Origin of the sequence: Novipirellula galeiformis (assembly GCF_007860095.1) — a bacterium.
GTDB lineage: Bacteria > Planctomycetota > Planctomycetia > Pirellulales > Pirellulaceae > Novipirellula > Novipirellula galeiformis.
Window position 1 is genome coordinate 173,015 of the sequence record NZ_SJPT01000007.1, and the last position, 57,671, is coordinate 230,685.

The following is a 57,671-nucleotide window of genomic DNA, read 5'->3' on the forward strand; positions in this document are numbered from 1 at the left end:
CACCTTCGAACGCCTTGATGCAACGGCAACCCCTAACACGGTCAGAGCAATCGTGAGGGTCGGGTAGATGCCGGTCATTTCGGCTATCGAAACACCGATGCAAAACAGCAATAGACAGGCGTCTAACGAGGTTGATTCTCGAATGTTCATTAGGAAGCTTGAGCCTCCTCGGTCCAATTGAGATCGCTTCGATCCGAACGACGAATGGCCAAGATGCGCACCTCCAAAACAAAGTGCCAAGTCCCCTCCGACTCCCCCCCCCAGCGCAAATCGATACTCGCCCCCAACCGAATCGCCCCCCGATTGCCAGCATTATCGTGATTCGGCATTCATTGCCCTTCTAATCAACATGGTAGCCGATTGCGGAGGTGAAAACCGAAACCGATTGCTAAGAAGTGTCTTTGATTTTCACGGTCACCGTGAAATTCGCGTTTGCGAAGTTTTATCCCACGGTTTGATCTAATCACTCTCACTCAACCTTGCTAAAAGCATGTACGACGCACACCGCGTTCCGGCACATTGCCCTCAACTCTTTTCGGAGAATCCTAGGATGGGACTACCTTTTTCGGCAAAAACCCAGCTCCAATCGATCAAAGAGATTCTTCACGAAGTGGCTGAACCGCTCGACATGAACGTCTCCGTGCGGTTGTGGAATGGCGAGATCGTGCCGCTCGGCAAGAAGGTGGACAGCGATTTTATCATCGCCATCTCGGGCCCCGGCGTCGTGGGTTCCCTTTTGCGCTGGCCGACCCTTGAAACGTTGGTCCGCTTGTATGCAACGGGCCACGTGGAATTCGAAGGGGGAGATTTGATCGAGTTCTCCGAAGCGTTGAAAACCACTCGCTCGAATCGTCAGCAGTTGAAACAGATCAGCAAGCGAATGCTCGTCAAACGAACATTGCCCTTCCTCTTCGCCAAGACCAACGTCAGCGATTTGCGAGAGGGATTCCGTGACGACATGGTCGGCCGCAACGAAGCCAAACGTAAAAACAGCGACTACATTCAATTTCATTACGATGTCGGAAACGAGTTTTACAAGCTGTTTCTCGGCAAGGAAATGCAGTACACCTGTGGCTATTTTCGCGACTGGAACAACTCACTCGATCAAGCTCAGCACGACAAGCTTGATATGATCTGCCGCAAACTGCGTTTGCAGCCCGGCGACACCATGTTGGACATCGGTTGCGGATGGGGCGGCTTGATATGCCATGCGGCAAAGCACTATGGGGCTAAGTCGCATGGAATCACGCTGTCAAACGAACAATATGCTTTTACCAAAGCCAAAATCGAACAACTTGGACTCACCGACCAAGTCAGCGTCGAGATCTGTGACTATGCCGACCACAACGGCATGTACGACAAAATCAGCAGCATCGGCATGTCCGAGCACATCGGGATTGCAAACTACCCTCGCTACTTTGCCAAAATCAATTCGATGCTCCATGATCGCGGAGTGATGCTGAACCATGCGATCGCGAGGCGTGCGAAGCCGACGGCAAAATCGGCTCGCAAGATTCGTCCCGAGCGGAAATTTTTGCTCAAATACATTTTCCCCGGATCTGAGCTAACCCCCGTCGGCATGACGACGGACTTTATGGAAAACAGTGGCTTCGAGGTTCACGATGTTGAATCTTGGCGTGAACACTACGCGTTGACCACCAAATTCTGGTGCCAAAACTTATCCGCGAACAAGGAAAAGGCGATCGAGTTGGTCGGTGCCGAACGCTACCGATTGTGGGTCGCTTATCTAGCGGGCGCTTCGGGCGGTTTCACCAACGGCTCGATTAAATTGTTCCAGGTGGTGGCGACAAAACGGGCGTCCAAGGGACTCTCGGGCATGCCACCGACTCGCGATCACCTGTATCGCGCCGCGTAAAGGCTCGGCACCGACGTCGTTTCCCACTCCCACGATGGCGAAGGAGTTCCACGGCGAGCAGGGCACGCCCCATCGCCGGTAATTAAGAACCCACTTTGAACCTGACCGCTGGGCGGTTTGACGATGGCAAAGTAAACTTCCCTGCATGGCCATCACCAGTCATGTAATCGTTCTGTTAGCGAAGATGTTCAGTGGGTTCACGGTGCGTTGGGTTGACTGCCAACCCGACACCTGCCAACGCATCTATTTCGCTAATCACACCAGCCATCTCGACGCCGTCGTGTTATGGTCCGCTCTGCCGCGCGAAGTGCGAGCGGTCACGCGACCTGTCGCAGCCAAGGACTATTGGTCCGGCGGTTGGGTCAAACCCCACATGGCCAAAGCCTTCAACGCGATGCTGATCGACCGCAAAGAGATCAAGGTCCACCAGAGCCCAATCGATTCGATGCTTCGCCAAATGGGCGACGTCTACTCGTTAATCGTCTTTCCCGAAGGGGGTCGCTCTTCGGGTGATGACGAAATGGGAGCGTTCAAAAGTGGCCTCTACTACATGGGCAAGAAGCGGCCTGATCTGGAACTCGTGCCGGTGTACATTGATAACGTCAACCGAATCTTGCCTCGCGGCGAGTTTCTGCCGGTGCCGCTGTTGAGCTGCATCACGATCGGACCGCCGATCTTTCTCGAAGCGGGTGAACCTAAAACCGAGTTTCTCAAACGAGCCCGCGAAGCGGTACGCCGCCTAAAGGACGTTTAACCGCCCCGACGCTCGCAATGGCATCCTTGTTTCGGTCGGTGAAACGGCGCGGCTGTAGCCCCCGTGGCCGACCATTTGTTCTGCGTCCTGCTCTTAAACAGACGCACTGGCGAGTGCAACTACGGATGACCGAAGGCCGCGAACGACTACCCGGCCAACCACAGCTACCCGGCCAACCACAGCCGAAGCATCTCGACGCTCATCGTAAAACTGTTCAACACGATGTGAACGACAAGCGATGGGGTGATGCGTCCGGTTTGGCGATAAAGAAATCCCAAACCGACAGAGAAAAAGAACAACGGGATCGCCGCAGCGCCTTGGTTTCCATGCATCAATGCGAAAATCAGGCTCGTCAAAAACAGTGGCCAAAGACTTCTCGGCCGCCAAATGTCCGCCGCATTCTCGTCATCGGGATCCAGTGCCAACTCGTCTTCATCGGGGCGATCGGCGAACGATTGCAAACTGCCTTGCAACAGCACGCGAAACAGAAACTCCTCTACCCAGGGAGCAACCAAAGCTGTTCCCATGAACAGCACGATAAAGAAGACGGGCGTCGGTGATTGTTTCATCACATCCAACACGGGATGTTGATACTCGACCATCTGCGAGGCCAATTGGGCGATCAGCAGCGTCGGTGGAATCAACATCAGCGAGGCGCGCAATCCGATCACGACGTCGCTGCGTTTCCACACCAAGCCAAGCCGCTGGGCAGCATCGGGTCGGATAATACGCAAGAAGCCGAGGGTCCCGGCGAAGGCAATCAAACCGCCAACCGATTGCGCCGAAAGCCCCGCGAGCAATGCGTCCGAACTTGCCGCCTCTCCCTGGACCGCCGGGGGAATTTGCCCCAAGGCAATGAACAACTTCATGGCCAACAGACTGATGACCAAGCTCAACCCAAACATCAGCATCGCGTCCGAAACGGCCCAGAACGGACGATCACGCGACTCCGCAGGCAACACCGCGTCGCTCCACGATCGATTCGACCGGAGCACGCGATGAATCGTTTTGCCCCACAACCCTAGACAGCCCGCAATCACCAATACGATCGCACTCACCGCCGCTACGTCACCGATTTCCATTTCGCGATTCCGTTACTCTGCGTCCTGCTCGCCACGCATGATCCGAGCGGCCGCGATCGTGTAGTCGTAGCCAGAGTAGACCGTCAAGGCGATCGATGACCAAAGCAAGACCGTCGCGGTGGTTTGCAACCACGGAGCGACAGGCGTGCTTATCAAACAGAGCAACGCGGCGACAATCGCGGCGCATTGTAGAACCATCTTCCACTTGCCTAACCAGCTCGCTGAAAAATCGCCCCCCCCACCTTCGATGATCCCACGCAGACTCGTCACCAACAATTCACGGCCGACCACGATGGTGGCCATCCACGAGGCCACGCCGGAACCGGTGGCTTCCACCAGAGCGATGAAGGATCCGCAAATGATGATTTTGTCCACAAACGGATCGAAGATGCGGCCCAGCTTCGTCACTTGCCCATACTTGCGGGCCCAGTATCCGTCCATCCAATCGGTCGAAGCCGCGATCAGGAAGATCACCAGGGCGGTTCCGCGATATCCCATCGGAATCAGTGCCATGACCGCGATCGCGAGCAAGAAACGCACCGAGGTGAGTGCATTGGGGACGTTATAAATCGACTTGGATGCCGCTGAGTTCATTGCTGGATTCATGCTCATTGATCGTGCCGTTACAAGTTCCAAGACTAACAGATCACGCCCAAATGCGAAGTGGTGCAAAATCGCAAACCATCCGCACGCAACCATGCTGGAACTGCTTGAGCAACCACAAGACGTTCTCCCCAGCCCAGAGCCTGAATCGCAACGTTTGCTTCGCGCGATCAAGAAAAGAGTCGCCCCGCCCCGGATGCCGACAAGAATCACATCCTGTAGCGACGAACTCGGATTTTTCATCACCCGACGCGTGAGTTTTGAAGTTTCGCTATTCGATCCGTTCGAGGCCGAATGCTCCGCAATTTGCCTAGGTCTCGTCCATGGATTCGAACCATCGATGGGGGCCCCATTCCATGGTTTTCTTGGCCCCCGACGCGCGGGACTAGGCAAACTTCCGAGGCTTTGCCCCGGACGACAAACACGCAACTTCAAAACGCGTGAGCGTGGGATTCATCGTAGAGTCCCCTGTGATTTTTTCATTGCCGCCCGAGTTCGCTGCGGTTATTCGCCGAGCGACGCTGCGATCAAATCGTAGCCGTCCGCCGCGACGATTTCGCACTTTTTGATGTCACCCACTTGGATGGACTCGTTTTCGTCCGAAGGCGAAACGTAGACGATTCCGTCGATGTCGGGGGCTTCGCACCGCGTACGACCGATCCAAACGCCCTCTTGCTCGGGCAACGGTGCATCGATGATGACATCGTCAATCGTGCCGATTCGGCTTTGCACCCATTCAAAGGCAATTTTTTGCTGGACGGCCATCAACTCGCCTTGCCGACGCTCCGCCACTTCTTTGGGCACGCGGTTGGGCAACTTGGCTGCCGGCGTGTCCTCTTCGACCGAGTACGTGAACACGCCGAGGTGCTCAAAGCGTTGCTGCTCGGCGAAATCAATCAATTCGGCAAAGTCCTCGTCCGTTTCGCCGGGGAATCCCGCGATCATCGTCGTTCGCATCACGAGGTTGTCGATTCGCGAACGCAATTTACCGAGGATTTCTTCTTGCAGCGAACGCGTCGTCTTGCGTGCCATCCGTTTCAGCATCGTGTCACTAGCGTGTTGCAGCGGCATGTCGATATACGGCAACACGCGTTTGGCACCGGCGAGTGTGTCGATCAGCGCGTCGTCAATGTACATCGGATAAAAGTACATCAAGCGAATCCACTCGACCGAATCGATTTTGTCGAGTTCGGTCAACAGTTCGGTTAGCCGAGGCGTGCCATACAGATCTTTGCCGTAATACGTCGTATCTTGGGCAACGACGACGATCTCTTTAACACCGCTATCGCCGAGCCGTTTCGCTTCGTCGATGACTTGGTCCATCGGCTTGCTGTAATGCTTGCCACGCATTTTCGGGATCGCACAAAACGTGCACAATCGATCGCAGCCTTCGCTGATCTTCAGGTAGGCAAAGTGCCGAGGGGTAACCGCACTTCGCACCGCATCGCTGAGTGGCTTGATCGGCGCGGGACGGAAAACCTTTTGCTGTTCCTCGACGCCCGATTGCAATCGATCGATGACCGACACGATTTCGTTTCGCCCAAAGACGCCGATCATGGCATCGATCTCAGGTCGCGCCTCCAGCAGTTTCCCCTGTTGACGCTCTGCCAAACAGCCGGTGACCACCACATTGCGAATCTTGCCTTGCCGTTTCAGAGCCAACATTTCGTCGATCGCCCCGAGCGACTCATCGCGAGCCGAATCGATAAACCCGCAAGTATTGACGACGACAAAATCCGCATTGTCGACGGAATCGACCATCGCGTAGCCGTCTTCATCGAGCCGCCCCAGCATTTGTTCGGTGTCGACAAGGTTCTTGGGACAGCCGAGGCTGATGACCGCATAGCGGCCGCGCTTGCTCGAATCGTCGCCTGCAGGACGGTTTTGCAGAGGGGAGGGCGTATCGGAAACGACAGGAAGTTGCATGGAGTGCACAGAACTAATGGGCGTTGATGGCTCAGCGAACGAGAATTTTCGCAGGGAATGGTGAATTAAACCCAAGAAACGTCCCATTGGCTACCGACTTTCTCAGGATTCCCCCCGTTATTTTGGCTTCCCGCCTGTTTCTCACCTCCCGCTTTCCCCACTAGATCCAACCCTCAAGGTCCCCTAAAACGCAACATGATTCGCCGCATGGGAGGCTTTCGCCCCCCTCGCTTACTTTTTGGGCTGCGACGACCGCTCCGACACTGGAATCGGCTTGCCTGTGTCCCGGTGGAATGAATCCGGAGTTAAATTCGCCTCGCCTGGGAACTGATCCGCCGTCTCGACCTGCCATTGGTCCAATTTCCTTCGCAACATCCCCCGCACGCTCGCATACTCTGATTTGCCAGCGAGGTTGACAATGCAATTGGGATCCGCGACCACGTCAAACAAATACTCTTCGGTACCCTGCCGAAACATGCACTCTCGCTGGGCCTCGGTCAATTTCCCAGCCTTTTCGAGGGACCGCATCTCCGCGTACGTCGGGCTGTTCACGGCATCCGCAGGCGGGGTCCCTACGGTGTTGGGCAACCAATTTCGAACATAGCAAAATTGTGGGGTGTGAACGGCGCGCTCGAACGCGCGATAGTCGTGCCAATTGTGCTCGGCATAGGCAAACTCACGCACGCCCTGCGATCCATCGGCCAGCGTCCGAGCGAAACTAACGCCTTGAAAACGCTCCAACGGCGGTAGCCCTGCTAACTCAAAAATGGTCGGCGCGATGTCAATGGAACTGACCAAACTTTCACTGCTCGATCCCGCTTGTACCCGCTTTGGAAAGCGGACCACCCAAGGCGTCTTCACCCCTGGTACATGAACACGTGTCTTGCAATAGGGAAACGGTCTGCCGTTATCACTCATGACCAAAATGAAGGTATTCTCGGCAACCTGTTGAGCGTCGAGTTCCTTGAGCACCATGCCAACGTGTTCGTCAAAACGACCGATCTCGTCGTAGTAAAGGGCAAGGTCATCACGCACCGAGTCGGTATCCGGCAAATACGGCGGCACCACGATTTCGTCTCGCCGGTGCGGACGTTCAATCGCTCCGGGGTGATAGTCGCGATGCGGATCGGTGTGCGCCGCCCACAGAAAGAACGGCTTGTCGCGAGGCCGACGCTTGACCGCTTCGACCCAAGCGTCTCCCATTTTTTCCGCTTTCGAACCCCGTCGATATTCCACTTGATCGGAAACCGCATTGCCGAGATGCCACTTTCCCACCGCAGCGGTCCAGTAACCCGACTCACGCAACGGCTTCGTCATGATCGTTTGCGTTTTGGGAAGCGGCATATGCAACTCGCCGGCCCCAGTATTGTGAGGGTAACGCCCGGTCAGAATCGACGATCGACTTGGGCTGCATGACGAGCAGGTCAGGTACGCTGAATCAAACCGCATTCCCTGCTGGGCTAGCCGGTCGATGTTCGGCGTTTGGATCGACGGATGACCATAGGCACCACAATCGTCCCAGCTCATGTCGTCAGCGATGAAGATGATAAAGTTGGGACGCGCATCTTCTGCGATTAAAGGACATGCCCCAACCGCAACGAGACACAACACCAGCGTTTGGATACAACGAGCCCCAGAGAACCTAGCCAACATTTCAAACAGATCCTTATTCGCTATCAAGACTTCAACGGCGTACTTCGCCAAACAACATTCCCCGAACAACGCTTCCGTCGTCGCGAGCTCCACGCTCGTTCAACCCAAACAATTCCCGCTTGGCTGGTGCCCGGCGTTTCCCATTCCCGGCGTTTCCCATTCCCGGCGTTTCCCATACACTGAGCAGACCATCAAACTCCACCTGTCGAACCCCACCTCCAGCTTGACTCCGCTGGACTCGCACCTCAGCTCGATTGAGGGCTTAGCTTGCATAATGTCCTTGACATAATGTCATTGGGTAGGCACGGCATCGATACAAATCGAAGTCGCTTCCACTGCTTAGTCGTTCGCCTTGGGCGCCCTCGTTTGCGTCGCTTTCTCAAACGCTCGCACGCCACCGACGACCGGCAATGACAATCGAGTCGCATCGACATCGACCGTCAACTCGGTGCCCGGTGTGGGCCGCAGCGTCACGTCTCGGTCGCTCGATAAAATCATCAACCCAATCTGTTGCCCCTTGGCAATGATTTGATCATCGGGTTGGAGATCAAACGTGACGTCATAGAATCGCCCCGGCTGGAGCGGTTCGCTTGCGGTCATCGAGCGATGGTTCTGAGGATCGGCCCAGCCGCGGGTGATAATGTTGTCGGTGATCTTGGCCTTCTCGTCATCATTCCACGGCAGCGAGACGAGCCACACCGAGAGATTCACGGCCGGCTTGCTGCTGGCCAATTTGATCTCAATCGTCGCAGTCCCCGATACATGCAGCGGTTCTTGCAGCGTTTCGGAAACGTAGAGCAAGCGGTGCTGGGTCCATTCGGCTTGAGCAAGCGATTCGCCACTGAACGAGAAATTGTCGACAAGCGTTTCGTTGCCTTGACCGGGAACCGCGGTGGTCACGAGCGTCCCCTGTTGCGGGGCACCGGAGGTCAGATGCAACACGACCGGAGACGCCATCGGGTTGGGATAATCATCGTACGCCGTCGGTTCATCGTGCTTCGCATCTTCTCGCACGATCCAAGCGCGCGGGTCGTTCTCGACCCCATTTTGAACGCCATGCAAGTACCGTGTGAACCAGCGATTCATCATCTTCATCGGCGGTGGCCCTCCATGTCCATCTTGGTGATAGTACGTTTGCGAAGGAATTCCCTTAGCCTTGACCGCTTGGTAAATGCGATTGCTATGCTCGGGGGTAACGTTCCAATCGTTGAAGCCGTGAGCCATCAACACAGCGGCTTTCAGCGGAGCAAGGTCATTCAAGTAATCACGTCGGGCCCAAAAGTCGTTGTAATCGCCTTTGACACGGTCCATGCCTTCGGCCATTTCTTTATCGCGAACTTCACAGTCACAAAAATCGCGGCGAGCCGCATTTCCGCTGTGAATGAAATCGTACAAATAGTCGACGTCTTCCCCTAAATAACCACCTGGGTGGCGCACCAAACCGTTGGAACGGTAGTAGTGATAATAAGAGGTGTTCGGCGCGATAGGGATAATCGCCTCGAGGCCCTCGACCCCGGTGGTAGCGGCGGCCAACGGGATCGTGCCGTTGTACGAAGTGCCTGTCATTCCCACTTTGCCAGTCGACCAATACGCCGTGACCGGTTTGTCGCCATCCGGCGTCGTAAACCCTGGCGCACGACCACACAACCAATCGACCACCGCTTTTGGCGCCAACGATTCATTGTCCCCCCCCAGCGTTGGACAGCCTTCGGATAGCCCTGTTCCCGGAGCCGATGAGTGGACGACAACGTAACCGCGTGGCACCCACTCGTTGAGGTGCGACTTGGAGATGATCGGTCGTTCGATTTTGAGCTCGATCTCGGGCATCGCTTTTCGGGGCGGCGGCTCCGCGCCTAGCTCGTGACGCACGTTCCAGAAATACGCTTCATCGCTCGAGCCCACGCCACAAAAGTAGGGGCTCGAAATGTAGACGACCGGCAATTTGAGTCCCTCGGAATCGGTTTGCCGCGGACGCGTGACATCCACATGCATCCGGTCGAGCTTTCCATCGCCATCGGAATCAAACTCGGTTTCAACCCAAAGGTCGTGCCGAAGCCAACGATCGGGATCGTTGAAACTCTCGACCACCTGTGCTTCCCCGTCCTTGAAAACCGGAACCGCTAACCTTGGTTCTTCTCCGTTGGCCGGAAACGAAAGCAAAACCAGGCCGCAAAGCAGCGCCACGACAGGTCGATAGGAATCCGATGTCATCATGCGGGGTGATACGCCAAAGCAAAGGGGCAGAGCAGGTGGGGCAGGAAAACGCGCGAAGCGGTCTGGCGCCGCGCCGCAAGCATGGGCGGCCACCGGGCTCAGCGCACTTGGCACCGATTCATTGGAGGCGAACTGATTGGGCCCGCTAGCGAACCACTTTATCATAGAGCGGCAACGGAAAGTCGGGCTCAATCGTGCGTGTATTCAGATACGCGGTCTCAAGTCGCTTGACGATTTCAGGGTTCGCCGCCGCCAAATCATGCTGTTCCGCGCGGTCGGCATCCAAGTCGTAGAGCTCCCAATCGCCAACTTTCTTTTGCAGCAAATTACGCCGAATCGCTTTCCATTTCCCCTCGCGAATCGCCACGATGCCACCATATTGCGGGAATTCCCAGATCATTGGACTCGGCCGCTCGGGAGTTCCCTGGGATGTCAATTCCGGTACCAAGTTCAGCCCATCGAGCGAAATGCCCGACAGCGATGACTCGTTTTGCAAATCGATATTGGCCACTGCGCTGAGCGTGGTGAACCAATCGGGAAAGTACGAAGGCATGTCCGAGACCGAATTCGCTTGAACCCGCCCCGGCCATTTCACGATACACGGGATTCGGATTCCACCTTCGAAACAACTGCCCTTGAAACCGCGCAAACCACCGGTGGAATTAAAAAACGTGCAAGCCGCTCCGCCCACATGAAATTTGGGATTGGTCCTGCCGTGGGTGGGGCCGTTATCGGAGGTGAAAACGATCAACGTCTTTTCGCTGAGCTGGTGATCCTCTAGACGCTTGAGGATGGTGCCGACGTGTTCGTCTAGATCCGAGATCATGGCCGCATAGGCGGCCCGTGGACGCGGGTGCGGAAGATAGCCGTTGTCGCCACGATAGGGACCGTTCTCTTCGTCCCAAGCGGCCGGATATTGGTCCACCCACGCTTTGGGCGGCTGCATCGCGACGTGAGGTTCGACAAACGGCAGGTACAGAAAGAACGGTTCGTCTTTATGCTTGTCAATGAATTTGACCGCTTCCTCAAGGATCAAGTCGGGCGCATAGTTTTCCGCTTCGTAATCTTCCGCATTGATATCGCCAGTCGGTTTGCGATCGTGCCCAGGAATCGGGTATTTATTAATTCGCACCTCGCGTTCATTGTTATCCAGAAAAGCGGGGTAATAGCTGTGTGCATTGCTTTGGCAATTGTAACCGTAGAAGCGATCGAACCCTTGCTTGATTGGCGAGCCAGAGGTGTTTGAGGGTCCGAGTCCCCATTTGCCGAATGCGCCGGTGACGTAACCGGACTTTTTCAAGACCGACGCGATCGTGACGGTGCCCTCGTTCAGTGGCCATTGTCCTGGGAAAATGCGTCCGTTGCCCGAGACACGGTTTCCACGCACCTGGGCGTGAGCCAAATGTTGGCCGGTCATCAAAACGCACCGCGCCGGTGCACACACGGGAGCTCCAGTGTAATGCTGAGTAAACCGCATTCCTTCGCTTGCTAAGCGATCAAGATTGGGGGTGCGAATTTTCTCCTGGCCGTAACAACCGAGTTCACCATAGCCGAGGTCATCCGCCATGATGAAAACGATGTTCGGTCGGTCCGGTGTGGCGGCTGCGGTCGGCGCGATTGCCATCAAGAGAACGAGCGGCGTGAACCCCAAGCAGCGGACAAAGCCAACGAATGCATTCATGTTTAAACCACGTTTGTAACGAGTGACATGTCACCATCCGTGTGAGCGTTGCCGAGCTCGCGGTGAAATTTCCCCAACGCTAGCAGCGTGGAATCGAAATCGCCTCAGTGAAATCACAAGCCTCGATGGCTGTTCCGTTGATTTTCAACCACTGATTTTCGCGACGAACTTCGCCATGGGATGCGTCGTCAACGTCGCCTACTGCTAAACCATCTTAGTTCGCCGCAACGCCGCAACGTCAACCTAAAATTGGTGACCGCGGCGCGGACCGTGCTCGGTCAACGTTAGAATTTCAGGGCCGTTATCGGTCATTAGCAAGGTGTGCTCGAATTGCGCCGAGGGCAGACCATCTTTGGTTCGCACCGTCCATCCGTCTTGTTTATCACACCGAGTGTAGCGGGATCCGGCATTGATCATCGGTTCGACGGTGAAGCACATACCGGGAAACAGACGATCGCTACGACTTTCACGATTTGGGTAATGGGGGATCGACGGATCGAGATGGAATTGTCGCCCCAATCCATGACCGACGTACTCTCGCACGACGGTAAAGCCTCGTTGATGGGCTTCGGGGACAATCGTTTCGCCAATGTCACTGACACGACAACCCGGCGTCAACGCATCGATCGCAAGGTACAAACAATCAAACGCACACTGCGTTACCGCGCGTCGATCATCGCTCACTTCATCGATCAAGAAGGTTTCACTTTGGTCCCCATGCCACCCGTCGACAATCGTCGTGATATCCACGTTAACGATGTCTCCAGGCTGCAGCTCATACGGTCCCGGGATGCCATGACAGATCACTTCGTTGACGCTCACGCAGCAGCTTTTGGGATAGTTTTGGTATCCTAAGGTGGCCGCGATGTGCCCGTGATCTCGCGTCCACTGGGCGACCAAGTCATCAATGCTCTGCGTGGTCACGCCGGCGACAACGTGAGGCCGAATGAAGTCCATCAACTGTGCGTTGACCCGACCGGCACGCCGCATCGACTCTTGTTGAGCCTCGTCCAGGATCAATTTCTTTTGCTTTTTAAGCATCAAACCATTCTCGCAAATTTGACTTAGCGCTGCATCAGATAGAAAAGAAACGCGGAGCTTTTTCTCCCCGTCCAACCGGAGATCATACCAAACTGCGGAGGTGATCCCAAGCATTAATTAGTCGTTGTTATCGCCGCGTCCAATGGCAAAAAGGCTACTCGATTCCATCGGAACCGAGAAGCCTTGGGGAACGCGGAAGGACTCGTCCAAGCAAACGGGCTTTGGAACGGGCTTTAGAACGGGCTTTAGAACGGGCTTTAGAACGGGCTTTGGCTTGTCGCAAGCGGCCGAATTGGCATCCGCTCGCTACTGCCCCAAAAGCCGATTGCAAGCCCGGCAATTCAATTAGAAGCCTTTAAACGGATGCGCTGCGGAATCCTTCTTGGCCAGCATGTCGTCCACGGTTGGCGTACCCGCCATCGCCGCAGCCAACGCTTGCTTGGTCGCTTCGTAGTTGTAGTTGTAGATTTTTTCGTCGTCTTCGGCGTGCGGGTGAATGAACACGCCGCAAACACAAACGAGCTCTTCCGCTTGGTCTTTCGGAATAACCCCTTCGCCAACAGCATCGGCAACCGCTTTGGCCACCGCGGCTTGGGCCGGGCCAAACATTTGCACCGCTTGCTTCATCCCCTTGATCGTCACCTTAGTGATCATCACAGTCGATGGTTTGACAGCAACATTGGGCTCGAGCACGGCGAGCAGGTTCGAGTGACCTTCGCTTTGGTTTGACAATGCATTGGCAAACGCAGCGCCAACCGGTCCGTTCTTGCTGCCGATCATTAAGTCAATGTGCGCGATTTCGTTGCCATCGCCAACTAAGGCTTCACCAATGTTAAACTGCATGGACGAGGACTCCACTGAATCGAATGGGGTTGAGAAAATGAACGTTGCCGCTGGGCCGATGGATTGACTGCGCGCGTTCGCTCAGCAATCCGCTGCAAAGCAGCCGGAAACCTACCAGATGCGGCCCCGGCAAGCCACTCCCCACCACTCTTCTCCCCCACCGCGAGATTCAGAACGTTGAAAAATGCGAGGTCTCGTTCGACCGTTACACTGATTGGGGCAAGTGCCGTCACCCTGATTGGGGCAAGTGTACGTGCGGCAGCTCAATCAGCTGCCTTGGCCGGATTGCAGGTCATCGGTGCCGATCAATTCGGAGATCGCGATTGTCGCGCAGTGTGTAAAGATTTTGTGCTGCTTCGAGAGCCCAGTGATGGACACATAACATTCACGGCGCGCGATTTTGTCGCCGAAACGCTGTCCCAATCGTCGCCATGGCCACCGCATCTCTTGGTGGTCGGAGGATTCGCTCAGGATTGCCAAACCCTAGATCATGCTGGTTTTGCCGCATCCCCCGAGCTGATCCAACCCGCTTTCTTGGCCCAGCTCGCCAGCGAAGTGGGCATGCAATTCCCAACCACGTTCTCAGCGGACCGGCAATCACGTCCGCACGCCCCCGCCCGAACGCCGGATCCACCGCAACCAGCCTCGACTCGCTGGCTCTGGAAAGATCTCTCCAGCAGTGGTGGGCTAGATGTCCGCTGGGCCAACCCTCCGGACGCCGAGATCCCCTTCAACAATCCAGCACCGAGGAGGTCTGGGCATCCGGTTTACCAACGCTGGATCGCGGGAAAACGATTCGGTGTTTCCTACCTCAGTGACGGGAACACCGTCGTGCGACTCGGCACGTGCCGATCGCTACACACCAAAAAGGCGGCGGGCCCCTTCGTCTACTCCGGATCCTACGGCCCGGTCTCCCTCACCGCACCGCAAAACCGCCAACTCGATCAGCTCGGTGAAACGCTCGTCGCGAACACTCAACTTTCAGGGCTGTTCGGTATCGATGTGATCATTGATGCCCAATCCAAACTCTGGCTGCTTGAAATCAATCCTCGTTGGACAGCGTCAAGCGAATTGATCGAACGAGATTTGATTCGTCGTGGGGTGCTTCGAGAGCGAGAATCATTGATCGGAGCCGCATGCAAAATCCATTTTCCAACGCTGGATCCCCGCTTGAGTTTACCGTCGGTCGCGGACTTAAACGCTCGAATCGGCCAATCCGTTTGCCATCACCCTCCGTTATTAAAACAGGTTATTTTCGCAACCCGCTCCGGCAAACTCGACTGCGATGCGCTGCTGCGACTTTGCACCGATTCGATCACTTTTCATGACATCCCATCCTCGGAAACGCCAATCGTAGCGGGACACCCGCTGTGCAGCCTCATCGGCTCTGGGGATTGGCGTTCATCCTGCCCCCCTTGGCCCGATTTACGAACCGTGGTTCGCGCGGCGCAAGCCGCCGTTTGCTGATGTTTCCCTGCTCTCGACGCGTTTTCCCGACTCAGAGCATGGCTGGCTCGAGCAGCTCCCTGATCATGGCACACCGGTTCATGGCACACCTGAGCCCCCCTGATGCAGGACAGCGAGCTTCGCCACGGCACTTTTAAACCGAGAGACTTGTTTTCAAACCAAGAGACTAACCAAGAGACGCTTTTGGCCAATCTTTACCGCGGACCGCAGTCCCTGCCGCAAAGGGGGTTCTGAGCAGTCAAACACAGGGGCCGTGGACTGACATTTAGCCTTGTTGATGGGGTCCCCCACCGCTCCCGCAATCATCCCAGACTCGCTAATCCCAATATTTCGCCAACTTTTGGCGATCGAGCGTGCAGGTTCAGCTTTCGCATGCCGACCTTGTACGACTAGAATGTTATGGAATTGCCGATGCCAATCGAGTATTGTTGAGGCAACATTCTCCACCCTACCCACCCAATCATAGCCTACCATCCTCAGGATTTCTGAAATGAAAAGCTCCAAGCCCCAAACTCCTTTGCGCGACGCGTCTCGCAACACTGCGGCGAACCGACGTCGCTTCTTGCAAACCACCAGTGCTGGCCTTCTTGCGGCTGGTGTTTGGAGCGAGTTGCCGGCTGCGGAATCGACCTCGGCCAACAACAAGTTGAAGGTTCTTTGCGTTGGCACGGCGAATCGCGCTGCAGCGGATGTCGACGGCGTGAAAGGCGAAGACATCATTGGCTTGTGCGATGTGGACAAGAACTATCTTGATCGCGCTGCAGCATCGTTTAAGAGCGCCAAGCTTTACGCCGATTATCGCGAAATGATCGCCAACGAAGCGGACAAAGCCGATGCGATCGTGATCGGAACCACCGACCATCATCATGCCACCGCAGCGATTCGTGCCATCAATGCAGGTTTGCATTGCTATTGTGAAAAACCATTGACCCACACGATCCACGAAGCTCGCGTGATCGCAGAAGCGGCCAAGGCTAAGGGCGTCGCGACACAAATGGGAACGCAAATCCATGCGCAACCCAATTACCGTCGCGTTGTCGAAATCGTTCAAGCGGGTGTGTTGGGCGACATCAAAGAAGTGCATGTTTGGGTTGGCAAAGGCTGGGGCGGCGGCGAGCTTCCTGAACCGGGCCAACAACCCCCGGCGAATTTGAACTGGGACCTGTGGCTAGGTGGTGCCCCCGAGCGTCCGTACGCGGCGGGACGTTACCACCCCGCACAATGGCGTCGTTGGTGGGCCTTCGGCGGAGGCACGCTCGGCGACATGGGATGTCACTTTATGGATCTGCCCTTCTGGGCGCTGAACCTGCGACACCCAACCTCCTGCGAAGCGGAAGGCCCCGAGGTGCATCCTGAGACCTGTCCGCTGGGGATGAAGGTCAACTACAAGTTCCCGGCGCGTGGTGAAATGCCAGCCGTGAACCTGACTTGGTACGACGGCAACATGACTCCCAAGGAAGTTGCTGGCGAACGCGTGCCCGGAAGTGGCGTTATGTTCGTGGGTAGCAACGGCAAAATGTTCGCAAACTACTCGAACTACAAGCTGTTCCCACAGGACAAGTACTCCGACTTCACTCCGCCTCCGAAAACCATTCCTGATTCGATCGGACACCACGCCGAATGGATCAAGGCATGTAAAGAAGGTTCGCCTACGCTTTGCAACTTTGATTACTCCGGTGCACTCACCGAAACCGTGTTGCTAGGCAACGTCGCCTTCCGCGCTGGCAAACAACTCGATTGGGATGCCGCCGCATTGAAGGCCACCAACTGCCCCGAAGCGGACCAGTACATCACGAAAGAGTATCGCAAAGGTTGGGAATTGGCGTAGGTCCGCCTACGTTGGATATCTGACGGGTGTCGAGGCAGAGGCCAATGGCGTCGTCAACCGGGGAAATGGACTCCGGTTGACGCGATTTCCGCAGCCGCGACACCTGTGCCGGAATCAATGTTAGCCCCGCCGACGAGGGCTGACGCGTTTGAATCCGCAGCCGGCGGCCAGTCCGCCGATCTGCTGGGTTCGAAAAGAAGGAATGTGAAAAGCCCCCGCCTTAGCAGCAGCTGACATGGAAGCAGCGGCCGAGTGAGGCGTGGCGAGCAGTGGCCTGAGTTTGTGAAGGCCCAAAAGCGACGAGGAGACGGCGGCGCGCGGGTTCGACGAACACCTCTCACCAAGGCAGCTCCATGTTAAACCTGACTTCGCGTGGTATCGCTCATACCTGTGACGGCATGACGCGTCGCGACTTTCTGCAGGTTGGCACGCTGGGGACGATCGGGCTCGGGTTGCCCGAATTCTTAGCCGCAGCGCAGCGAGGGGCGGTGGAACCTAGCAAGGACCAACGCAACTGCATCATGATCTTCAATCTCGGTGCCCCAAGTCAACTCGATACCTTTGACATGAAGCCTGCGGCCCCCGCCGAGGTACGCGGTCCCTTCAAGCCGATTGCAACAAAAGGAGACTTCCAGATCTCCGAGATCTTGCCCAAGCATGCGGAGGTCGCCGACAAATTCTCGATCGTCCGCTCCTGTTACCACACCGCCGCGGCGGTCCATGATGCGGGTTGGCAAATGATGCAAACCGGACGTCAATTTAATGGCGGGGTGAACTACCCGCACGCCGGCGCGGTCGTTCAGTACATGCGAAAGCGACGCAGCGACTTGCCATCACATGTCGTGCTGCCCGAAACGATGGGACGCGGCGGAGGAAATTTGCCTAACGGCCAAGCCGGCGGTTTCTTGGGCAAAGCGTTTGATCCATTTGCGTTGATGGCGGATCCTAGCGAAGCGAATTTCAAGGTTCCCGATCTGTTGCCTCCTGCATCGCTGGGCGAGGTCCGAATCGATCGGCGGCGACGCATGCGCGCGGCAATCGAATCACGAATGCAGCAACTCGAGGCGTCCGAGTCCGCGAAGACGATGGACGAAAATTTCGACTCGGCCTACCGTTTAATGAGCAGCCCCCAAGCGCGCGAAGCCTTCGATTTGAGCAAAGAACCACGTGCGGTTCGCGAGCGTTATGGCATGCATCGCTTTGGACAATGTTGTCTCCTTTCGCGGCGATTGATCGAAGCGGGAGTGCGATTCGTCACCGTCAACACCTTCTTGACCGTGTTTGACGAGATCACCTGGGACATCCACGGCAGCAAGCCCTTTACGACCATCGATGGGATGAAAAACATCGTCGCGCCGATGTACGACCAAGCCTACTCAGCACTGATCGCCGACCTTGACCAGCGAGGCATGCTCGCCGACACGTTGGTGTGCGGGTTGGCCGAGTTCGGACGAACTCCCAAGGTGAATCCAGCCGGAGGCCGCGATCATTGGCCACAATGCTTTTCCTGTACGTTTGCGGGCGGAGGCACCAAGGGCGGCCGCGCCATCGGGGCGAGTGATCCGATCGGTGCAGTCCCCGCCGACCGTCCGGCAAACCCCGGTGAGATCATCGCAACCATTTTCAAAAGCCTAGGCTTGGAGCTGCATGCGGAGTTGCCGGGTCCCGCCGGGCGTCCCTTCCCGCTCGTCGATTATGGCGTTCGCGAGATCAAAGAACTTTTTGCCTAGAGGGCCTTTTCCATCCCAGGCCGGTGCGCCAATAGACCAGGCTCGAGCGTGCACGATTAACGCGGCGAAGTCGAGATCGGTCGCGAGCCCAAAGGGACGATGCGACCCAAAGCCAATGAATGGATTAACCCAAGTTGGAATCATGATGCACCTTCGCTTCCCGCTCCGTGTCGTCGCTGCGGCGATTCTATTGGTTACGATCACCGCCGATCCGATCACCGCCGGTGAGATCGCGGTCCTTCCCGCATCGTTCCAACTCAACGGCCCCGAGGGGCGTCAACAATTGATGGTAGTGCGCCAGGCCACCAACGAGAACAGCGCAGCGGGAACGGTCACAGGCAAGGTGGAATTCAGCAGCAGCGACCCTAGCGTCGTAAGAATCGATGGCGAGATTGCAATCGCCATCGGCGACGGCAGCGCAACGATCACCGCGCGTGTGGACGGCGACGAGGCGATAACGCAGGTCGCGGTCAACGGTTTTGACACTCCGCATACGTGGAGCTTTCGCAATGACGTGCAATCGGTACTTTCGCGTCATGGCTGTAACACCGGAGCGTGTCATGGCGCGTTGGCGGGCAAGGGCGGTTTCCGGCTCTCCCTTCGCGGCTACGACCCTCACGCCGACTTTATCTCGGTAACACGCGAGGCTAAAGGACGCCGGGTTGAATTATCCGACCCCGGCCGCAGCCTGCTGATCGCCAAACCCACCGGGGCATTGCCGCACCAGGGTGGCTTGCGACTTGATCCGAAATCACGCGACTATCGCGTGCTGGCCTCGTGGATCGCGGCGGGAGCCGCAGGCCCAAGCAAGCACGACGCACGGCTGCAGCGGATCACCGTCACACCGCAGAGGAGCCTGCTTCGCCCCGGTGATCGCACGCGAATTCTCGTACACGCTCATTACGACGATGGCCGTAACGTGGACGTCACTCATTGGTCCGTTTTTTCGGCCACCGACGAGGCTATCGTCACTGTCGATAGCGAGGGTACAGTCGAAGTCGTCGGCAGCGGCGAAGGTGCGGTGCTGGCTTGGTTCGGTAGCAATGTCGCACTGGCGCGGATGACGGTCCCCTATCCACATCACGTTCCAGCGGAGATTTACACCGAGTCGCCTCGTCGCAACTTTATCGATGAGTTGACGCTGGCGCAATTACAAACCTTAAACCTGCCCCCTTCGCCTCGCTGTGACGACGACACGTTTCTTCGCCGGGCAACGCTCGACACGATCGGACGCCTGCCCAGCTTAGCAGAGCGGCAAGTCTATCTCGGTGAACCGCTCGACCAACGCCGCGACAAATTGATCGAGCGGTTGTTGGCCAGCGACGACTTCGTCGACTATTGGACCTATCGTTGGTGCGACATGTTGCTGATCAACGGCACCCGGCTTCGCCCGATCGCGGTGAAGTCTTATTACCAGTGGATTCGCCAATGCGTCCAAGAAAACAAACCATGGGATGGGATCGTTCGCGAAGTCTTGACCGCTTCAGGATTGAGCAACGAAAACGGAGCGACTAACTTCTACGCGTTGCACCAGAGCCCCGAAGAGATGACCGAAAATGCCTGTCAAGCGTTTCTCGGTTTATCGATTGGATGTGCCAAGTGCCACAATCACCCACTCGAAAAATGGAGCAATGATCAATACTACTCCATGGCCAACATGTTTGCTCGAGTGCGAGCAAAAGGTTGGGGAGGCGATGGCCGAAACGGCGACGGCATTCGCACGTTGTACGTTGCCACCTCGGGTGATCTGATTCAACCCAACCGTGGCAAACCGCAACCGCCCGCACCGCTCGATGCCCCCGCGCTCGACATCAACGATCCATCGGACCGCCGCACAGTGCTAGCCCAATGGATGACCGATCCCGCGAACCCCTACTTCGCTCGCTCGATTAGCAATCGCATTTGGGCAAACTATTTCGGCCGCGGGTTAGTCGAACCGGTCGATGATTTGCGATTGAGTAACCCCGCCAGCAACGAACCGCTGCTGGCCGCGGCGGCGCAGCATGTCATCGACGCCGAATTTGATTTAAAACCATTGATGCGTTCCATCTTGCAAAGTGAAACGTATCAACGCAGCAGTGTGCCGCTCAAAGAGAACGTCGACGAACAAAAATACTGGAGCCGCTACTACCCGCGTCGCTTGATGGCCGAAGTATTACTCGATGCGATCGACCAAACGCTGGAAACCGCAACGCGATTTGACCAGGTCGCATTTCCAGGTGCCGACAAGCAAAAGACCGACTTTTATCCGCTTGGAACCAAAGCGATTGAGTTGTACGACGCATCGGTCGAGTCCTATTTCCTGAATGTGTTCGGTCGAAACCCACGCGTCATCACCTGTGAATGCGAACGAAACGCGGACCAGAGCATGATCCAAGCCTTGCATCTCTCTAACGGCGACACCTTGAACCCGAAGCTTCAAGAGCCGGGAAATCGCGTGCAGAGACAGCTTGCAATAGGCGAGTCCCCCGACGAAATCATTGCGTCGTTGTTTCAGATCGCCCTGTCCCGCGAACCGACCCCTGAAGAGCGTGAGCGACTGATGAAGATCGTCGAAGAATATGGCGACGACGTGGAAACGGCGCTGCAAGACGTCGCCTGGAGCGTGCTAACGAGCACCGAGTTCACCTTCAATCATTGATCGATACCAATCCCCCAATTCCCGCCCCCCAATTCCCGATCCGCCTCTCGTACTCCCCAAGAGCCAAAGTCATGCGATTCCTGCTCGCCAGCGCGTTTCTGATTGCGTTTGCCACTGCGGGCACTGCGGCCGACGTTGTCAACTTTGCGAGTGACGTTGCACCGATTTTGAACAAGTACTGCGTCGGGTGCCACAACGCCGACGAAAGCGAAGGGGGTTTGCGTCTGGATGATCACGCGGGATTGATCGCGGGGGGCGATACCGGTTTAGCGGTCACCGCCGGCGCATCGCGCAGCAGTCGCATGCTGTTGATGGCGACGGGAAAGTTGGAACCGAGGATGCCGCCCGCCGGTGAGCCCGGTCCAACGGAACAAGAGATCGAGTTGATCACCAATTGGATCGATCAAGGCGCCATCGGAACCGAGGGTGCGGTGCCGATAAAAATGACGATACGCACGCCTCCGATTGCCCCCGCCAAGCTCAGCAAACGTCCGGTCACGGCGATTGCGATCACCGCCGACGCAAGCCGGCGAGCGGTGGCTCGGTTCGGCAGCGTGGAAATCCAAACTGGCGATGGAACACCGATCGCAGAGATCCGCGACTTACCGGGAAAGGTCCACTCGCTCCAATTTGATCGCGATGGCAAGCGAATCCTGGTCGCATCGGGATTAAGCGGAGCGTACGGACGTGCGGCGATCTATCATGTGGAGGATGCGAAGCTAGAAACCGAGTTGCTCGGACATCGCGACATTTTGTATTCCGCCATTTTTTCGCCTGATGAAAAATGGGTCGCCACGGCGGGCTATGACCGAGTGATCAAGCTTTGGGACCCGCACACGGGAATCGAGGTGCGTGAATTAACGGGGCACAACGGGGCGATCTACGACCTGGCCTTTTCCCCCGACTCCAAAGTCCTCGTCAGCGCATGTGCGGATGCGACTCTAAAGGTTTGGAACGTCCAATCCGGCGAACGCCTCGACACGCTCAGCCAAGGTGAAGGCGAAGTGATGGCCGTCGAAGTCACCGCCGATGGCAAGACGATCATCGCCTGTGGTGCCGATCATCGGTTACGGGCTTGGCATTTGAAAAGCAGCGATTCTCCGGAGGTCAATCCGCTCGTTGCGACTCGATTTGTCGATGAATCGCCGCTGCTGGGTCTGGCTTTGTCCTCGGACTCGACGCGGGTCGCCGTGCTGTGTCAGTCGGGGAGCGTCAAGTTGTTCGATACGTCAACGTGGAATCAAGTCGCCATGCTGAAGCCGGTTCGCGATACAGGAACCGACATCCTTTTCAATGATGCCACCCACTCCCTGCTCATCTCGCTGATGAACGGCCGTATCGAGAACCGTGAACTCCCTCGCCCCAATCAACTCGAAGGCAAACTCAAAGCACCGCTCACCCCCATCTACATGGATTTAGGGGATTTGACCGTGAGGGAAGAGTCCGCGGGGACCTCGCTTCCGCGTGGTGCTAGCGTCCGTGGCGTTATCTCATCCCCCGGCGAGGTGGACGAATACACCTGGTACGCGGCCGAGGGTGAAGTCTGGGCCATCGATGCGGATCCAACGCCAACGAGCCCCATCGATCCAATCATTACGATCTTGAACGTTCGTGGCGACCCCGTGTTGCGAACGCGATTGCATGCGATTCGCGAATCTTATTACACGTTCCGCGGCAAAGACAGTTCGCAAACAAACGACTTTCGGCTATTCCACGGGCAAGACATGAACCTGGACGACTATCTCTATTCCGCCGGAGAGGTCACCCGTTTATGGAAACATCCGCGTGGCCCCGATTCTGGGTTTGATACCTATCCGGGCGAAGGGAAACGATGGACCTATTTTGGGACCTCCGGGACAACCCACGCCCTCGGTGAACCCGCCTACGTCGTACGTCCGCTGGCCGACGATGAAACCCCGGTGTCCAACGGGTTGCCGGTGTTTGACATCTACTACCAAAACGATGACGATCCGATGCGGATCGCCGGTCATTCCAGTCGTTTGCGGTTCACGGCACCCAGCGCCGGCCTGTTTAAGGTTCGCGTCACCGACACACGCGGCGAGGGGGGAGCAAACTATGATTACAATTTGAAGGTTCGCGCGGCCGCCCCAGGTTTCCGAGCCTCACTGACCGCGTTAAAAGGCCCCATTTTTAAAGGCACGGGGCGTGAGTTCACCGTCAGCGTTGATCGCATGGACGGTTTTGAGGGGCCCGTCAAGTTTACGCTCAACGGATTGCCACAATCCGTCACCTCCAATTCACCCATCATCATTGAAGCCGGTCAGAGGTCGGCGGTGGGAACGCTATGGGTGCCCGCTCGAATCGATGCCGAGGAAGCAAAACTTTGGAACGGAGAAATCAACGCAACCGTCGTGGCTAGCGCCAACGTGCTCGGCCGTCACGTCGAGCGAGTGGCGGGACAGTTAAAGCAACTCAAGCTTGCCGAAGATCCCGCGGTGATTCCCAGCCTCCATCCGCTGAAGCACGACGTTCCCGAGAACGAAGCTTGGCTGTTACAAGTTCGCCGTGGGGAGACCGTTTCCGCTCGCGTTCGTGTGCGACGCCAAGCGGGCTTCACCAATGAAGTTTCCTTTGGCAAAGAGGACTCGGGGAGAAACGCATCTCACGGTGTCTACATCGACAACATTGGACTCAATGGCTTGTTGGTTCTCGCGGACGATGAAGAGCGAGAATTCTTTTTGACGGCCGATGCGATCGCAGAACCCGGCCGCCGCTCGTTCTTTCTCACGACCAATACCAACGGTGGCGTAACGACTCACCCCATCGTGGTCGAGGTTTTACCGTAGAATAGCCCTTTCGGAGCAACGCGCGGCCGTGCGATTGGCCCCTGCGATTGGACCGTTACCGACGAATGCGTGCCAGCATCCGAACCAAATTTTAAAATGATTAGATTGCGTGTGTCTCGACGTTTCACTGGCGAGATCGCCCTTACCCCCCTGGACTTACTTTCTCTCCCTCGAACTCGGCTAGGTTCCTGCATGCTTGCCTTGATGTCTCGCTTCACTTTCTTGCTCGCACTGTCGATCGTTTGCACCGCATCGTACGCGGAACCGAGGCGGCCCAACATTGTGATGATTTTGTCCGATGACCAAGCATGGGGCGATTACTCGTTCATGTCCCATGAAGCGATTCAAACGCCGGCGTTGGACCAACTCGCTCGCGAAAGCTTGACCTTCACCCGAGGCTATGTGCCCAATAGCCTTTGTCGTCCCTCGTTATCCACGATCATTTCCGGACTGTACCCGCACCAACACGGCATTGTTGGAAACGATCCGCCGTGGGCTGGGATGCAGGAAGGTCGTAAACGCCCCAACCACACTCAACCCCAGTACGTCAAAAACCGCGAAGCTTACCTTTCCCACATCGACAACATGAAGACGCTGCCGGACTTCTTGGCACCACTCGGCTATCGGTCATTGCAGACCGGTAAATGGTGGGAAGGCAATTACAAACGTGGTGGATTCAGTGAAGGGATGACGCAGGGCGATTTTCACAAAGATGGGCGTCACGGTGACGCGGGGCTCAAGATCGGACGCACCGACATGCAACCGATCGAGTCGTTTCTCGACAGCTGTAGCGAAAACAAGGATCCCTTTTTTGTTTGGTATGCGCCGTTTCTACCTCACACTCCCCACAACCCGCCAAAGCGAATTTTGGACCAGTACCGATCCAAGACGGACTCGTTACCCATGGCGAAATATTGGGCGATGTGCCAATGGTTTGATGAAACCTGCGGACAACTACTTACGTCGCTGGACGAACGTGGCTTAGCCGAGAACACGATTGTGATCTATGTCACCGATAACGGCTGGATCAATGAGATCGACTCCAGTCGTTATGCACCACGCAGCAAACGAAGTCCCAACGAAGGGGGAACCCGTACGCCAATCATGATCAAGTGGCCCGGACATGTCGCCCCTCGACTCGATAACGAAACGTTGGCCTCGTCGATTGATCTCGTTCCCACCGTGCTCGCAGCGGTGGGCATCCAGACCGACAATGCATTGCCGGGGATCAATTTGCTAGACCCAGCCGCACGTGAGTCTCGCGATGCGATCTTTGGCGAGATCTTTGAGCACGACATTCAATCGATGGACGATCCGGTGGCGAGTTTGCGATATCGATGGATGATCCAAGGCGAGTTGAAGTTGATTCTGCCATCGGTTCGCATGACAGGCGAAAAAGCACAGCTTTACAACTTGAAACAAGATCCTCACGAGAACAACGATCTCGCCGCGACCCATCCCAAGATCGTCGCGTCGATGAGCGAGGCGATCAACGCCTGGTGGCCCGCGAAATCGCACGATGGCTCGCCAAGCCCAACGGCCGAGTGACCATCCCGATCCTTCGCTACAGCGGGGGTACGGGCGTGAACGACGTCGCAGCGACGCGCAGCCCTCGGGCTGAATCGATAACGTGTCGCGTCCCAGCCTCTAGCAACCCGGCCTCTAGCAATCTGGTGTCTAGCAATCTGGTGTCTAGCAATCTGGTGTCTAGCAATCTGGTGTCTAGCAACCGCGAGTTCCCGAGCGACGGCCTCGTGGTTTCATGCATTTGGCTCCACGTCACGGCCAGTGAACTTGTTAATGGATGACGATAAAATCACCCTGTTGGCAATCCTGGATGAATGAGTGACAATCCCCCTCCTCTTCAGTCAAACGCTCCCTTGACGCGTCCTTTGGGAATCGCAACGAAACCGGATTCATTTTTGTCCAGAGGTGTGTTTCGGCCTCCCCGCCACTCGGTGGCTGGCGCGGCCGCAGCGACCGCCAAGTGCATTTCGCAGGAAGCGTTGGGAGACGCTGACAGGAACGCGATCGAATTGTCCAACTCGGCTTGCCTCGCCCGACTGGCCCGACTGGCCCGACTGGCCCGACTGGCCTTGACCCGACGCGTCCAAAATTCTTCATTCCCTCCCCGACTTACTCTGCGACGAGCGGATGAGCCCCTATAAAAAGTGGTCAACGTGCTGCTGAGATTATCCGACAGACTCGCAAGCAAGGTCGCCATCGCAGAACTTGCCGATTCGCCGATCGAGACGAATCCGTGCTCCGATTGGTCATGCCGTATATTCATTGCCAATCGAGCTCAGTACGTCCTGATCAGCAATACATTGTCCCTGTATTCGTGTGTGATCAGCTGCCAAGGGATCAGGGATCGCGATTCGTTTGTCGGCAACATCGTTGATGCCATCGACGAAACCATGAAGGCTGCTGAGATGCAGCGGGCCTACGACCGGTTGGTTGCTCCGCCCAACGGGGGAGTGACCTTCGCAAAGCCGCTCCATCGCTCGGTGGCGGTGGCGATGAGCGATCATGTGTACGCCGCGAAACTCTACTTGTCCGATGGCTTGGCGGCTCCGCAAATCGGATTTCGGCTGAACCATTCACGGCATCCTGGCCTCATCGACCGTCAGGGACGTTCCTCAGCAAAGCCATGGGAGGTGTTCGCGGGTCTGGTAGACGAATCTGATCCATCGGCTCCTTGCTCAGCGAGGTCACAGTGACGCCTTCTGGAATGATCTGTGTGGTTCGCTCGAGCGATCGTCCGCACGTCAAATTGATCTGATTTCTTCGCCCGTTCCCTCGGGTTAGCCCGCTGCCTACCCTTCATCGAACTAGGCAAACGATCTATGCTTTCCGCTTCGCTTGGGGCCCAGCCCCTGAGAACCGTTCAACCGCCAGATGACTGACCGGAGTGCCGACCATGGGCAATATTTTCCTACTTCGCTTTACCGGCGAGGACCGAGTCGGCTTGACCTCCGAACTGACCAGGACGCTTGCGGAGATCGGCGCGATCGTTTTAGACATCAACCAGGCCGTGATCCATCAATCGCTGCTGTTGGGAATGATGGTGCGTATCGCGGACGACGTGAGAGTCGAGCAGCCGATCAAAGCGATGGCGGAAGAACTCGGTCTGCGAGTGAAGATCCAAGCGATTGCCGATGCCGACTACGACGACTGGGTCAACCGCCAAGGTAAACCTCGCTACATCCTGACCCTCTTGGCCCGCTCGATCGACGCATCGCACCTCGCCGCGGTAACCAAAGTGATCACGGACGAAGGCTTGAACATTGATGTGATTCACCGCCTGTCGGGGCGGCCTCAACGAATCGAGAGCGTCGACCTCCCCCGTCGCGCTTGTGTCGAATTTTGGCTGCGTGGTGAGCCCCACGATAAACCACGCATGCAAGCCCGCTACATGGACCTGTGTCGGGAATTGGCAATCGATATCGCTTGGCAAAAAGACGACGCCTACCGACGTTCACGACGCCTGGTTGCCTTCGATATGGATTCCACTTTGATTCAAGCCGAAGTTATCGATGAATTGGCCAAGGAAGCCGGCTGTGGCGAATCGGTCGCCGCGATCACCGAAATGGCCATGCGTGGCGAGCTGGATTTTGACACGTCGTTGCGACGCCGTGTCGCGACCTTGCGTGGATTACCGGAATCGTCGCTGCAACGTGTCGCCGAACGTTTGCAGTTGACCGAGGGAGCGGAATCGTTACTGCTCAATCTTCACGAACTGGGATACCGCACCGCAATCCTGTCCGGCGGCTTCAGCTACTTTGGAAACCGACTCCGCGATCGCTTGGGATTCAACTACGTGCATGCCAACGAATTGGAAATCGTCGATGGCAAATTGACCGGCAACGTGCTCGACCCCATCGTCAACGGCCAACGCAAAGCCGAATTACTCGAACAAATCGCTGCCAAAGAAGGGATCAATCGACGGCAAATCATCGCGATTGGGGATGGAGCCAACGATCTGCCGATGCTCAACCGAGCCGGCTTGGGCATTGCCTTTCATGCCAAACCGATCGTACGCCAAGAAGCCGGGCACGCCGTCTCGAATCTCGGCCTCGATGCCTTGCTCTATCTCCTGGGCGTCCGAGACCGAGAACGGATCGAACTCTAACGCTGTATCGCGGGAACGCCCTAGAGAAACTCGTTGATCAGGTTTTCCAGCATCTCTTGGCGACCACTGGCGAGCGTCGGTTCGCCGTTGGCGAGCGCGTAGGTCTCCAAATCAGCGAACGAACATTGCCCCGCCTCGACCTTGGCCCCGAGCCCCCGATCGAAACTGGCGTAACGCTCTTGAACGAACGAAGCGAGGCGACCATCGGCGCGGATCGCCGCCGCAATCTTCAAACCGCGAGCGAATGCATCCATCCCACCGATGTGGGCGTGGATCAAATCGATCGGTTCGTGAGACTCACGCCGACGCTTGGCGTCAAAGTTCAATCCGCCCGTGCTAAAACCGCCCGTATTCAACATCACTAACATGACTTGAGTGGTGAGATAAATATCGGTTGGAAATTGATCGGTATCCCATCCAATCAACGTGTCCCCGCGGTTGGCATCGATGCTGCCCAGCATCCCGGCATTCGCGCTGACGGTCAATTCGTGCTCCATCGTATGACCGGCGAGCGTGGCATGATTGGTCTCGATGTTCAGCTTGAAATGATCCATCAAGCCATATTCGCGAAGGAAATTTAGGCAGGCGGCGGCATCACTGTCGTATTGATGCGTGGACGGTTCACGGGGCTTGGGCTCGATGTAAAAGGGCCCCTCAAACCCGATCTGCTTCGCGTGCTCCACCGCCATGTGCAGAAACGCTGCGAGGTGATCAAGTTCACGTTTCATATTCGTGTTCAACAAGGTGGCGTACCCCTCGCGGCCACCCCAAAACGTATACCCCAGCCCATCGAGCTCCTTGGTCGCTTCCATGGCCTTCTTCACCTGAGCCCCCGCGTATGCATAAACCGATGCATCGGGCGAAGTCGCAGCCCCGTGAGCGTAGCGAGGATGCGAGAACAAACAGGCGGTGCCCCAGAGCAGTTTGACGCCCGTCTCCGCCTGCTTCTGCTTCAGCTTCGCGACCACGCGATCGAGCGCCGCGTTGGAGGCGGACAGATCATTAAGCTCCGGGGCAATATCGCGATCGTGCCAGCAATAGTATTCAATGCCTGTTTTCTCGAGGAATTCAAAAAAGACGTCAACTCGCTGCAGTGCGTTCTCCACCGAACTCGAACCATCATCCCATGGCGTCCGCGCGGTGCCCGCACCAAAGGGATCCGAGAGATCGTTCCGCATCACATGCCAATAGGCAGCCGCGAAACGCAGGTGTTCTTTCATCGACTTGCCGTCGATCATTTCGTCGGGATTGTAGTGCTTGAAAGCCAGGGCGTTCTTGGAGGTGGGCCCTTCAAATTGGATCTTGTCGCAGTCGAAATAAGACATGAAATCTGCCAGTTTCTTAAGGAGGGGGGGAATGAAGGGGGCTAACCCTTGATTTTAGCCCATCGCAAGGCAGCGAAAACCGCATATTGCGACGACGGTCTGTTGATTTGCGTCACGCCAACTCCCATAGTAGGGTGATGAATCATCAAGTTGCGATCGTGATGTCCGAGGTCTTTCTGCGCCGGCTGATCCCCTCGCTAACGCCGTTTGTCCATCGCCAGCAAGATTACCGGATCTTGAGCATCCACCGTCCGCTCGAGGAGCTCGAGCGACTGCTCGGCGAACTGCAACCAAACGGGCTGATCACAGAATGGTTACCGCAAACCACCGAGGCGATCTTGACGTTGAACCGGGGCATCCCGACCGTGATTGTCGATACGGATTACGGTTATCCAGGTGTGCTCAGCGTGGATGTGGATGATTGGGCGGTGGGGCGTGAAGCGGCGCAAACGTTCCTGCGTTCGGGCTACCGCAGCTTTGCCTGTCTCGGCAACGGAATGCCTTATTCGGACCAGCGGATCGAAGGATTTCAAGCGGCGTTAACGAACCAGGCAGCGTTTGCGATTCACACCGAGACGGGTTTTGAGCGGGCGCAATACGGCGAGTCGTTTGTCCGGCCGAGCGCCGCGTTTGAGCGTTGGTTAGCGCAGTTGCCCAAACCGGTCGCGATCTTTGCGGTTCACGATCCGTTGGGCCGCTTTCTGTGTGGCGTTTGTCATCAATTGGGGCTGCAGGTGCCCGAAGAAGTGGCCGTGATTGGGGCCAACAATGACGAACTCGTCTGTGGTTTGACCTATCCAATGCTTTCCAGTGTCGCGATCCCCTGGGGGACTCTCGGCGCGACCGTGGGCGAGGCGATGCAACGATTCGTCTCAGGGGAGCAACTGGACTGCTCGAAACCGCGATTGATTCCGCCCAGCGGCGTGGTGTTGCGACACTCGGCGAATCATTTCGCAGTGGACGATCCACTGCTCCGCCGCGCCATGTCCTTTCTATCCGAACGACTTCAGGATCCAATCAACGTGGGCACAATGTGCGACGAATTGAACGTGGCTCGGCGGACGGTGGAGAGGAAGTTCAAGGAGCATTACCGCTGCACGCCCTGGGAAATGCTTTGCCAATTGCGAGTCACCCAAGCGAAGCGATTACTGGTTGAAACGAATCACTCCGTGGCGCTCATTTCACAACTATGCGGCTTCAATGATCCCGAGCGGATGGCGGTCGTCTTCAAACGACTGATCGGAGAGCCCCCTACGCACTACCGGAAATTTTACGCTGCAGCGATGTCTCCGTGATCGCTTTGCGAATCCAAACGTGGCGAAGCAGTTCGGGGCGCTGCTTGATTACTCGCTCGGGACCGAAGTCGAACGCGAATTGGGCTCGGACGGTGGGGAGCGGGGCAAGAGTGCTCGCGAGATCAACCAGCACAGTAACGCCCAAACCAAACCGGCCGCCCAACCGGCCAACACATCTGTTGGGTAATGCACACCCATATAAACGCGACTGAAGCCGATCAATCCCGTCACGACCACCGCCACCGCGATCACATAAAAACGCAACCAAAAATGCCGCAGCACAGGAGCCACCAACGCGGCGAGCGTCAAATACACGACCGCCGACATCATCGCATGGCCGCTGGGAAAGCTGCTCGTATAGACCTGGGACAGATGGGGAACGAAATCAGGACGCGGACGGGCAAACCATTGCTTCATCAACAAACTGGCTCCGATCCCGGTGCTCGTCGAAACCAACAACACCGCCATGGTGCGGTACGCTCGGTTGAGCGCCAAAAAACCAGCCGCCGAGGCAATCGCGAGCAGAATCACCGCGACGCCACCGAGCGCCGTTAGGTCGCGGCCCACCTCCGCCATCCAGGCTGGACCAATCGGGCGAGACAAATCATCGTCCGCCCTCAGCCAGAGAATGGCTCCGCGGTCAAACGCTCCGGTGTCGCCCTCGAACACCTCGTCCGCCAACTCAATGAATCCCCATATCCCCAGCACCACAACTAACACCCCCAACAAGACGATGGGTTCACGCCCGCGAAAGAAGCGGATCAGCTGGAGCAACCGCCGCCGAAAGGGTAGATCGTTGAATTGGAACATGGAGCAATATGTTGAGCACGCCTCGTGCCAAAATTCGGCGTCTTCAAAACGGGCACGCTAAAAAACAAGCCCCGAGCGTCCACGGCCATCGCCTTCGCCATCGCTCGACGGGACGATCGCGGCGCATAAAAAAAGCCCGCATTTTGCATTAGCAAAATACGGGCTTTTGATTGATCGGGGCGACATGATTCGAACATGCGACCTCCTGGTCCCAAACCAGGCGCTCTGCCAGGCTGAGCTACGCCCCGGTGAGGCAAAAAGAGTAAAAACAACTCGTCTTACCGCCGGACACCTCCGTGGAATATCGGACGCGGTCCGTTTCCTGAAGGTTCGAACGTTGTCGTGTTTTTATTGCGTTTCTGCAACCCCACTTAGATATAAATTTTCAGAGATTTTCCAAGACGCCCATGGTGCGGTCGAAGCGGAGGTCTCCCAATCGTCGCAAAAAGACGCTCGTGCCCGGTCCGAAAATGCGCTCGTTCAACCTGCTCACCCTGACATGCCGCGAACAGGGAAGACCAGCGAACCGCCGTAAATTCAGTTCGTTTTCAAGGTAATAGCCGCCCACGAATTGAAAACGACAATAAGTCTGAAATCGAGAGCGACAGCGTTTCTCCCCGACCGCCTCGGCCCCCCACGTCGGGACACAGAGTGCCAGCGGCTGAACGATCCCCCCCCTGAAAAAAAACGTTATCCTATGAATGATTTTAGCGGTTAGGGCGAGCGTAGGGACGGACCGACGATCTGAATCGCCGCGTTCGACCTGCTTCATACGGGCCCGCTTGCGCCGTAGCCTAACGCCATCATTTTTGAAGAGTGGATGGCATGCCAATTCCGGCCTGTTATGTTTTAGCGTGTCTCGCGGCAGCGAGTTCCTCGACAACCTGTGAAGCTCATACTCTTTGATGAAAAGGTTTTGACGGATGAAAAAGGTTCTAGTGGTCATCGGTGATGCAAGTGAAACGCTCGACACGATGTACCCATATTACCGGCTGCAAGAAGCCGGGTTTGAGCCGGTTGTCACCGCTCCCGAAAAACGTCCCTACCAAATGGTGATGCACGAGGTAAAACCAGGCTGGACGATCACCAAGGAATGGGAAGGCTATACGATCGAGTGCAAGGTTCCCTTTTCGGAGGTCAACGAAGCGGACTATGCCGGAATCATGTTTTCCGGGGGAAGAGCTCCCGAGTACATCCGCTACGACGAAAACCTCGTTCGCATCACCCGTCATTTCTTTGAAACCGACAAACCGATTGCAAGCGTTTGTCACGGCGTCGAAATCCCAGCTTACGCCGGTTGTCTCGAAGGCCGACGGATGGCGACCGTGGCGAAGTGTCGTTTTGACTTGGAGGTGTGCGGCGGCATTTTTGTTGATGAGCCTTGTGTGATCGATGGTAATTTGGTCAGCGGACGCACCTTCCACGACAATGGCTACTACATCGGCCCGTGGATCAAATTGCTCGAAGCCCAGAACGATTAAGCTCGGCTAACTTCGGCTAAATCGAAGGCAACCTCGGCAAGTTCGAATGATTGCGACGCAGCGGTAAAACGCGTGGCGGGCAAGGAAACCACGCCTTCAAATCGTTACTCTTTTTAGCGATCCAATCCTGCGCGGGCTGCGTAGCTACTCGTGCAGGAGATTCTCCGTTTGTTTTCGACCCATTCGAGTTGTTTTGATGATTCATCGCGTGTTCCTATTAACCATGTCGACCTTGGTTTTGATGGTGGGATTTTCATTCCCCGACATGCGAATCGCAGCGGCGGTCACCCAAGAAGCTTCCCCAGCGGAGGATGCGTCCCCAGCTCAGGATGACGAAACAGCAACGCCTGAAACAGCAACGCCTGAAACAGCAACGCCTAAAAACGCGAATCCCGAATCCGAGACGCCAGCCCCCGAGATGCCAACCCCGAAGAACCCTCACGCGATCGAGGGCTCCAACCCCTTTGGTGAGTCCAACCCTTTGAGCAAGGCGACTCCCTTCATTATCGCTGCGGACGGCAAACCGTATGAATTGAACGAGGAAGCCAAGCAGGCAAAAGCGAAATACGACGCCGCTAAACAAAAATTAGTCGAAGCGACGACGGAGATGCGAGTCATTCATACGCTGTATATGAACGGCGAGGACCAATCGCCGGAGGCGTTCGAACGTTTTCGTGAATCGAGAAGCAAGACTCGAGTGATCTTAGATGAAGTCTTCGATACCGCTTACGAATACCTGCTTCTGGCGCCCGATGAAGAGCCCATTCAGTACCTTTTGACGATGCTCGAACATCGATACAAAACGTCCGATTATTCGCCATCGACAATGACCGCGAGCGCGTTGCTGATCGACCTAGGCTTCAATTCGAGGTTCTTGTTTCACTCTGCCGCTCGGGCGTCGATATGCTCAGGCGAATTTGAAACGGCGAAAAGGATTTATGCGTATTTAAAGCCAGAAGACTTCGATGACCTGGACAAGCGTCTGTCCTACCAATTGGAAGAAATTCAGCAGCAATGGTTAGTCGAGCAACAGCTTCGTGAGCAGGATGCAAAGAAAGACCTCCCTCGAATCAAAATGAAAACAACTCGGGGCGACATCATCATCGAGCTGTTCTTGGAGGAAGCCCCATCGACGGTTTCCCACTTCATCAAGTTGACCGAAGAAGGCTACTACGACGGACTCGACTTCTATCAAGTGGTCGACAACTTGCTGGCGTTGACCGGCGACGAATCGGGAAGCGGTGGAGGCAACACCGGACAATACCTGATCGACGAACATCAGCGTGACGGAGCCCGAAACGCATTTCGCGGCTCGCTTGCGATGGCGAAACTACCCAAAAACGATAGCGGTGATTTCGTCGAAAACAGCGCCAGTAGCCAATTTGCAATCTTCTTCACCCCACTGCCTGGGGTCAGCAAAGTGCAAACCGTATTCGGTCGAGTGATCGAGGGAATGGAATTCCTAACCGAGCTCCGACGCGTCGATCCCAGTAAAGAAAAGAAGCAAGGCGAAGTCGTCTTCCCGCCCGATCGTGTGATTGCAGCCGAAGTGATTCGTCGACCGGATGAATTACCCGAGCCGGTTTACCGGAAATAGAATTTGCCGCAACGAGACAACACGCTCACAGCTTGGCTTCAGGCAACCGGTCAATTTTGATCAACACCACCACTTGCTCTTGGACGTTATCCGCCGAAACGCCCGAGAGCATCTCTTTGCCCAAACCGAACGCAGGATCGCTGGCCGAGACCACAAACAGATCGTCCTTGCCACCGGCGAATTCAATGTCCAACCAATCCAAGGACCACGCGTCACGCCGCGTGTCGATTCGCATGGCGGAATCGCTGCTAATCCATTTTTGACGCATCGATCCGTGTTGAATTTCAGGTCGACATTGCAGATGAATCTGCGACGCGGTTTTCGATTTGCTAGGCGTGATGGCCAGCAGGTACTGTGGGTCCTGCAAGGTTTTCCCGATCGTTTGCCCCTTGTTGCGCAACATCGTTACATGAGATCCGCTGCGTGGTTGACGAAGCGGCAATTCGTAGCGTTTCGCTAACCGCATGGGAATGCGTCGCGATCCCGCAGCCACCTCGCTGGCGACATCCGCTTCGCCAAGAAAAACATCCACCACGTCACGGGGGCCTGCCATCTCGCTGAGACGCTGCTTAAATTGATCGGGCCGGATCACCTTGCCAACCCTTAGCCCGTTGGCGGCTAAGTCGGCCCGCCGCGAGGGCGTGAGCACCATTTCATCGACCCATTGCCACATCGATGCAACACGATCGCTCGACGAGCTTTGAATCGAATGAAACTCCACCGACAAGATGATGGATTGGGGACTTTGGTTCGCTGGGGCCAGCGTCTTTCCAGCTTGATGACGAAGCAATTCGCCGCTGGAGCGATCCATCCATGTCGCGCAGCCCGCAACCGATGACGCAAGCGAACTGGCGAACATCAGCGAGCAAAACTGTCTGCGGTCCATCGTTTTCAAACTTGAGACTTCCTGTCCTTCTACAATCCCAGCGCGTCGTTGTCTGTACATTCCGCTAAGCAGTTAGTCAGGAATGAATGGCAGAAATCCCATCAGCCGCTTGGGTGTTAGCCCCGGTTGAACGTGGGAACCGTGGTTAACGCCAAAACGGCTAATCTACCGAAAGACGCCTGCTTATCTGCTTAGCACACTACAACAACGGGGACACTACAACGGGACGGTTTGAACCGTCAAGAGAAACTATCCGCCCCCCCGCCAAGCGAGCTTTGTCGCGATGCGTGAATCACAGCGAGGCAGCCTCATCCAATACCCGACCGTTGAGTTGCGGCCAACCATGAATCAGGCATTGCCAGCGATTTGCCAACGCTCAAGCGATTCGCGACGGTGGCGACTTCCCCGATTGCTTCCCAAGTTTGCCAAGCACGCTTAAAACGTTACCATGCCTCATTCTTCCGCTAACTCTCCATAAGGAAAAGCAGCAAAACGGATGAAATTTTCTGACAATCTGCCGCTGATGCGAGGTCTCCCCTGTGCGGACTTGCCGACCGAAGAATCGTTGATATTAGCGAGTGGCTCGCCGAGGCGCAGCCAATTATTGACCGCCGCCGGGTACGCGTTCACGGTGCAACCGGCCAGCGATGAAGCGGAATGCGGGATGTGCAGTCGTGAAACCGCTCCTGAATTGGTCGCCCGCTACGCCTACCGAAAAGCGGCCGATGTGGCCGCAAAGAACGACCGCGGACTGGTCCTCGCGGCCGACACCGTCGCCTCCTGTTACGGGCAAATCTTAGGAAAACCTCATGACATTGAGCACGCCGAAGTGATGCTGCGGCAACTCAGCGGCCGTCGCCACGATGTCTACTCCGGGGTTTGCGTCTGGTCGGTTAGCCAAAATCGATGCTACGTCGAAGTGGTACGCACCGAGTTGCAGATGAAGACGCTGAGCGAGGAAATGCTAGCACACTATCTCGATTCAATGATGTGGGAAGGCAAAGCGGGAGCGTTCGGATTCCAGGACGGTAACGACTGGCTCGAGATCATCGGCGGGGGCAGCGAAACCAATGTCGTTGGGCTGCCGATGGAACGACTTGCCGAAATATTCCGCGACTTTGACTTGCTAGCAACCGCAATAACGACTGAGAAAGATTGACCTTCTTTGTCGATCTAATCAATCTCGCTAAGGTTTCGGGGCGGGTTTGTCCCGATAAAGTCATTGGCGTCGTTCCGATCGTGTGCCTACGGTAATCGGTGACGCTAGTCGGCTTGGTCCGGATGCCCACGGACATCTCTCACCTTTAGCGCCGACATGTTTCGTCGTCCTTCCCGTGTTTCCACTCTTGAATGGCCTGGATGTCATGGTGCGTTGTTCAGTTTTGCTAGCCAGTATCGTTCTGTTTTCTGTTTTCTCAGCTTCGGCGGCCCCCGCTCAGGATTGGGCCGACAAGATGTTTGAGGTGAAAACCCATGACTTTCGCACCGTGGGTCGCGGGACGAAGAGCGAATTCCATTTTGAGCTCACCAACAAGTACGAAGAAGATGTCCATATCGCGGCGGTTCGCTCAAGTTGCGGATGCACCACTCCTACGCTGACCAAGGAGACGCTCAAGACGCACGAAACCGGAGCCGTGGTGGCGACCTTCAACACCAGTTCGTTTGTGGGCCAGAAGTCCGCGACCATTACAGTGGTCTTTGACAAACCCTTCTATGCGGAAACCCAGCTGAAAGTCAGCGGATTCATCCGTACCGACATCACCTTCGATCCTCCTGAAGTAGCGTTTGGCGAATTTGCCGCCGGCGACCCTCAAGAGCGTGAAGTCGTGATCACTCACAGCGGTAACTCGAATTGGCGGATCACGGACGTGCGAAGCCATTGCGAAAGTTTGCAGGTGCGATTGCAACCCGCCGAACTCGCTCCCGGAGTCGTTCGCTATCGCATGCGAGTCAAAATGAAGGATTCGATGGATGAAGGCGAGATCCACGAGCGTCTCACCTTGATCAGTAACGATCGCGCATTCCCCACGACGGAGATGTCCATTTCAGGGCGTGTTCGTGCTGCGATTAGTGTCTCGCCCGCCGCCGTCAACCTCGGATCAAACGCACCCGACGCGGTGATCGAAAAACGATTGATCGTGAAAGGGGATGAACCGTTCGAAGTCAAAGACGTGCTTTGTAGCGACGACCGCTTTGAGTTTGAGATCCCCGTCGGCAGCAAGAAAGTGCACTTCATTAAAGTGCGATTCAAAGGGGATGGCACCGAGGGCAGCATCGCTCAGAAGATTCGCATCGTGACCGATCTGGCAGGCGACAAATCGGCCTCGTGCATCGTGACGGGATCGCTATCCAACGGCAAGTAATGCGGGGGGGGGACTGCGACGAAGCTTGACGCTCGACGTAGGGGAGCGTCAAAAACTGCCTGAGCCCACGAACCTTGCACGCTGCTCTAGCGGCAATTGATTTTGCCGCTAGAGAGAACACTCATCCGGTTTACGGATTCATGCTTTCGACGACGATCAGCTCCACGCTGGGGCCATCATCCGACGGGACAATCCGGCCCAATCCGATGACTTTCTCTGCATCGGGAAGCGAAGCGCCGGTCACAACGACGTCCCTTCCTGCGGACGAGGACGTGGAAATATGAACCACGTTGCCCGCCGCGTTCGATCCCGGTTTCCCGACGATCAAAACCCCATCGGTGGGACGCTTGGCATAGTCCAACCACAGCGCGGTGGCATCGCCTAGGTCTTTCACCTGCGGCGATTGCGAGAGTTCGCTGACAAATTGTTGTACCGCCGGGCTGTCCCCCGCTCCCGTCTCGGTGACCACCGCGGAAATAATGGCATAAGATTTGGCGAGTAAACGGCGGCGTTCGGACTCCTCCCCTTCAAATGCCACCAAGCTCGCCAACGCACCCTCCGCCTTCGCCACGGCTGAGTCGACAGCCGAGCGCGTCTCAGCCGACTTTACCGCCTTCTCGCTCGACTCCGCGATGGTAGCTTCCCCAGGCTCGTCCGCCTTAGCGGGCTCCGCCGATTTGGCGGTCTCAACGGATGCAGCGGGCTCGACAGATGCAGCGGGCTCAGTTGTCACAGGTTCAGTTGCTACCGGCTCAGCGACCGCCATCGCTTCGTCAGCCTCCGCTTTGGTCGCTTCGGGGGTTGAATTCGCGTCAAGGCTCAGCGCTGCATCGGAATTGGCAGCCTCGCTCGACTCGCTCACTTCCATTGACTTGGCAATCTCGACGGGTTCGGCCGACGCCGGATCCAGCTCAGCAGTGGGCGTCTTAGCCACAGGCGTCTCAGGCACAGGCGTCTCAGGCACAGGCGTCTCAGGCACAGGCGTTTCTAGAGCGGGCACCTCGGCGATGGGCATCGTCTCTGGGGCGGGCATCGGAACCAAGTCCGCCGCAATCTCATTCACGGGGTCCTGCTCTGAGCCACTCTTGGCTGGGGTCGTATCCATCGGCGTTTCCACGGCGTCAGCCACAGGATCGGTTGGATACGCGACCTCCTCGTTCATGTCCAAGTCAACGTTGGATGCTTCGGAACTCGGTTTCAAAGAGGTCCCCAGCGAGGGCAGACCAATCCCTTCGCTTGGCCCTTCGCTTGGCCCTTCGCTTGGCCCATCGCTGGTCGCTGCGTTTGTCTCTGCGCCGAGGTTCGCTAGCGCGGCGTTCGCGCGATCGAGTTCGTCCGACGATTCGAGCTCCGGTACCACCATGGGCGAACCGAACGTGCCTAACGTCTGAGTCTCGCTCGCATCACTCATGGGATCGATGGGATCGTTTTGCGCGTAGCCTGGGGCGGCGCTAACGCGCGACGAGGATCCTTTATTGAAGGAGCCATCAAACGGCCAGAACCCTAAATCGGGAGCCTTACCCAGCCAAAGCAAAATTCCGCCGGCAAGCGGTAGTGCTACAAGCGGTCCCATCGCGACGCCGATCAATGTTTTGATCGGCGATGATTTTTTTCGTCTCAGATTCGACGCCGGTACCGAGCGAACTTTCATCGGCATCAAGGGGGCCGCGTCTCGCGATCCCTCCCCCGCCGACGCGGCATCAAGGCCAGAGGTCCCCCAACCGTTGGATTCATCATCGTGATCGCCGAAATCACTGGCTGCCCCCGTTTCCGCTGACCCTGTTTCGGCATCGTGATCCGAGAGGAAGTCCATCATTTCGGCTCCCCCTTGCCCCGCGTTGGCCCGTTCCGACTCAGCCTGCTCGGCATCGGCAAACTCATCGCCATCAAAGCCAGGGTGGCCATCGGATTCAATCGTTAACTCGGTGTTGTCATCCCACGAATCCGTCATCGTGGCCGAAGCGCCGGTAGCGGCAGTCGCCAGCGCAGCGTTGGCAACGCCTTGGGCAGCTTCGAGAAACAGCGGCTGACCGTCCGCAGAGATCAGTGCCACCATTGGCGGCAACTTATCGATAATCTCGCTGGCCGGATACAGTTCGCCACACCACGGACATTGAGCGGTCGCATCGGCAGGCACCGCCGCCGCAGGCAAACCGAGCACTTCGCCGCAGCGAGGGCAATGGCACGTTAACATCTAATAACCTCGACTTTACGTAAGAAACCGCCTGATTGTACCTCGCCGCAAACTGAAAAGCAGGGGGCAAACGGCCTTGCTTTACTCAATAATTCAGCCAGCGATCCGATACAGCTTCCGCAGCTTTCCGCTTAGGTAACCCATTAGACTGTCGGCGGAGAGGGGTTTGCCGGTGGCTTTCTCAACCAAGTCATTCCCCGACTCACATTGTCCACGGTGATGAATCCGCTCTCGCAACCATTCCAACAGCGGTGCAAACTCACCGCGTGAGAACATCTCCTCGAAGCCGCCCAATTCCGCTTCCGCGGCATCAAACAATTGAGCGCTGGCCAAATTCCCCAACGTGTAGGTCGGGAAATAACCGATCAATCCCGCGCTCCAATGAACATCTTGCAACACTCCATCGGCGGCCGAAGGTGCACAAACCCCCAGGTCACTTCGGTAGCGAGCGTCCCACGCCTCAGGAAGGTCCTTCACCGACAACGTCCCGGCGATCAATTGTTGTTCAAGATCGAAGCGAATGATGATGTGCAAGTTATAGGTCGCTTCATCCGCTTCGACGCGAATCAACGAGGGTTGAATTTGGTTGATCGCAAAATGCAATTCATCGAGCGAAACCTCATCGAGCGCCGGCGAAAAGTTGCTTCGTGCGCGCTCGAACAACCATTGCCAAAACGGCCGACTCCGGCCCACTTGGTTTTCCCACAATCGCGATTGCGATTCATGAATCCCCAGCGAACAGTACGATCCGGGTGGCAACCCGAACCATTCCGCTCGCAGCCCCTGTTCATACATCCCGTGGCCCGCCTCGTGCAACGTGCCCAACAGCCCGGCGGGAAGCCAGTTTGCATCATAGCGAGTCAGAATGCGGCAATCTCTCGGCCCCAACGTGGTACAGAACGGATGCGACGTCTCATCAAGTCGCCCGGCTTGGAAATCGAAGCCAACGCGTTCGGCAACGAAGCGGCTTAAATCGCGTTGTGCGGCAATCGGAAAATCACGCTCCAATAGACTTCGATTCGGCTGGCGCGGCGCTTCGCGAATCGACTCGATCAATTCGACCAAGGGCACACGCAAGTCTCGAAAGACTTGATTCAATGGCTCGACTCGTGCATCAGGTTCGTATTCATCCAACAGCGCCTCGTAGGCGGATCGATCGGTTCCCTCAGCAATCCGCTGGCCCGCTTCGCGTTTTAAATCAAGGATCTCCGCTAGCGTCTCTTGAAACATGCCAAAATCGTCGGCGCGGCGAGCCGCATCCCAACGCTGTTGCCCTTTGACGGTGGCACGCGACGTTCGCTCGACCAAGTCTTGGGGCAGCCGATGGTTGCGTTTCCAATCCCGCAACAACCCACGCACCGTCGCGGCGACGTCCCCTGCGGGATCTTCGTGCACAAGATTCTCAGAAAGCGATTGCAGCGTCTCGCCATACTTTGCATCGGTGCGTCGATGATGCACCATGCCCCGCAACGTGCTGACCTGAGTGGCACGATAATCCCCGCCTGCGATTGGCATCCCGGTGCGTTCATCCCACTCCAACGTATCCGCAATCGTTTGCAACAGCATCGCGCCGCGGGCATGCTCGCATACGAACTCAAATTGTTCCTGATTCATTGTCATCCAAGGCTCCGGTGGTAACGAGTTTCTAAATAAGCGGCAAAGGTTCCGCAGCGAGGAGACGCAATCACGCTCCCCACGGCGACTTCACCATGATTCAAACGCCATCGTCCGCTAAGCGTTAATCAAGTAGGCAGGAGTCTTTCGGCATATTAGCCGTTTTGGCGTTAGCCACGGTTCCCTCGTTCAACCGGAGCTAACGCCCAAGCGGCTAATGGGATTTCACCCAAGGATTCCTGCCTACCTGCTTAGTCCCCCGCCGTGTCGGTCATCGCCGTCGCGGTGCTGGTTTCGTCAAGTTCGTGATTCAGGATTTCCAGCAGGGTTTGCAAGAACACGACCACCATCGGCCCGACCAAAATTCCGATCGGACCAAACACCTTCACCCCACCGAGCACGCTCAATAAGGCGAACAGCGGATGCAATTGCGATCGCCCATGCAGCACATAAACCTTGATCACATTGTCGATCGATGAAATCACCAAGGCACCGTAGAGCGCCAGCACAATCGCGGCGGTCCATCGCTGTTCGACCATCCCTAACCAAACCACACAGGGTACCCACACCGATGCGGCGCCCAAAAACGGCACAAGCGACATCAACGTCGTTGCCAAGAACAACAACACGACCGACTCAAAACCAAGCACGTAATAGCCGAGTCCACCGAGGATCCCTTGCACGATCGCGCTGAGCACACTGGCCAACACCACGGCGCGACTGGTGCGATCAAATTCCAACAACAATCGTCGCTCGTAATGGTCATCCAGCGGGCTCAGCCGCATCAACGTGCCGATCATCGCCGCGCCATCGATCAGAAAGAAGTAGACCGCGATCACCAGGACCAACAAGCCCACGACAATTTTGCCCAAATAATTCCCCGTCGCACTGGTCAAACTGACAAATCGTGGCTGCAACGACTCGCGTCCTCGACTCAACAAACTCTTGAAATCCTCGGCGCTGGGGTTAGCGATCAAACGCACCTGGCTTCTCAACGTGCCGCCCAATAAGGTTTGCATCCACGAGCGAATCGCAGCGGAGGCGATCACACTTTGCCGATGAAATTGTTCCTCCACGTTCAATCGCTCCAGCGACGTGGCCCCCGGTTCCAGCACCCCAGACGGCTCGGCGGGGTCGTTAGTGGGCTCGGCGGCGGAGTCGTTAATGGAGTCGCTTGCGGGGTCATCCGTTTCCGCGTGGTCCATTGCGGCAAGCGATTTTGGCATTGCGGCACGCGAATCGGCGGTGGCCACCGCCGAAGCGTCAGCCAGGCGGGGTGGTGCACCGTCTTGGCCAGCTTCTCGCTGCAGCGAATTTTCGAGTTCGTCCAGTCGCGCGATCGCGATATCCGCGGCGGCCGCGGCGGTCACCGGCCCGTCCACCTCTGCCTGTAAATGCCCGACTAATGCCTTCGCCTCGGCAATATTCTGTAATATTTCCTCACGATTCTCAGACGGTTCTACGATGTCCGACCACTCCTGTAAAAACACTGCCATCGGTGTCTCCGGATTGAGTGCACCAAGGCGATCCCGGGAAAGGTTCGATTCGTCCAACGAGTCGGTGAGTTCGTCCAGACGACGGAATTTTTCCGCATGCGGTAATGAAATGCCAAATTGATCGCGAGCACGATCGAGCGCTGCGGTCAAATCATTGAAGTTCATCTGGCTGACCATCGCCGTGAATTGACTGGTCGCGACCGATAACACCACCGTGATCGGCAGCAACACCATCATCAAGATCATCAAGGTCGTCGAGGCAGCGGCCAGACGGGGTTTACCACCGCTTTGGCGATAAATCCAATCGTGGACCGGACGAAAGATCACCACTAACAGGGCAGCCAGGAATAACGGGACAAAGAACCCCGCCATCACCTTGTAGAACAGCGCTCCGACCGCGAATATACCGAGCAACAGCATCAGCACCGATAAAATCCGCGACAGCGATGGCAGCCGCTCCAGCAGTGCTTTGGGCGTCGCCGTCGTGCGCGGCGCAGTCGATGACGAATCGGTCCCGCTCGATTCGCTCGGCTCCCCCGCCGGTTCGGCTCGCGCCGAAGAAGCGGTGGAGGAGGAAGCGGTTTGCGGGGACGGTGAAGTGCTGTTTTTTGTACGACGTTTTGTCATCGCGCCTACTCGGCCTTGGGGTTAGGAATCGCGGGAGTTTTTTTTCCGCAGTCCGATTGCCAACCAATGGGTCGCAACCTGACGCGTTGAGGGGATCGTTTCCGACTCGGATCGTGTCCGATTGTGAAGCATCGCCTTCGCAATGGATAGACGGATCCATCGTTATCGAGAGAATCGCAGTGCCTGAGCCCAACGGAACGTCGCAACCGCGCCCCACCGCGATGCCGCCGACATCGGATCCTGAACCCACGATGCCGCCGACCTATGCCCGCAAACGCAGCCGACGCAAACTCGCCATACGAATTGTCAAGGCGTTGATCGCCATCGCCGTCATCGTGGGATTGGGGTTCACCGTGCGTTCGGCCGCCCAACAATGGCACAGCGAACGAGAACGTGTGGTCACCCAAATCGAGCAGATTGACTCGCGATTAGCCGCGTCCTCCACCGCGGATGCCCCCACCGCGGGTGAACGAACCTTACTCGCTCAGCAACGCCAAGCACTTCGTCACAGCATCCCCACGTGGTCAAACATCGGCTGGATCCCCATCGGCATCGCCGCACTGCTGTATGGAGCGGGAACGCTGATTTCCGGCATGGTTTTACGAGCTTGGCTATCGGTACTTGGCTACCAACCGCCGCTTGCACTCGTCCTCGCATCTCAAACGCTGGGGCATGTCGGCAAGTACGTGCCCGGCAAAGCGATGGTGGTGGTGCTGCGCGCCGGAGTCCTGGGCCGGTCATCGGTTCCCCTCATGCCTGCGACCATCGGGGTGTTTTTGGAAACCTTTATGATGATGGCTGTCGGTGCGACGGTGGCCGGCGTCGTGATCTCCACGTTGCCGGTGCCACCGTGGATGATCCTCGCGGCAGCCGGTGGTGCCATCCTGGCCAGCATTCCCACACTTCCACCGGTGCTTCAGATTGTGACCACGCGGTTGATGGATCGTCAATCAAGTCTAGGAAGCCATGCTTGGTTGGCCTGTGCCAAAGGCTGGGCGTGGTCGATCGTTTCATGGATCATGATCGGCGGTTCGTTCGCAATGATCGTGACCGCAATTCCCACCTCGGCTCCCCCTGAATCGGCCGCTCGGTTGTTGGCGATTGCGACCGCGTCGATCTCGCTGGCGATGGTCATCGGGTTTGCCTCGCTGTTACCCGGCGGTGCGGGGGTGCGTGAATTGGTACTGACCACGATCCTTGGATTGGTGACCGGACCGACCCATGCGTTGCTCGCCGCGATCTTGGCGCGGTTGGTGTTTATCGTGGTGGAATGCGTGCTCGCGATGATGGCGTGGTGCTACCTGCACTCTCGTTTTGCTCCCAAGCCCCTTTCCCCGGCTCCAGCGGTCCCCCCGGCTTGAACCGCGACTCTCACTCGCCCGCGGCCGCCCCAACCCACTGGGGCAAGAAGTCCCCCTTCACCACGTAAAAAACCGCTCTTTTCAGCAAGATTCGCTGGGAATTTCGCGGTCGATGCCCCGGTTTTCGCAACCCCGCAGTCCCATGGATAGCAAACCACCTACTAGGTAGAGTGCTCTTACTTCCCCTCCAACCACACAAACCAACGACTAGACTTGGCTTGGATTATGCTTAGCGTTCGTCCCACGCCCGTTAGGCTTCGCCCCGTTCCGCTCCCGCCTTCCCGTTAACGAGAACTCCGTTGTCTTCTCCCAGCGTCTCCTTTGTCATTCCGGTATTTGACGAAAGCGAATCCTTAATCGCGTTGCATTCGGCGATCCGTGAAGTTTGCGAAGTGCAATCGATCGATCGACAAATCATTTATGTTGACGATGGTTCTCGCGACGATTCGTGGCAGGTGATCGAGCAAATCGCGGCCGAGGACGCCTCGTGTTGCGCGATCAAATTGCGGCGCAATTTTGGTAAGGCCGCGGCCTTATCCGCTGGCTTTGAAACCGCCACCGGTGACATCGTGATCACGATGGACGCCGATCTCCAAGATGATCCCAAAGAGATCCCACGGTTTCTTGAGCAACTCGCCTCGGGATGCGATGTCGTCAGCGGTTGGAAACGCGTCCGACACGACCCTTGGCACAAAGTATTCCCTAGCCGCGTCTTCAATTGGCTCGTCAGCCGGATGACCGGCGTTCACCTTCACGATCACAATTGCGGATTCAAGGCGTATCGTCGCGAGATCTTTGACGAAGTCAAACTTTATGGGGAACTGCATCGCTTTGTCCCGGTGCTCTCGGCCGCCAAAGGATGGCGAGTTGGTGAGATCGAAGTGGAACATCACGCCCGAAAATTTGGCCATTCCAAATACGGCGTGTCGCGGTTGATCAAAGGTTTTTTGGACTTGATGACGATCTACTTTTTGACCGGCTATTCGGGACGGCCCCTGCACTTGATCGGGACCGCCGGAATGCTGTTCTTCACCACCGGCGGCTTGGGCATCGTCGGTTTATCAGCATGGTGGGTCCTCAGCCGGTTGAGCGAGTCGATCGACGTCCTGCATTTGCACGAGACCGCGATTTTCTATTACTGCATTGTCGCGGTGCTGTTGGGCGCCCAATTCTTGCTCGCCGGTCTGCTGGCCGAGCTAATTGTCTCGCTCTCGCGCGATACCAACACGCCTTATTGCGTTGCCAAACGCATTGGGGGTCAGCACACGAAGCCCTAATTCACTCCATTCGCCCCGCCCCAGGGCGGGTGGTCCCCAAACGACGGGCTAATGCTTCGTCTAGCCTCGGACTTGGAGTTGAAGCTATTAGCCGCTTTGGCGTTAGCCACGGTTCTGTCGCTAAAACCGTGGCTAACGCCAAACGGCTAACCCCAAAAGTAAAGTTTGACGCAGCACTAGCCCCAAACCATGGGCTGGCCGCGAACCACCCCCCGACGTTCCCCGCTCCCTTGAACCCATCCGCCCTCCGACGACTGTGATGCATAAAGACACGCAAGAACGAAAGAAACGTCGTACCGCCTACCTGCTATTGATCCTGATTGGATTGTCAATCGCCGCGGGCCGCATCGCCACCGTGACCAGCCGTGAAGGGGATACCGCCTTTCTCAGCGCAAACGATCGCAGTCGCTGGTGCACCGTGGCAGCTCTGGTCGAGGATGGGACTTACGAAATCGATCGTCAAATCGCCATCAAAGGCCTTAAAAATCGCACCCCTTGGAACACGATCGACAAGGTGCGTCATCGAGGCAGCGATGGCAAACTTCATTACTACAGCAGCAAACCACCGCTATTCCCCACGCTTGTCGCCGGAGTTTACTTCGTCGTCCATAGCGTGCTCCATTTATCGATGTCCGAGCACCCGATTTATGCCACGCGCATCGTGTTGATGTTAGTGAACCTGCCGCTGTTGGCGTTATTCTATGTTTGTACAATCGGGACGATCGAACGCGTTTGCGGCAATGCCTGGGCTCGACAATCGCTGGCCCTGGCGATCGTGTTTGGAACGATGTTGTTGCCGTTTTCGATGACGCTGAACAATCACTTGGTGGCCGCCGCCTTTACGGCGCTGACCTTGTGGATCTACCTATCGGCCTGTGAGAAATTGGATGACGCGATCACGGGCAGCTCCACCGTGGTGCCCTATGGTTGGTATTTTTTAGCCGGACTCGCCGCTGCCTTCACCGCAGCAAATGAACTGCCCGCCTTGTCAATGTTGGTGCTCTGGTTCGTCTTATTCGTTTGGATCGACCTCCGCGCACTGATCCCTTTCCTGGCCGGGATCGTCGTGATTGCCATCGGCTTCTTTGGAACCAATGTGGTGGCCCACGGCAGCCTGCGTCCCCCCTATGCCCATCGAGGCAATGGGGATTTGATTACCGAAATCGATGCGTCGCTTGATGCACTTCCCCACGAACAAATCCAGCGTGCCCTGGTCGAACGGACGTTGATCCAACCCACGCAAACGATCGTGGTCAAGCCATCGGATGAAGCGGGGCGGTGGAGCGTTCGCAGCGACGACGACCAACTCTTTTCGTTAACCCAAACCACCGCCGGTCTCTGGGCACTGCATTTCTGGGACGACTGGTACGAATACCCTAATAGCTATTGGCAAGAAGGGCGTCGGCGCGGCGTCGATCGTGGCGAACCCTCGCGACTCGTCTATTTCTTAAATATGACGGTCGGCCATCACGGCATCTTCTCCATTACCCCTATCTTCCTTTTGCTACCATGGGGACTCGTCCAAGGTCTGTCGAGGGGACCGCATGATTTCCGACGATTTACCTTGGCGGTGTTGATCGCCAGTGTCACCTGTTTGCTGTTCTACTTAGCGCGGCCCATGATTGACCGCAATTATGGGGGCGTTAGCTGCTGCTTCCGCTGGGTGGTGTGGTTCACTCCGCTGTGGCTCGTTTTGCTAGCACCCACCCTTGACCAGCTTGCCGAAACTGCCAGGGGACGTGGGATCTTCCACGCCATGATAGCGTTGAGCGTCTTTTCCGTCTCGACCGCACTCAACACGCCTTGGCAATCCCCGTGGATCTACCAGTTCTGGTCGTTTTTGGGCTGGCTCGGCAACTAAGCCTAGGACTAGTATCGCGGCTGTTTTCCCTCGCAATCGACAGCGTTTTGAGCGACTCGATCGAGGGATAATCGACACCCCTGGTACCGCACAGGCGTTCGCGATTGGCTGGCTCCCCTTCTGAAACGAACCCCAAAACGTCGAGTTCACTCTCGCGTTGGTTTTGGGCTGCGCTGATCACGGTTGCCTTTCTGACGACGATCCCCTTGCTGGCGCCCGACACGCTCGGTGAGCAAGCGCGTCGTCACTTGCTGAAAAAGCTACAAGACCACTACGTCGGGTTGGACGTCTCGATTGGTCGGGGGCGTTTCGAGAGCACGGTGGGGATCATCTTTGAAAACATTGTGATTTCGAATCCCACAGCGGTCGCCCGCCCGCTGCGTGAGATGGTTCGCATTGAACAACTCGTCGTGGTCGCCAACATTCACCCCGAGAAGTTGCTCGACAAGGAACTGCCGCTAACGACGAATCGGATCGCGATCTCAGGCTTTCATGCCAACGTGACGCTCGCTGAGGACGGTACCCCGTCCCTAAGTCAATTACTGCCACTCCCCAAACTGGGCCCATTGACGCCACGCATCGATGTCTTGCAAGCCAAGATCAATTTGTTTGATCCGTTGGCCAGCAGACGTCCCATTCGCGCAGAGATCGCCGAATTTTCGCTGACCAACACCGATCGCATGGATGGTGGCATCGACCGCACCATCACCGCGAAAGGGACGGGAGACTTTGCCAACGCATTTCAGTTCCAGTGGCAAAGCATCAACGACGCCAACGACATTCGTTGCTCGGTCCGTGGCGCGAAAATCAATCGCGATCTGTTTGATCGAATCCCCCATGCCCTGCAACAACCGCTGCTCGACGCGCGTGGCTTGGAGTGCATCGGTGATTTCTCTTGCTCGCTCTACCAAACAGTCGGTCGCAGTTGGAACTACCGCGTTCGCTCGACCATCCATGAGGGACAATTCACTCATGCAACCTTACCCAAACCGATCACCAACCTGCGTGGCGTGATCGTTGCGGATCCTCAGGCGGTACGCATCGAAGCGTCGCAGGCGTCATTGGGCGAAGCGGTGGTTCGTGCGAGTGGTGAGTTTCGCGGCACGCAATGGCCGCTCGACGCGGATCTAAAGATTGCCACCACTGGGCTGCTATTGGATGATCAAATATCCGCGATCCTGCCAACCGCGGCACGCAAAGGTTGGGATCACTTGCAACCGCACGGTCGCATCGATGTCAAAGCCGACCTAACATGCCGCTCAGGTACCTGGGACGCCAGCGCGGAGGTGACCTGCAAAGGCGTGGATATCAGCTACGAGAAGTTTCCTTACCCAGTACGCCAACTGGTCGGACGAGTCGACATCCGCGGTGGCATCGCATCGAGTGAGTCACTGACCGGACGTCTGGATAGCCGCCGGATGCAATGCGCATTTCGCCTTCCGATCCGTCCAGGAATCACCAACGAGAAAACCTTCGTGATCGCTGCGGATGGGCCGGTTGCCATCGACAGCACTCTCATCAAGGCACTCTCGCACCGCGGTGCGCCTCAGTCGAAACTGGAATCGTTCGTCCGTTCTTTGCGGCCTCGCGGTTCGCTGCATCTGGCCAGTGCAATGTTTGGCACCGACGCCAGCGGACGCACGACCCGCCAACTCGATCTGCGGATCATCGACGGCCACTTACGCTACGAGAAATTTGCCTACCCGCTGTACAATGTCGATGGTCGTATCGAAATCAACGAGGATGTTGTCCAGCTGACCAATTTCCGAGGCCTCAGTGCGAATTCAGGCGTCGTTCGCTGCGAAGGAACGTACCGTATCCCCAAACCGTCGCCCGATCCCAAATTGTTTCGCATCTCGGATTCCGGCAGCGGCATTGAGGTGCCCCCTCAACTCGCATTGACGTTCCAAACCACGAACATCCCGATGGACAATGCGCTGCGAACCTCGCTGCCGGAATCGGCTCAGCACATTTGGGATTCGGTCGCCCCCGGTGGCGTCTTGGATGAAGCCGATGTGACGGTGATCCAGCACGAGCGTTCCGACCCGCTGCAGATTGATTTGACGGCGCGACAACTCTACGCCAACCAGATCAGTAACCGCTCGCTTAGTTTACGTCCCATGTCGTTGCCGTACCGGATTGATATCAGCAGTGGCACGGTTCGCTACGATGGCTCAAAGGTCTACATCGACTCGCTCAACGGACAACACGCTGCGTCACGATTGGCTGCGGACGGATTCTGTGTTCAAGGACCGAGCGGACGCTGGGATTTGACGCTGAACTTGAAAGGCGGCAGTCGGTTGAATCCTGATGCGGAATTGATCAGCGCGTTGCCCAACGAAATGCGTGAAGCGATGCGGCGGTTGCAATTGCGAGGTCCGGTCAGCGTTCGCGGCCAAACGAAAATCACGCTCCCCGATGCGGATCACCTCGAACCGATCATCCACTGGGACGTCGCCTTGCAGCTTGAGGGGAACCGCATCGGCGACGTCGGTCCCGTCCATTCGCTGCGTGGCGAGATCTCCGTCATCGGCAGTCGCGATGACCAAGGGATTCGCGCTTCAGGCGACGTGCACATCGATTCGATGCACATCAATGATCTGCAAATCACCTCGATCCAAGGCCCGTTCACGGTCGTCGAGGATGACTTGAAACTCGGGGTGCGAAGCGACTTCGCCCGCTCATCCTTGCTCGCCACCCAACAAGATCCTCGCAACGGATCGGCTCCACGCTCCATCCAAGGCCGAATTTTTGACGGGGTGATTGAATTGCGCGGCGATTTGCAATTGTCCTCCGGCGGTTTCGACGTCGATTTGGCGGTGCGTGACGCTCAAGTACCGACGATCCTGGCTGACTTCGGTTATGTGGACAACGAGATGCGCGGCTTGTTTTCTGGCGACGCTGCACTCGAAGGCAGTCTGGGGACCTTAGAATTCCTGAAGGGATCCGGTACCGCCAAAGTCACCAAAGCGAACATCTACCAACTGCCGATGATCGTCCAAGTGCTCAACCAACTTCGCATCAAACCGACCGAAGATGTGGCCTTTACCGACGGCACCGTCCAATTCAGCGTGTTCGGCGATACGATCAATTTCAATGAACTGAAAATGTGGGGCGATTGGGTTGCGTTGGATGGGGGAGGCTCGCTCGATGGACGGCACGAACTTGACCTGTCCTTCAATTCACGCGTCAGTCCCCAGAACGCGTTCACGCAAATCATCCGTCCGCTACGAGGGGAACGGTACACGCTTTGGACGATCGACGTGAAAGGCCCGCTCCACGCGCCGACCATCCAGCGACGAGCCTTCGAAGGGGTCGGCGAAACCCTGGAACGTTTGATCCCCACGATGAACAACGCCGCCCCCGACACCGATCCCTCCGACTTGCACGACGAAAAAGCGGCGCAGCAACCTGCGCGTGGCGCGGGAAACTGGTTCCGCTAAACTAGCGGTCTTCCTTGGCAAACCGTTCTCCCCCCGATGCAATTCCATCCTCCGACGCAAACGAGGTCAGCGAGCATGCACGTCAACCCAACCTCTGCGGCGTCATCGATCGCCGGAACCGCTCGCGCGGCCGCGCGCGGAGGCGAAGCCGATGCACAGAACGCCGAAGCCACGCAACGACACGCGACCACGGAAAATCCCGGCGGTAAAACGGCCGCAACCAGCGCGATCGACTCCAGCGAATCGACGCACGACCGCGGCGGTGATGGTCGGCAAATGTACGATAGCTTCGAACAATCCAAAGAACACACGCCCCCCGAACCGCCACCGGAGGAAACAACCAACGCCGAACACGACTCCCACGACCACGACCTACAGGCGCCCTCGACTCCCCAAGAGCCACCACCGCATCTTGATTTCAACGCCTGAGCAAGCGGCGAGTGCGGTGCCGAAGCTGGCGTTTGGTGCTCGCCGCTTTCACCCCAATTTCGAGGTGAAACGAAGCACGAAGCACCACTCGACTCTTACTCCTAATCGGCTCCCGTTGGTTCCGGTCCCGCGAGGTTGATAGGTGGACCGCAGTTGCCGTAGCTGGCTGCGAACTCAACGGGCTGCGGACTCAACGGGCTGCGAACTCATGGCACGCTGCCTCACCGGCCCCAGTAAACGATCGCGTAACCGATCACTCCCAACAGCAGTGCATAATACGTAAACACCAACAGCGTTTTACGGATGATGGTCCCTTCTTTGCCGACCAATCCAACCACGGCCGACGCGGCAACCACATTGTGGACACAAATCGTATTGCCCGCCGCACCTCCAACCGCTTGCAACACCACGATCCAAACCGGATCCACCGCGAGCATCTCGCCGACATTGAATTGAAACGACGAAAACATCATGTTGCTAATCGTATTGCTGCCGGCAATCGCCGCACCAAAGCCTCCAATGAACGTGGCAAACACCGGCCAAGCCTCTCCGACGGTGTTCTTGACCCCTTCGGCCAACGCGATCGGCATCGACGCGTAGCCCGCGTCTCCGTTGGCGCTGTTGATAAAGACTTGCACCATCGGCACCGTAAACACCAACGCAACCGACGCTCGAAGAACCGTGCGAAACGATTCGCCCCAAGCACGCGAACACGATGCGGCATCGATACGCTGAGTGAAAACGGAGATCATCGATGCGATCACAAACACGGTCCCCGGCAAATACAGCGGCCGAATGACTTCCGAAATGCGGGTGCCAAAAATGTTCATCACCGGCACGCTAAACGACTTCACCCATGCGACGGGCGAAACGTCCAACCCCGGCAACGAATCCAACCGCGTGACGACCAACAACACCGCCACGATCACGTAAGGAGACCATGCGTTGATCAGCCCGATCGGCTTGGCAACGCGTTCGCCTGGCTGCTGCAACGACGCCTGCTGCGTTAAATCTTGCTCGGTTGAATCTCGCCCCGACCAATCGCTGTCCCATTTCGTTTTCTCAGGAAACTCCCAAATCGCCTCGGGCGGGGGCATCAAAAAACCAGCCTTGGCCGCGGGCACGACAATCGCCAACCCACATAAACCTCCAATCAACGAGGGAAATTCAGGCCCCAACAACCATGCCACTACGACATACGGAATCGTCATCGCAAAGGCCGCAAACAAGGCAAACGGCCAAATCGCCAGCCCCTCTTTGAACGAGCGATTCTCGCCAAAGAATCGAGTCATCAACCCCACCATCCACAGCGGAATCAAAGCTCCCGCAATCGCATGCAACACGGCGACGCGTAAGCCAATCAAGGACAACAATGATGCGCCGTCCACAAAGTCGTGACTTTGCGCAAAGCCATCGATCGTCCCTTCACCGGCCAACCCGGTGCCGACGCCAATCAAAATCGGCGTGCCAACGGCGCCGAACGAAACGGGAGTACTTTGAATCACGACTCCCGCGACCACCGCCGCCATTGCCGGAAACCCGAGACCGACCAATAACGGTACCGTCACCGCAGCGGGAGTTCCGAAGCCTGCGGCGCCTTCGATAAACGAGCCAAACAACCAAGCGATAATGATCACTTGCACGCGACGATCCGGCGAGATGTCTTGGAACGTCTTACGAATCGTTCGCAGCGCCCCGCTCTTGCGAAGCGTGTTGAGCAGTAAAATGGCCCCGAAGATGATGTACAACAGCTCCGCGGCAACGATCAATCCCTTGACCGACGCGGCGGCAACTTGGGTTGCATCGACCTGCCATACAAACAACGCCAAGCCGCTCGCAACCAAATACGCCAGCGGCATCGCACGGCTGGCGGGCCAACGCAACATGACTAAAAACACCGCCACCGTAACGATCGGAAGCAACGACAACGACGCCAGCACTTCATCATTCAAAACGCTTTATCCAATCAGTCGAAATAAGCGGGGGACCATGAGCGGGGGACGCAGCGGACCTCGATCCGCGGGCTCCCCGGGCCTTGGGCACCCTGGGCACCGCGGCGCGGTATCTGCGGTGCCGCGGGTTCCGCAGTGCCGCCCCAATTTAAACTACGCGATGGCGTCGATGTTGCCGCTGACTTTCGTTTCGCCCCACTTCGCCGCAATCATCACACTATTGATGCCCGATCCGATCCCCAACATCGCGACTTGATCACCGCGGACCAACTCGCCTTGCTTGGCCGCTGCGGCTAAGGTCAACGGCAACGCCACCGAGCCGGTGTTCCCTAGAAACGGAAACGTCACGCTGTCGCGCTGGGGTGCAAGCCCCATCGCTTCCAACATCGCCACGCGGTGACGTGAACCGACTTGATGGCAAACGCTGCGTGTGATTTGATCCCGCGTCCAAGTCGACTCCGCTAACAAGCGATCAAACGCGATCGCGCCGGTGGCAATCCCTTCGGCCATCAAACGTTCCGAATCGGTATCCATCAGCGGCGTCATCCCCGCACCGGCCGAATCTTGGTCACTGCGACACAAATCGTGGAACTCAGTCCGCGCTTCGGCGATCGCCGTATCCAAGAACGTGCGTGAATCGGTATCCGTTGACATGCCCGATCCCACCACATCGCGATGTGCCAACAACCACGCACAACTGCCCGAACCAATGGTCAGCGAAGCGAAGGCCGGTTTGACACTCTGGCGCGTGAGCGCGACGTCAGCATTGAGCTGGGCGATCGTCTGCTCCAACAACGGTCGGCTGTTCTCGGTCCCCACCACCACGCCGGCCTCGATCATGCCGGCTTCGATCATCATCGCGATCTGAACCGCTCCGTTCATCACTCCCAAACAGGCATTCGAAACGTCGTAAACCCAACAACGAGAGGGAAGCCCCAATTCATGGTGAACCCGCGACGCGGTGGCCGGCTCTAGAAAGTCGCGACAAACACTCGCATGGATCAAACAACCGATTCGCTCTGGCGCGATCCCGGAGGCTTCAATCGCTCGGCGGGCACTGCGCACACTCGGCTCGCTCGGCATCGTCCCGGCGGCCCAAACACGTCGCTCGTTGATCCCACTCATCAAGGCCAAGCGGCCTTCGGGCAGTTTTAAACGTTCATAAAGGGGTGCCAGACGCTGCTCAATGGCGTCGCTGGTCCAAATTTCTTCGGGAATCTCCGTACCGATCGCATCGAGGCAAACGTTGCTGAATCTCACGCTCAAGTCCTAAGTCGTTGGCTGCATTGGTGTTGGTGCATTTATACCGGACAAACTGACGGCTGAATAGGATCACCCATTCGGGCGGGAACCCGCTCGTTGCTAGCAATCGCGACCTTTGCTAGCACCGCATGTAGTGCTAGCGGCCACCAATTCGCTCTAGCTAGAGAAAAGGCTTTGACCTAGCCGATTGGAACCCTAAATTTTCGCCGCACAGGAGTGACACGTTGTGTGTCGCACACAGCGGTAAATGAACGACGGGGTTGTCGCCACAAAACAAGGATCGTCACCGGAACTTGTTTCACTCGACATGTCCGAAAGTCACGATGGGTTGGACGCCAAGATGGCACTCACTGACATCGCAAAAAATCCTTGTCTTTTCATCTTCTCTGAATTGTTTACCGCTGTCCCAAGTTGCGAAACGATTTTTGCAACGCATTTTACATCACTCGCGATCTTCGAAGAGGAACTTTCGGATGACGTGTAAGCCTTTAATCGGCATGAACGCCGACTTTCGTGCTGCCGCTCGTAACGTACCCGCCTACAGTTACATCGCAGCAGGATACTTTCAATCGGTGATCGCAGCGGGAGGGATTCCTGTCATTCTGCCACCGATGGACGATGCGAGTTCAATTCGAACCGCAATCGAAAACCTCCACGGATTCATCATGATCGGCGGAGCCGACTTGGACCCTCGAAATGATGGCTTCATGTTGCATCCTTCGGTTCGTCCGTTGGATCCCGTTCGCGAAACCAGCGACCGTTTAATCATCGCAGAATTGGCCGAGCGTCGCGTTCCTGTCTTGGGAATCGGCACTGGCATGCAACTGTTGAACGTCCACCAGGGCGGAAACTTGTTCTTGAACATCAAAGAGGACCTGCCCAACGCAGTGCCTCACCACGACGCTCACGATCCCAACCATCGCCACACCTTGAACGTCGAAAGCGACTCCTTGGTCGGTCGCGTTTATGGCGATGGCGAAATTCGCGTCAGCAGCCGGCACCATATGGCGATTGACGAAGTCGCTCCTGGATTCCGCGTCACCGCACGTTGCCCCGATGGGGTGATCGAAGCGATTGAAAGCGAAATGATGGACTGGTTCGCGATCGGCACCCAATTCCATCCTGAATGTGGAGCCGCTTCGGCGCTGGATATCCGCATTTTCGAAGAGTTTATCGACGGCGTTCGCGAGCGTGCGAATCAAGAAGATCTGCGACTCGTTGCTTAATGCGACCTCCCGATGTGACGCGTTTGCCCTCGATCACAAAAGCGAGGGGGCACATTCACCTCCATCGGGACACAAACGAACAACACCTGCCCGAGTTGAACCACAGGGATTCGTGGCTCAGACGACAGGGTGTTTTGTTACTTCCATCTACGCCGCAGAACGAACGGATTCTTGTTTTGCGGCTTGGTGAAATGGAAATAGCGAGAAGACACAAGGACGGAGGATCAGAGGGAGATTGGAAACCAAAACATTGCCGCACCGGAAACTTCAACCGACGCACGGATTCGCGTTGACAGGACAAGAGGTCTTGGGGTTGAGACGCAAGGAGCAACGATGGCAATCGTCGACCAGGATGGACGGCGGATCAAGCTTGGAAGCAACGATCGTGATGGCAGAAGATTGAGCTCAGATCAAAGAGTCAGGGTTGACTAACAATTGAGGCCGGGCGTGCATCGAGTTGAAGCACGCCCGGCTTCTTTTTTGCGCCGATGCCAAGACCCGCTATGAACCGGAGACCGCTATGAACCTGGGGCCGTTATGAACCTGGGACCGTTAAGCAGGTAGACAAGAATCATTTGGCGATAGTCCAGTGCCATCTACATTGGCCCCATGAGGGTGTTGTTTTTACGCAAGTTCCGACGGGCCGAAGGTCCAGCCGTTTACCTAGCCCTGGCCCAACGTAGCGAGCTTGCGAGCGAAGTGCAGGCCAGAGATCCTCGGCCCCACACCTCTGGTCCCCGCCCGCAGAGAAGCCGCTGGATTGCTTGCCACGGATCTTGTGACTCCAAAGTAGATGACATTTGGCAATAGCCCCCGGTTAACGGATGCGAACCGGACGCTAGCTGGTGGCGGCTGATACAGCCAAACGCTGCTTAGACGCCGAACCACCATTT

Annotated in this window: 42 protein-coding genes and 1 tRNA gene (2 of these 43 running past the window's edge); 22 read left to right on the top strand and 21 right to left on the bottom strand. The window is 56.8% G+C overall.

The window, feature by feature from the left end:
- Both Pla52o_RS18865 and Pla52o_RS18870 read right to left on the bottom strand, forming a co-directional pair.
- Nucleotides 1–150, bottom strand: the 5' portion of a protein-coding gene (locus Pla52o_RS18865) for a protein kinase domain-containing protein (protein WP_146596182.1). The gene continues 1,764 nt to the left of window position 1, outside the view; the window shows 150 of its 1,914 coding nt (coding positions 1–150); the start codon lies at nt 148–150; its stop codon lies off the left edge, out of view.
- A complete protein-coding gene (locus Pla52o_RS18870; protein ID WP_146596183.1) occupies nt 150–329 on the bottom strand; it encodes a hypothetical protein in 180 nt (59 codons plus the stop codon). The genes Pla52o_RS18865 and Pla52o_RS18870 overlap by 1 nt, the downstream gene beginning before the upstream one ends.
- A gap of 221 nt (nt 330–550) precedes the next feature.
- Here Pla52o_RS18870 and Pla52o_RS18875 point away from each other — a divergent pair, with 221 nt between their 5' ends.
- Together Pla52o_RS18875 and Pla52o_RS18880 are read left to right on the top strand one after the other, a co-directional pair.
- Complete coding sequence (locus tag Pla52o_RS18875) at nt 551–1,876, top strand: SAM-dependent methyltransferase (RefSeq protein ID WP_146596184.1); 1,326 nt, start codon at nt 551–553, stop codon at nt 1,874–1,876.
- Between the two features lie 145 nt (nt 1,877–2,021).
- Nucleotides 2,022–2,630: a lysophospholipid acyltransferase family protein gene (locus tag Pla52o_RS18880; RefSeq protein ID WP_146596185.1), complete on the top strand. Its 609-nt coding sequence runs from the start codon at nt 2,022–2,024 to the stop codon at nt 2,628–2,630.
- A 164-nt stretch (nt 2,631–2,794) separates the two neighbouring features.
- On the opposite strand, the gene Pla52o_RS18885 is transcribed toward Pla52o_RS18880, so the two are convergent.
- The 8 genes from Pla52o_RS18885 to fae all read right to left on the bottom strand — a co-directional run bounded on the left by Pla52o_RS18885 (nt 2,795) and on the right by fae (nt 13,673).
- Nucleotides 2,795–3,712: a CPBP family intramembrane glutamic endopeptidase gene (locus tag Pla52o_RS18885; protein WP_146596186.1), complete on the bottom strand. Its 918-nt coding sequence runs from the start codon at nt 3,710–3,712 to the stop codon at nt 2,795–2,797.
- A 12-nt stretch (nt 3,713–3,724) separates the two neighbouring features.
- The gene (gene pgsA, locus Pla52o_RS18890) at nt 3,725–4,324 is read right to left on the bottom strand and encodes a CDP-diacylglycerol--glycerol-3-phosphate 3-phosphatidyltransferase (RefSeq protein WP_146596187.1); all 600 of its coding nucleotides are present in this window, start codon (nt 4,322–4,324) and stop codon (nt 3,725–3,727) included.
- A gap of 495 nt (nt 4,325–4,819) precedes the next feature.
- Nucleotides 4,820–6,241, bottom strand: a complete 1,422-nt coding sequence (rimO, locus tag Pla52o_RS18895; RefSeq protein ID WP_146596188.1) for a 30S ribosomal protein S12 methylthiotransferase RimO — start codon at nt 6,239–6,241, stop codon at nt 4,820–4,822.
- Nucleotides 6,242–6,472: 231 nt separating this feature from the next.
- Nucleotides 6,473–7,894, bottom strand: coding sequence for a sulfatase family protein (locus Pla52o_RS18900; protein ID WP_146596189.1), 1,422 nt, complete (start codon nt 7,892–7,894; stop codon nt 6,473–6,475).
- Nucleotides 7,895–8,233: 339 nt separating this feature from the next.
- Nucleotides 8,234–10,108 carry a Xaa-Pro dipeptidyl-peptidase gene (locus Pla52o_RS18905; RefSeq protein ID WP_146596190.1) on the bottom strand — a complete coding sequence of 625 codons (1,875 nt, stop codon included), beginning with the start codon at nt 10,106–10,108 and terminating at the stop codon, nt 8,234–8,236.
- A gap of 145 nt (nt 10,109–10,253) precedes the next feature.
- On the bottom strand, nt 10,254–11,789 hold the full coding sequence (locus Pla52o_RS18910; protein WP_146596191.1) for an arylsulfatase: 1,536 nt from the start codon (nt 11,787–11,789) through the stop codon (nt 10,254–10,256).
- A gap of 243 nt (nt 11,790–12,032) precedes the next feature.
- Nucleotides 12,033–12,830 carry a type I methionyl aminopeptidase gene (map, locus tag Pla52o_RS18915; protein ID WP_146596192.1) on the bottom strand — a complete coding sequence of 266 codons (798 nt, stop codon included), beginning with the start codon at nt 12,828–12,830 and terminating at the stop codon, nt 12,033–12,035.
- Nucleotides 12,831–13,175: 345 nt separating this feature from the next.
- Nucleotides 13,176–13,673, bottom strand: a complete 498-nt coding sequence (gene fae / locus Pla52o_RS18920) for a formaldehyde-activating enzyme (RefSeq protein WP_146596193.1) — start codon at nt 13,671–13,673, stop codon at nt 13,176–13,178.
- Nucleotides 13,674–13,850: 177 nt separating this feature from the next.
- Here fae and Pla52o_RS18925 point away from each other — a divergent pair, with 177 nt between their 5' ends.
- The 6 genes from Pla52o_RS18925 to Pla52o_RS18950 all read left to right on the top strand — a co-directional run bounded on the left by Pla52o_RS18925 (nt 13,851) and on the right by Pla52o_RS18950 (nt 25,694).
- On the top strand, nt 13,851–15,140 hold the full coding sequence (locus Pla52o_RS18925) for an ATP-grasp domain-containing protein (RefSeq protein ID WP_146596194.1): 1,290 nt from the start codon (nt 13,851–13,853) through the stop codon (nt 15,138–15,140).
- 490 nt (nt 15,141–15,630) lie between these two features.
- Nucleotides 15,631–16,968: a Gfo/Idh/MocA family protein gene (locus tag Pla52o_RS18930; protein WP_146596195.1), complete on the top strand. Its 1,338-nt coding sequence runs from the start codon at nt 15,631–15,633 to the stop codon at nt 16,966–16,968.
- A gap of 353 nt (nt 16,969–17,321) precedes the next feature.
- Nucleotides 17,322–18,698 carry a DUF1501 domain-containing protein gene (locus tag Pla52o_RS18935; RefSeq protein ID WP_146596196.1) on the top strand — a complete coding sequence of 459 codons (1,377 nt, stop codon included), beginning with the start codon at nt 17,322–17,324 and terminating at the stop codon, nt 18,696–18,698.
- Between the two features lie 142 nt (nt 18,699–18,840).
- Entirely contained in the window at nt 18,841–21,339 is a 2,499-nt protein-coding gene (locus Pla52o_RS18940) for a DUF1553 domain-containing protein (protein ID WP_146596197.1), read from the top strand.
- A 71-nt stretch (nt 21,340–21,410) separates the two neighbouring features.
- On the top strand, nt 21,411–24,146 hold the full coding sequence (locus Pla52o_RS18945; RefSeq protein ID WP_146596198.1) for a c-type cytochrome domain-containing protein: 2,736 nt from the start codon (nt 21,411–21,413) through the stop codon (nt 24,144–24,146).
- Between the two features lie 204 nt (nt 24,147–24,350).
- Nucleotides 24,351–25,694 carry a sulfatase family protein gene (locus Pla52o_RS18950; RefSeq protein ID WP_231612471.1) on the top strand — a complete coding sequence of 448 codons (1,344 nt, stop codon included), beginning with the start codon at nt 24,351–24,353 and terminating at the stop codon, nt 25,692–25,694.
- A gap of 316 nt (nt 25,695–26,010) precedes the next feature.
- Here Pla52o_RS18950 and Pla52o_RS18955 read toward each other — a convergent pair whose 3' ends face one another.
- Nucleotides 26,011–26,436, bottom strand: coding sequence for a hypothetical protein (locus Pla52o_RS18955; protein ID WP_146596200.1), 426 nt, complete (start codon nt 26,434–26,436; stop codon nt 26,011–26,013).
- Here Pla52o_RS18955 and Pla52o_RS18960 point away from each other — a divergent pair.
- Nucleotides 26,327–26,866 carry a DUF6933 domain-containing protein gene (locus Pla52o_RS18960; protein WP_390620895.1) on the top strand — a complete coding sequence of 180 codons (540 nt, stop codon included), beginning with the start codon at nt 26,327–26,329 and terminating at the stop codon, nt 26,864–26,866. The two genes, Pla52o_RS18955 and Pla52o_RS18960, sit on opposite strands and share 110 nt — an antisense overlap.
- Nucleotides 26,867–27,066: 200 nt before the next feature.
- Nucleotides 27,067–28,278: a phosphoserine phosphatase SerB gene (gene serB, locus Pla52o_RS18965; RefSeq protein WP_146596202.1), complete on the top strand. Its 1,212-nt coding sequence runs from the start codon at nt 27,067–27,069 to the stop codon at nt 28,276–28,278.
- A 20-nt stretch (nt 28,279–28,298) separates the two neighbouring features.
- On the opposite strand, the gene xylA is transcribed toward serB, so the two are convergent.
- Nucleotides 28,299–29,603, bottom strand: a complete 1,305-nt coding sequence (gene xylA / locus Pla52o_RS18970; RefSeq protein ID WP_146596203.1) for a xylose isomerase — start codon at nt 29,601–29,603, stop codon at nt 28,299–28,301.
- A gap of 137 nt (nt 29,604–29,740) precedes the next feature.
- Between xylA and Pla52o_RS18975 the strand changes: the two genes are divergently transcribed.
- A complete protein-coding gene (locus Pla52o_RS18975) occupies nt 29,741–30,898 on the top strand; it encodes a substrate-binding domain-containing protein (protein WP_146596204.1) in 1,158 nt (385 codons plus the stop codon).
- Nucleotides 30,899–30,946: 48 nt separating this feature from the next.
- Here Pla52o_RS18975 and Pla52o_RS18980 read toward each other — a convergent pair whose 3' ends face one another.
- Nucleotides 30,947–31,708 carry a phosphatase PAP2 family protein gene (locus Pla52o_RS18980; RefSeq protein WP_146596205.1) on the bottom strand — a complete coding sequence of 254 codons (762 nt, stop codon included), beginning with the start codon at nt 31,706–31,708 and terminating at the stop codon, nt 30,947–30,949.
- A 174-nt stretch (nt 31,709–31,882) separates the two neighbouring features.
- A tRNA-Pro gene (locus Pla52o_RS18985) sits at nt 31,883–31,956 on the bottom strand.
- Nucleotides 31,957–32,631: 675 nt separating this feature from the next.
- On the opposite strand from Pla52o_RS18985, the gene Pla52o_RS18990 reads away from it, so the two are divergent.
- Together Pla52o_RS18990 and Pla52o_RS18995 are read left to right on the top strand one after the other, a co-directional pair.
- On the top strand, nt 32,632–33,189 hold the full coding sequence (locus Pla52o_RS18990; RefSeq protein ID WP_146596206.1) for a DJ-1/PfpI family protein: 558 nt from the start codon (nt 32,632–32,634) through the stop codon (nt 33,187–33,189).
- A gap of 196 nt (nt 33,190–33,385) precedes the next feature.
- A complete protein-coding gene (locus Pla52o_RS18995) occupies nt 33,386–34,786 on the top strand; it encodes a peptidylprolyl isomerase (protein ID WP_146596207.1) in 1,401 nt (466 codons plus the stop codon).
- Nucleotides 34,787–34,811: 25 nt separating this feature from the next.
- Here the strand turns inward: Pla52o_RS18995 and Pla52o_RS19000 are convergent, their stop codons facing one another.
- A complete protein-coding gene (locus Pla52o_RS19000; protein ID WP_146596208.1) occupies nt 34,812–35,672 on the bottom strand; it encodes a hypothetical protein in 861 nt (286 codons plus the stop codon).
- Between the two features lie 496 nt (nt 35,673–36,168).
- On the opposite strand from Pla52o_RS19000, the gene Pla52o_RS19005 reads away from it, so the two are divergent.
- Together Pla52o_RS19005 and Pla52o_RS19010 are read left to right on the top strand one after the other, a co-directional pair.
- A complete protein-coding gene (locus Pla52o_RS19005; RefSeq protein ID WP_390620896.1) occupies nt 36,169–36,831 on the top strand; it encodes a Maf family protein in 663 nt (220 codons plus the stop codon).
- 295 nt (nt 36,832–37,126) lie between these two features.
- On the top strand, nt 37,127–38,035 hold the full coding sequence (locus Pla52o_RS19010) for a DUF1573 domain-containing protein (protein ID WP_390620901.1): 909 nt from the start codon (nt 37,127–37,129) through the stop codon (nt 38,033–38,035).
- Nucleotides 38,036–38,165: 130 nt separating this feature from the next.
- On the opposite strand, the gene Pla52o_RS19015 is transcribed toward Pla52o_RS19010, so the two are convergent.
- The 3 genes from Pla52o_RS19015 to Pla52o_RS19025 form a co-directional block, all read right to left on the bottom strand.
- On the bottom strand, nt 38,166–40,229 hold the full coding sequence (locus Pla52o_RS19015) for a hypothetical protein (protein WP_146596210.1): 2,064 nt from the start codon (nt 40,227–40,229) through the stop codon (nt 38,166–38,168).
- Nucleotides 40,230–40,322: 93 nt separating this feature from the next.
- Nucleotides 40,323–41,843, bottom strand: coding sequence for a carboxypeptidase M32 (locus tag Pla52o_RS19020; protein WP_231612472.1), 1,521 nt, complete (start codon nt 41,841–41,843; stop codon nt 40,323–40,325).
- Between the two features lie 251 nt (nt 41,844–42,094).
- Nucleotides 42,095–43,966, bottom strand: coding sequence for an AI-2E family transporter (locus Pla52o_RS19025; protein WP_231612473.1), 1,872 nt, complete (start codon nt 43,964–43,966; stop codon nt 42,095–42,097).
- Between the two features lie 179 nt (nt 43,967–44,145).
- Between Pla52o_RS19025 and Pla52o_RS19030 the strand changes: the two genes are divergently transcribed.
- The 5 genes from Pla52o_RS19030 (at nt 44,146) to Pla52o_RS19050 (ending at nt 52,337) form a co-directional block, all read left to right on the top strand.
- Entirely contained in the window at nt 44,146–45,327 is a 1,182-nt protein-coding gene (locus Pla52o_RS19030) for a lysylphosphatidylglycerol synthase domain-containing protein (protein ID WP_197169361.1), read from the top strand.
- Nucleotides 45,328–45,626: 299 nt separating this feature from the next.
- Nucleotides 45,627–46,604: a glycosyltransferase family 2 protein gene (locus Pla52o_RS19035; RefSeq protein ID WP_146596213.1), complete on the top strand. Its 978-nt coding sequence runs from the start codon at nt 45,627–45,629 to the stop codon at nt 46,602–46,604.
- A 259-nt stretch (nt 46,605–46,863) separates the two neighbouring features.
- A complete protein-coding gene (locus Pla52o_RS19040) occupies nt 46,864–48,465 on the top strand; it encodes a hypothetical protein (RefSeq protein ID WP_146596214.1) in 1,602 nt (533 codons plus the stop codon).
- Nucleotides 48,466–48,569: 104 nt separating this feature from the next.
- Entirely contained in the window at nt 48,570–51,908 is a 3,339-nt protein-coding gene (locus Pla52o_RS19045; protein ID WP_146596215.1) for an AsmA-like C-terminal region-containing protein, read from the top strand.
- Nucleotides 51,909–51,983: 75 nt separating this feature from the next.
- Complete coding sequence (locus tag Pla52o_RS19050) at nt 51,984–52,337, top strand: hypothetical protein (RefSeq protein ID WP_146596216.1); 354 nt, start codon at nt 51,984–51,986, stop codon at nt 52,335–52,337.
- Nucleotides 52,338–52,558: 221 nt separating this feature from the next.
- Here the strand turns inward: Pla52o_RS19050 and Pla52o_RS19055 are convergent, their stop codons facing one another.
- Together Pla52o_RS19055 and Pla52o_RS19060 are read right to left on the bottom strand one after the other, a co-directional pair.
- Nucleotides 52,559–54,289, bottom strand: coding sequence for an L-lactate permease (locus Pla52o_RS19055; RefSeq protein ID WP_146596217.1), 1,731 nt, complete (start codon nt 54,287–54,289; stop codon nt 52,559–52,561).
- 153 nt (nt 54,290–54,442) lie between these two features.
- Nucleotides 54,443–55,549 carry a 3-oxoacyl-ACP synthase III gene (locus Pla52o_RS19060; RefSeq protein ID WP_146596218.1) on the bottom strand — a complete coding sequence of 369 codons (1,107 nt, stop codon included), beginning with the start codon at nt 55,547–55,549 and terminating at the stop codon, nt 54,443–54,445.
- A gap of 310 nt (nt 55,550–55,859) precedes the next feature.
- Between Pla52o_RS19060 and Pla52o_RS27060 the strand changes: the two genes are divergently transcribed.
- Nucleotides 55,860–56,036, top strand: coding sequence for a hypothetical protein (locus Pla52o_RS27060; protein WP_197169362.1), 177 nt, complete (start codon nt 55,860–55,862; stop codon nt 56,034–56,036).
- Nucleotides 56,026–56,778, top strand: coding sequence for a gamma-glutamyl-gamma-aminobutyrate hydrolase family protein (locus Pla52o_RS19065; protein ID WP_146596219.1), 753 nt, complete (start codon nt 56,026–56,028; stop codon nt 56,776–56,778). The genes Pla52o_RS27060 and Pla52o_RS19065 overlap by 11 nt, the downstream gene beginning before the upstream one ends.
- Before the next feature lie 872 nt (nt 56,779–57,650).
- Here Pla52o_RS19065 and Pla52o_RS19070 read toward each other — a convergent pair.
- Nucleotides 57,651–57,671 carry the 3' end of an AEC family transporter gene (locus Pla52o_RS19070; RefSeq protein ID WP_146596220.1) on the bottom strand. Its footprint extends 954 nt past the window's final position, so 21 of the gene's 975 nt are visible here — the last part of the coding sequence; the start codon falls outside the window, past its right edge; the stop codon is at nt 57,651–57,653.

What these genes read in the sequence shown, in the direction of transcription:
- Pla52o_RS18870 (WP_146596183.1), bottom strand. Translation starts at nt 329, where the DNA reads ATGCCGAATCACGATAATGCTGGCAATCGGGGGGCGATTCGGTTGGGG.
- Pla52o_RS18875 (WP_146596184.1), top strand. Translation starts at nt 551, where the DNA reads ATGGGACTACCTTTTTCGGCAAAAACCCAGCTCCAATCGATCAAAGAG.
- Pla52o_RS18880 (WP_146596185.1), top strand. Translation starts at nt 2,022, where the DNA reads ATGGCCATCACCAGTCATGTAATCGTTCTGTTAGCGAAGATGTTCAGT.
- Pla52o_RS18885 (WP_146596186.1), bottom strand. Translation starts at nt 3,712, where the DNA reads ATGGAAATCGGTGACGTAGCGGCGGTGAGTGCGATCGTATTGGTGATT.
- pgsA (WP_146596187.1), bottom strand. Translation starts at nt 4,324, where the DNA reads ATGAGCATGAATCCAGCAATGAACTCAGCGGCATCCAAGTCGATTTAT.
- rimO (WP_146596188.1), bottom strand. Translation starts at nt 6,241, where the DNA reads ATGCAACTTCCTGTCGTTTCCGATACGCCCTCCCCTCTGCAAAACCGT.
- Pla52o_RS18900 (WP_146596189.1), bottom strand. Translation starts at nt 7,894, where the DNA reads ATGTTGGCTAGGTTCTCTGGGGCTCGTTGTATCCAAACGCTGGTGTTG.
- Pla52o_RS18905 (WP_146596190.1), bottom strand. Translation starts at nt 10,108, where the DNA reads ATGATGACATCGGATTCCTATCGACCTGTCGTGGCGCTGCTTTGCGGC.
- Pla52o_RS18910 (WP_146596191.1), bottom strand. Translation starts at nt 11,789, where the DNA reads ATGAATGCATTCGTTGGCTTTGTCCGCTGCTTGGGGTTCACGCCGCTC.
- map (WP_146596192.1), bottom strand. Translation starts at nt 12,830, where the DNA reads ATGCTTAAAAAGCAAAAGAAATTGATCCTGGACGAGGCTCAACAAGAG.
- fae (WP_146596193.1), bottom strand. Translation starts at nt 13,673, where the DNA reads ATGCAGTTTAACATTGGTGAAGCCTTAGTTGGCGATGGCAACGAAATC.
- Pla52o_RS18930 (WP_146596195.1), top strand. Translation starts at nt 15,631, where the DNA reads ATGAAAAGCTCCAAGCCCCAAACTCCTTTGCGCGACGCGTCTCGCAAC.
- Pla52o_RS18935 (WP_146596196.1), top strand. Translation starts at nt 17,322, where the DNA reads ATGTTAAACCTGACTTCGCGTGGTATCGCTCATACCTGTGACGGCATG.
- Pla52o_RS18940 (WP_146596197.1), top strand. Translation starts at nt 18,841, where the DNA reads ATGATGCACCTTCGCTTCCCGCTCCGTGTCGTCGCTGCGGCGATTCTA.
- Pla52o_RS18945 (WP_146596198.1), top strand. Translation starts at nt 21,411, where the DNA reads ATGCGATTCCTGCTCGCCAGCGCGTTTCTGATTGCGTTTGCCACTGCG.
- Pla52o_RS18950 (WP_231612471.1), top strand. Translation starts at nt 24,351, where the DNA reads ATGTCTCGCTTCACTTTCTTGCTCGCACTGTCGATCGTTTGCACCGCA.
- Pla52o_RS18955 (WP_146596200.1), bottom strand. Translation starts at nt 26,436, where the DNA reads ATGAATATACGGCATGACCAATCGGAGCACGGATTCGTCTCGATCGGC.
- serB (WP_146596202.1), top strand. Translation starts at nt 27,067, where the DNA reads ATGGGCAATATTTTCCTACTTCGCTTTACCGGCGAGGACCGAGTCGGC.
- xylA (WP_146596203.1), bottom strand. Translation starts at nt 29,603, where the DNA reads ATGTCTTATTTCGACTGCGACAAGATCCAATTTGAAGGGCCCACCTCC.
- Pla52o_RS18975 (WP_146596204.1), top strand. Translation starts at nt 29,741, where the DNA reads ATGAATCATCAAGTTGCGATCGTGATGTCCGAGGTCTTTCTGCGCCGG.
- Pla52o_RS18980 (WP_146596205.1), bottom strand. Translation starts at nt 31,708, where the DNA reads ATGTTCCAATTCAACGATCTACCCTTTCGGCGGCGGTTGCTCCAGCTG.
- Pla52o_RS18990 (WP_146596206.1), top strand. Translation starts at nt 32,632, where the DNA reads ATGAAAAAGGTTCTAGTGGTCATCGGTGATGCAAGTGAAACGCTCGAC.
- Pla52o_RS18995 (WP_146596207.1), top strand. Translation starts at nt 33,386, where the DNA reads ATGATTCATCGCGTGTTCCTATTAACCATGTCGACCTTGGTTTTGATG.
- Pla52o_RS19000 (WP_146596208.1), bottom strand. Translation starts at nt 35,672, where the DNA reads ATGGACCGCAGACAGTTTTGCTCGCTGATGTTCGCCAGTTCGCTTGCG.
- Pla52o_RS19005 (WP_390620896.1), top strand. Translation starts at nt 36,169, where the DNA reads ATGAAATTTTCTGACAATCTGCCGCTGATGCGAGGTCTCCCCTGTGCG.
- Pla52o_RS19010 (WP_390620901.1), top strand. Translation starts at nt 37,127, where the DNA reads ATGTTTGAGGTGAAAACCCATGACTTTCGCACCGTGGGTCGCGGGACG.
- Pla52o_RS19015 (WP_146596210.1), bottom strand. Translation starts at nt 40,229, where the DNA reads ATGTTAACGTGCCATTGCCCTCGCTGCGGCGAAGTGCTCGGTTTGCCT.
- Pla52o_RS19020 (WP_231612472.1), bottom strand. Translation starts at nt 41,843, where the DNA reads ATGAATCAGGAACAATTTGAGTTCGTATGCGAGCATGCCCGCGGCGCG.
- Pla52o_RS19025 (WP_231612473.1), bottom strand. Translation starts at nt 43,966, where the DNA reads ATGACAAAACGTCGTACAAAAAACAGCACTTCACCGTCCCCGCAAACC.
- Pla52o_RS19040 (WP_146596214.1), top strand. Translation starts at nt 46,864, where the DNA reads ATGCATAAAGACACGCAAGAACGAAAGAAACGTCGTACCGCCTACCTG.
- Pla52o_RS19050 (WP_146596216.1), top strand. Translation starts at nt 51,984, where the DNA reads ATGCACGTCAACCCAACCTCTGCGGCGTCATCGATCGCCGGAACCGCT.
- Pla52o_RS27060 (WP_197169362.1), top strand. Translation starts at nt 55,860, where the DNA reads ATGTCCGAAAGTCACGATGGGTTGGACGCCAAGATGGCACTCACTGAC.
- Pla52o_RS19065 (WP_146596219.1), top strand. Translation starts at nt 56,026, where the DNA reads ATGACGTGTAAGCCTTTAATCGGCATGAACGCCGACTTTCGTGCTGCC.